The 57,671-nt window shown below is 47.4% G+C and carries 46 protein-coding genes and 3 tRNA genes (1 of these 49 running past the window's edge); 29 read left to right on the top strand and 20 right to left on the bottom strand.

The window, feature by feature from the left end:
- From CBX96_RS02720 to pspA, 5 genes are all read right to left on the bottom strand, one after another.
- Positions 1 to 242, bottom strand: partial view of a TIGR01620 family protein gene (locus tag CBX96_RS02720; RefSeq protein WP_109285624.1) — the start only. It extends 961 nt beyond the left edge of the window; 242 of the gene's 1,203 nt are visible here — the first part of the coding sequence; its start codon is at positions 240 to 242; its stop codon lies beyond the left edge, outside the window.
- A complete protein-coding gene (locus CBX96_RS02715; RefSeq protein WP_109285623.1) occupies positions 239 to 1,699 on the bottom strand; it encodes a YcjX family protein in 1,461 nt (486 codons plus the stop codon). Before CBX96_RS02715 ends, CBX96_RS02720 begins: the two co-directional genes overlap by 4 nt.
- 94 nt (positions 1,700 to 1,793) lie before the next feature.
- Positions 1,794 to 2,180 carry an envelope stress response membrane protein PspC gene (pspC, locus tag CBX96_RS02710; protein ID WP_011623234.1) on the bottom strand — a complete coding sequence of 129 codons (387 nt, stop codon included), beginning with the start codon at positions 2,178 to 2,180 and terminating at the stop codon, positions 1,794 to 1,796.
- Positions 2,167 to 2,406 carry an envelope stress response membrane protein PspB gene (pspB, locus tag CBX96_RS02705; protein ID WP_011071929.1) on the bottom strand — a complete coding sequence of 80 codons (240 nt, stop codon included), beginning with the start codon at positions 2,404 to 2,406 and terminating at the stop codon, positions 2,167 to 2,169. Before pspB ends, pspC begins: the two co-directional genes overlap by 14 nt.
- A gap of 18 nt (positions 2,407 to 2,424) precedes the next feature.
- Positions 2,425 to 3,108, bottom strand: coding sequence for a phage shock protein PspA (gene pspA, locus CBX96_RS02700; protein WP_109285622.1), 684 nt, complete (start codon positions 3,106 to 3,108; stop codon positions 2,425 to 2,427).
- 177 nt (positions 3,109 to 3,285) lie between these two features.
- Between pspA and pspF the strand changes: the two genes are divergently transcribed.
- From pspF to CBX96_RS02660, 8 genes are all read left to right on the top strand, one after another.
- Entirely contained in the window at positions 3,286 to 4,374 is a 1,089-nt protein-coding gene (gene pspF / locus CBX96_RS02695; RefSeq protein ID WP_109285621.1) for a phage shock protein operon transcriptional activator, read from the top strand.
- Positions 4,375 to 4,443: 69 nt separating this feature from the next.
- Positions 4,444 to 6,069, top strand: coding sequence for an ABC transporter substrate-binding protein SapA (gene sapA / locus CBX96_RS02690; RefSeq protein WP_089067501.1), 1,626 nt, complete (start codon positions 4,444 to 4,446; stop codon positions 6,067 to 6,069).
- On the top strand, positions 6,069 to 7,100 hold the full coding sequence (locus CBX96_RS02685; RefSeq protein ID WP_109285620.1) for an ABC transporter permease subunit: 1,032 nt from the start codon (positions 6,069 to 6,071) through the stop codon (positions 7,098 to 7,100). Before sapA ends, CBX96_RS02685 begins: the two co-directional genes overlap by 1 nt.
- On the top strand, positions 7,087 to 7,977 hold the full coding sequence (locus CBX96_RS02680; protein WP_011623240.1) for an ABC transporter permease subunit: 891 nt from the start codon (positions 7,087 to 7,089) through the stop codon (positions 7,975 to 7,977). The genes CBX96_RS02685 and CBX96_RS02680 overlap by 14 nt, the downstream gene beginning before the upstream one ends.
- Before the next feature lie 3 nt (positions 7,978 to 7,980).
- Positions 7,981 to 8,988, top strand: a complete 1,008-nt coding sequence (locus CBX96_RS02675) for an oligopeptide/dipeptide ABC transporter ATP-binding protein (RefSeq protein WP_011623241.1) — start codon at positions 7,981 to 7,983, stop codon at positions 8,986 to 8,988.
- Positions 8,969 to 9,754 (top strand): ATP-binding cassette domain-containing protein, encoded by a 786-nt coding sequence (locus CBX96_RS02670; RefSeq protein ID WP_011623242.1) that lies wholly within the window; start codon positions 8,969 to 8,971, stop codon positions 9,752 to 9,754. Before CBX96_RS02675 ends, CBX96_RS02670 begins: the two co-directional genes overlap by 20 nt.
- A 105-nt stretch (positions 9,755 to 9,859) precedes the next feature.
- The gene (fabV, locus tag CBX96_RS02665; RefSeq protein WP_109285619.1) at positions 9,860 to 11,062 is read left to right on the top strand and encodes an enoyl-ACP reductase FabV; all 1,203 of its coding nucleotides are present in this window, start codon (positions 9,860 to 9,862) and stop codon (positions 11,060 to 11,062) included.
- Between the two features lie 115 nt (positions 11,063 to 11,177).
- Positions 11,178 to 11,390, top strand: a complete 213-nt coding sequence (locus CBX96_RS02660) for a molybdopterin-binding protein (protein ID WP_011071920.1) — start codon at positions 11,178 to 11,180, stop codon at positions 11,388 to 11,390.
- 148 nt (positions 11,391 to 11,538) lie between these two features.
- Here the strand turns inward: CBX96_RS02660 and ppiD are convergent, their stop codons facing one another.
- The 8 genes from ppiD to CBX96_RS02620 all read right to left on the bottom strand — a co-directional run bounded on the left by ppiD (position 11,539) and on the right by CBX96_RS02620 (position 20,459).
- Entirely contained in the window at positions 11,539 to 13,404 is a 1,866-nt protein-coding gene (gene ppiD, locus CBX96_RS02655; protein WP_109285618.1) for a peptidylprolyl isomerase, read from the bottom strand.
- 226 nt (positions 13,405 to 13,630) lie between these two features.
- Positions 13,631 to 13,903: a nucleoid-associated protein HU-beta gene (gene hupB / locus CBX96_RS02650; RefSeq protein WP_011717547.1), complete on the bottom strand. Its 273-nt coding sequence runs from the start codon at positions 13,901 to 13,903 to the stop codon at positions 13,631 to 13,633.
- 259 nt (positions 13,904 to 14,162) lie between these two features.
- The gene (gene lon / locus CBX96_RS02645; protein ID WP_023267523.1) at positions 14,163 to 16,520 is read right to left on the bottom strand and encodes an endopeptidase La; all 2,358 of its coding nucleotides are present in this window, start codon (positions 16,518 to 16,520) and stop codon (positions 14,163 to 14,165) included.
- Positions 16,521 to 16,652: 132 nt separating this feature from the next.
- Complete coding sequence (clpX, locus tag CBX96_RS02640; protein WP_011717549.1) at positions 16,653 to 17,933, bottom strand: ATP-dependent protease ATP-binding subunit ClpX; 1,281 nt, start codon at positions 17,931 to 17,933, stop codon at positions 16,653 to 16,655.
- Positions 17,934 to 18,032: 99 nt separating this feature from the next.
- Positions 18,033 to 18,641 (bottom strand): ATP-dependent Clp endopeptidase proteolytic subunit ClpP, encoded by a 609-nt coding sequence (gene clpP, locus CBX96_RS02635; protein WP_011717550.1) that lies wholly within the window; start codon positions 18,639 to 18,641, stop codon positions 18,033 to 18,035.
- A gap of 89 nt (positions 18,642 to 18,730) precedes the next feature.
- A complete protein-coding gene (gene tig / locus CBX96_RS02630) occupies positions 18,731 to 20,035 on the bottom strand; it encodes a trigger factor (protein ID WP_109285617.1) in 1,305 nt (434 codons plus the stop codon).
- A gap of 262 nt (positions 20,036 to 20,297) precedes the next feature.
- Positions 20,298 to 20,373: transfer RNA gene (locus CBX96_RS02625), tRNA-His, on the bottom strand.
- 9 nt (positions 20,374 to 20,382) lie between these two features.
- Positions 20,383 to 20,459 (bottom strand) — tRNA-Arg (locus tag CBX96_RS02620).
- Between CBX96_RS02620 and CBX96_RS21630 the strand changes: the two genes are divergently transcribed.
- Positions 20,432 to 20,560: a hypothetical protein gene (locus CBX96_RS21630; RefSeq protein ID WP_258293959.1), complete on the top strand. Its 129-nt coding sequence runs from the start codon at positions 20,432 to 20,434 to the stop codon at positions 20,558 to 20,560. The genes CBX96_RS02620 and CBX96_RS21630 overlap by 28 nt on opposite strands.
- Before the next feature lie 8 nt (positions 20,561 to 20,568).
- On the opposite strand, the gene CBX96_RS02615 is transcribed toward CBX96_RS21630, so the two are convergent.
- Positions 20,569 to 20,645 (bottom strand) — tRNA-Pro (locus CBX96_RS02615).
- Positions 20,646 to 20,998: 353 nt separating this feature from the next.
- Between CBX96_RS02615 and folD the strand changes: the two genes are divergently transcribed.
- Positions 20,999 to 21,853: a bifunctional methylenetetrahydrofolate dehydrogenase/methenyltetrahydrofolate cyclohydrolase FolD gene (gene folD, locus CBX96_RS02610; RefSeq protein ID WP_109285616.1), complete on the top strand. Its 855-nt coding sequence runs from the start codon at positions 20,999 to 21,001 to the stop codon at positions 21,851 to 21,853.
- A 223-nt stretch (positions 21,854 to 22,076) separates the two neighbouring features.
- Here folD and cysS read toward each other — a convergent pair whose 3' ends face one another.
- A complete protein-coding gene (gene cysS, locus CBX96_RS02605) occupies positions 22,077 to 23,456 on the bottom strand; it encodes a cysteine--tRNA ligase (RefSeq protein ID WP_109285615.1) in 1,380 nt (459 codons plus the stop codon).
- A 140-nt stretch (positions 23,457 to 23,596) separates the two neighbouring features.
- Between cysS and CBX96_RS02600 the strand changes: the two genes are divergently transcribed.
- Together CBX96_RS02600 and CBX96_RS02595 are read left to right on the top strand one after the other, a co-directional pair.
- Complete coding sequence (locus CBX96_RS02600; RefSeq protein WP_109285614.1) at positions 23,597 to 24,088, top strand: peptidylprolyl isomerase; 492 nt, start codon at positions 23,597 to 23,599, stop codon at positions 24,086 to 24,088.
- Positions 24,089 to 24,097: 9 nt separating this feature from the next.
- Positions 24,098 to 24,817 (top strand): UDP-2,3-diacylglucosamine diphosphatase, encoded by a 720-nt coding sequence (locus tag CBX96_RS02595; RefSeq protein WP_109285613.1) that lies wholly within the window; start codon positions 24,098 to 24,100, stop codon positions 24,815 to 24,817.
- 87 nt (positions 24,818 to 24,904) lie between these two features.
- Here CBX96_RS02595 and CBX96_RS02590 read toward each other — a convergent pair whose 3' ends face one another.
- Complete coding sequence (locus tag CBX96_RS02590) at positions 24,905 to 25,675, bottom strand: tRNA isopentenyl-2-thiomethyl-A-37 hydroxylase MiaE (protein ID WP_109285612.1); 771 nt, start codon at positions 25,673 to 25,675, stop codon at positions 24,905 to 24,907.
- A 279-nt stretch (positions 25,676 to 25,954) separates the two neighbouring features.
- Between CBX96_RS02590 and CBX96_RS02585 the strand changes: the two genes are divergently transcribed.
- A complete protein-coding gene (locus CBX96_RS02585) occupies positions 25,955 to 26,551 on the top strand; it encodes a Yip1 family protein (RefSeq protein ID WP_011623254.1) in 597 nt (198 codons plus the stop codon).
- Between the two features lie 193 nt (positions 26,552 to 26,744).
- Here the strand turns inward: CBX96_RS02585 and glnS are convergent, their stop codons facing one another.
- From glnS to CBX96_RS02570, 3 genes are all read right to left on the bottom strand, one after another.
- Positions 26,745 to 28,415: a glutamine--tRNA ligase gene (glnS, locus tag CBX96_RS02580; protein ID WP_109285611.1), complete on the bottom strand. Its 1,671-nt coding sequence runs from the start codon at positions 28,413 to 28,415 to the stop codon at positions 26,745 to 26,747.
- A gap of 183 nt (positions 28,416 to 28,598) precedes the next feature.
- Positions 28,599 to 30,893: a Fe(2+) transporter permease subunit FeoB gene (gene feoB / locus CBX96_RS02575; RefSeq protein WP_109285610.1), complete on the bottom strand. Its 2,295-nt coding sequence runs from the start codon at positions 30,891 to 30,893 to the stop codon at positions 28,599 to 28,601.
- Positions 30,886 to 31,125 carry a FeoA family protein gene (locus tag CBX96_RS02570; RefSeq protein ID WP_011623257.1) on the bottom strand — a complete coding sequence of 80 codons (240 nt, stop codon included), beginning with the start codon at positions 31,123 to 31,125 and terminating at the stop codon, positions 30,886 to 30,888. The genes feoB and CBX96_RS02570 overlap by 8 nt, the downstream gene beginning before the upstream one ends.
- Before the next feature lie 426 nt (positions 31,126 to 31,551).
- Here CBX96_RS02570 and CBX96_RS02565 point away from each other — a divergent pair, with 426 nt between their 5' ends.
- The 9 genes from CBX96_RS02565 to CBX96_RS02525 all read left to right on the top strand — a co-directional run bounded on the left by CBX96_RS02565 (position 31,552) and on the right by CBX96_RS02525 (position 46,094).
- Positions 31,552 to 32,517 carry a DmsE family decaheme c-type cytochrome gene (locus CBX96_RS02565; protein WP_109285609.1) on the top strand — a complete coding sequence of 322 codons (966 nt, stop codon included), beginning with the start codon at positions 31,552 to 31,554 and terminating at the stop codon, positions 32,515 to 32,517.
- Between the two features lie 13 nt (positions 32,518 to 32,530).
- Positions 32,531 to 34,669: an MtrB/PioB family decaheme-associated outer membrane protein gene (locus CBX96_RS02560; protein WP_109285608.1), complete on the top strand. Its 2,139-nt coding sequence runs from the start codon at positions 32,531 to 32,533 to the stop codon at positions 34,667 to 34,669.
- Positions 34,670 to 34,704: 35 nt separating this feature from the next.
- The gene (locus tag CBX96_RS02555) at positions 34,705 to 36,624 is read left to right on the top strand and encodes an OmcA/MtrC family decaheme c-type cytochrome (protein ID WP_109285607.1); all 1,920 of its coding nucleotides are present in this window, start codon (positions 34,705 to 34,707) and stop codon (positions 36,622 to 36,624) included.
- A gap of 246 nt (positions 36,625 to 36,870) precedes the next feature.
- Entirely contained in the window at positions 36,871 to 39,066 is a 2,196-nt protein-coding gene (locus CBX96_RS02550) for an OmcA/MtrC family decaheme c-type cytochrome (RefSeq protein ID WP_109285606.1), read from the top strand.
- Positions 39,067 to 39,396: 330 nt separating this feature from the next.
- On the top strand, positions 39,397 to 41,358 hold the full coding sequence (locus tag CBX96_RS02545) for an OmcA/MtrC family decaheme c-type cytochrome (RefSeq protein ID WP_109285605.1): 1,962 nt from the start codon (positions 39,397 to 39,399) through the stop codon (positions 41,356 to 41,358).
- A gap of 69 nt (positions 41,359 to 41,427) precedes the next feature.
- A complete protein-coding gene (gene mtrA, locus CBX96_RS02540) occupies positions 41,428 to 42,429 on the top strand; it encodes a decaheme c-type cytochrome MtrA (protein ID WP_109285604.1) in 1,002 nt (333 codons plus the stop codon).
- 12 nt (positions 42,430 to 42,441) lie between these two features.
- Entirely contained in the window at positions 42,442 to 44,529 is a 2,088-nt protein-coding gene (locus CBX96_RS02535) for an MtrB/PioB family decaheme-associated outer membrane protein (protein ID WP_109285603.1), read from the top strand.
- 219 nt (positions 44,530 to 44,748) lie between these two features.
- On the top strand, positions 44,749 to 45,372 hold the full coding sequence (locus tag CBX96_RS02530) for a hypothetical protein (protein ID WP_109285602.1): 624 nt from the start codon (positions 44,749 to 44,751) through the stop codon (positions 45,370 to 45,372).
- Complete coding sequence (locus tag CBX96_RS02525) at positions 45,372 to 46,094, top strand: uracil-DNA glycosylase family protein (RefSeq protein ID WP_109285601.1); 723 nt, start codon at positions 45,372 to 45,374, stop codon at positions 46,092 to 46,094. The genes CBX96_RS02530 and CBX96_RS02525 overlap by 1 nt, the downstream gene beginning before the upstream one ends.
- A gap of 139 nt (positions 46,095 to 46,233) precedes the next feature.
- Here the strand turns inward: CBX96_RS02525 and CBX96_RS02520 are convergent, their stop codons facing one another.
- The gene (locus CBX96_RS02520) at positions 46,234 to 47,736 is read right to left on the bottom strand and encodes a M4 family metallopeptidase (protein WP_109285600.1); all 1,503 of its coding nucleotides are present in this window, start codon (positions 47,734 to 47,736) and stop codon (positions 46,234 to 46,236) included.
- A 231-nt stretch (positions 47,737 to 47,967) separates the two neighbouring features.
- On the opposite strand from CBX96_RS02520, the gene CBX96_RS02515 reads away from it, so the two are divergent.
- The 7 genes from CBX96_RS02515 (at position 47,968) to CBX96_RS02480 (ending at position 57,349) form a co-directional block, all read left to right on the top strand.
- Positions 47,968 to 49,200: a sugar diacid recognition domain-containing protein gene (locus tag CBX96_RS02515; protein WP_011626619.1), complete on the top strand. Its 1,233-nt coding sequence runs from the start codon at positions 47,968 to 47,970 to the stop codon at positions 49,198 to 49,200.
- A gap of 255 nt (positions 49,201 to 49,455) precedes the next feature.
- Entirely contained in the window at positions 49,456 to 50,454 is a 999-nt protein-coding gene (locus CBX96_RS02510; protein WP_109285599.1) for a catalase family peroxidase, read from the top strand.
- 266 nt (positions 50,455 to 50,720) lie between these two features.
- Positions 50,721 to 52,079 carry a GntP family permease gene (locus tag CBX96_RS02505; RefSeq protein ID WP_011623270.1) on the top strand — a complete coding sequence of 453 codons (1,359 nt, stop codon included), beginning with the start codon at positions 50,721 to 50,723 and terminating at the stop codon, positions 52,077 to 52,079.
- Positions 52,080 to 52,137: 58 nt separating this feature from the next.
- Complete coding sequence (locus tag CBX96_RS02500) at positions 52,138 to 53,283, top strand: glycerate kinase (protein ID WP_109285598.1); 1,146 nt, start codon at positions 52,138 to 52,140, stop codon at positions 53,281 to 53,283.
- A gap of 254 nt (positions 53,284 to 53,537) precedes the next feature.
- On the top strand, positions 53,538 to 55,187 hold the full coding sequence (gene panP, locus CBX96_RS02495) for a pyridoxal-dependent aspartate 1-decarboxylase PanP (protein ID WP_109285597.1): 1,650 nt from the start codon (positions 53,538 to 53,540) through the stop codon (positions 55,185 to 55,187).
- Positions 55,188 to 55,641: 454 nt separating this feature from the next.
- Positions 55,642 to 56,355 carry a hypothetical protein gene (locus tag CBX96_RS02485; RefSeq protein WP_109285595.1) on the top strand — a complete coding sequence of 238 codons (714 nt, stop codon included), beginning with the start codon at positions 55,642 to 55,644 and terminating at the stop codon, positions 56,353 to 56,355.
- A 46-nt stretch (positions 56,356 to 56,401) separates the two neighbouring features.
- Positions 56,402 to 57,349 (top strand): HEPN domain-containing protein, encoded by a 948-nt coding sequence (locus CBX96_RS02480; RefSeq protein ID WP_146194324.1) that lies wholly within the window; start codon positions 56,402 to 56,404, stop codon positions 57,347 to 57,349.
- The last annotated feature ends 322 nt before the right edge of the window (positions 57,350 to 57,671 follow it).

Genomic DNA, 57,671 nt, shown 5'->3' with positions numbered 1-57,671 from the left:
AGTGCTTTCGGATGGGCCGCTAAGGCATCATCGACAACTTCATCCACCGCTTTTAAGGGTGTCTGTGGTGCAAAAGCTTGGGCACTCTTAAGCTCATCAGAGGCAGACTGAAGTTTGACCTTGTCAGAATCAAATACTTGTTGTTTTTTGAGCGGTTGGCTTCCAAGTGTATTTTCAGACACTGGCTTATCGAGCCCGTTTGTCTCTGACTCACTTGAAGGTGGTAACGAATTTAAACTCATTCCAATTTATCCCCCACGAGATACTGCAGAAGGTGATCGAGACGGATATGGTCAAAATGCACCGAAGATGGGTCCACATTGCTGTTATTCGGCGGAGCAAATCCCATAAAATGAAACCCTTGATCGCGCCAAAAGTTGGGCTCGGGTAAGCGAGTGGGCACTTCACCGGGAAAAAGCGTCAGGGCTTGGCCGTTTAATCCAATCCCTTGCACGACTTCTACATCCCCTTCTTGGGTGGTCACCATGCCATGACGCGTCGCCTTAATGGCACTAATGGCCATAGTCTCGACTTTACAACCATCGAAACTGGCAAAGTGTTGGCTGTGTTTGAGCATATCGGTCAGCAGGGATAACACATGACTTTGTTGGTCCCGCGTCACATGGTCAACCTTACTGGCGGCAAATAATAATCTGTCTATCCGCGGCGCAAACAATCGGCGTAAGTAACTGGATTGGCCGTATTGGAAACTCTCCATAATGGCATTTAACGCGGCGCCCATATCCTCAAACTGGGTTTTGCCACGGTTTAAGGCGCTGAAGCAATCAACCAGCACTAACTGGCGATCAAACCCCGAAAAATGCTGTTTATAGAAAGGTTTAACAACCTTGGCTACGTATTCTTGGTAGCGTTTTTCTAGGACATGAAAGGCGCTGTGTTTATCGCTTTGTTTGAGCTCGTTCCATTGATTATCGGCCACCGATAACAGCGGAAAAAACGCCAGCAGCGGCGCGCCTTCCCATTCCCCTGGTAATAACATTCGTCCGGGTTGTGCCTGATAATACCCCTGCACATGTACTAAATCGTGCAAGAGTTGCTGATACTGATCGGCAATGCGTTTAAGCTGCAGCTCATCGGCCGCCTCGGTTAAATTGAGCGCACTTAACGAAGTTTGAAATTCTGCATACAAAGGCGAGCTTTTTAACACGGCGACACGTTGTTGCTGCGCGCTGCACCACTCAATATAGCTTTGGCGCAGCATAGGTAAATCTAATAGCCACTCGCCGGGATAATCGACAATATCCAAATACAGCGTAGCTGTATCGGCAAACTTGGCTAGCAGCCCCTTCTGCGGCTGATATTTGATGGCTAAGCGCAGCTCCGAAATCGTGCGGGTCGATGCTGGCCAAGTCGGAGGCGTCGAAGTAAGCGCTAACATTGCGCCCTGATAATCGAAGCTGGCAATTTCAAGATCCGGCTGCATCGCCCGCTTCACTCCGAGCAAACGTTGCTCACGGCTTACTTGCCACAGAGGTAAAGCATTCCCATGGCGGGAATGGGATACCTGAGAAGCCGCGCCACTATTGAGTAGTTGGTTGACTAATCCGGTAATAAATGCGGTTTTGCCCGCCCCCGATAACCCTGTTACCGCGAGACGTAAATGCCTGTCAGCCGTCCTATGGAGCAGGGATTGGCTCTTCTGAGTTAATTTATGGAACGAAACGTCAAGCATTCCCATAAGGATGTCCCTAAATGTTGAATGAGGTTAACTATACACTGGAATTGACGGGAGATTAAGCAACAAGGGCGGACATGGCCGCCCTTTAGAGGGATTACAAGCTATTGATTTGTCTTTTTAAATCAAAGTTATCAGATGTTACATGGCGTTCAAGGTTTTGCAGTCTCACCTCTAGGCTTCTAAATTGTCTGCTCACATCGCTCAGCGCTTGTTTAGCAGGCTCTCCCGATTGCCAAGGTTTCTTCTTCACCTCGATGTCATCCCTAACAGTGCTATTTTGGGGTTTGATGTCGAGTATCACCCATAACGCAACATAGATGATAAACACGACGCCCGAACCACCTAATAGGAAGATAGAAACCGCAAGTACCCGCACTAACCATGTTTCAATTGCAAAGTATTCGGCTATCCCCGCACACACACCTGCGACTTTACCTGACTGGGGAATCCGATACAAAGTACGGCCACTAGTTCCTCTCATGTTTGCCCCTCCATTCAGGCGATTCTGAATCCAGAATGGCCTCTAAGGTTTCGATGCGTGCAGCCATCTTATCGGCTTTGGCAATCAAATCATTGAGCTGTGAAAACTCTTCCTCAGTGAGTCCCTGGCTCACTTGTCGCTTACTGCGATAATGAAGAACTAACCATATTGGCGCCACCACTATCATAAAGATGATAATCGGTGCCATGAGTATGTCCATATCCATAACTCACCTCTGAAATTGTTATTCTTTTGACTTAGTTGTAGCTTTGCCTTTCACTTTAGCCTTCAATGCTTCCAGTTCGGCATTCACTGAATCTTCGGCTTCCAGCGCGGCAAACTCATCGGCTAAGGTCTTTTTATTACCCAGATCGTAAGATTCAACCTGCGCTTCTAGCCCTTCGACACGGCGCTCATATTGCTCGAACTTGAGCATAGCGTTGTCGATTTTGCTTGAGTCTAACTGCTTCTTCACTTCTAAACGTGATGAGGCGGTTTGAGTGCGCAAAATAATGGTCTTTTGGCGCGCTTTTGCGTCTAACAGTTTTTCCTGCAGCAAACCCACTTCGTCTTTTAAACGTGCGATATGCTCATCCAGCACCGCCAACTCTTGGTTTAAGGTATCCACTAAACCCGCGGCTTTTTGTTTTTCAACTAAAGCTGCCTTGGCTAAATCTTCGCGGTCCTTTGAAAGAGCCAGCTCCGCTTTGTCTTGCCAATCTTGAACTTGTTCTTCAACACGGCTGATACGACGGATTAATTCTTTCTTTTCAGCTAACACTTTTGCTGACGTTGAACGAACTTCTACCAGTGTATCTTCCATCTCTTGAATAATCAGACGAACCATTTTTTCAGGGTCTTCTGCTTTATCGAGTAATGCGCTGATATTGGAGTTAATGATATCGGCGAAACGAGAGAAAATTCCCATAATGCTATCCTCAAATTGATGTTGGTCTCGCTTAGGGTAATACACTAAGTGTGCCAACTTTTATTTTATGTTTAAATTCATAATGATAAACATATTTTTAACTTTTCCTTTATTTTATGGCTCAAGCCACTTATTATCATTTTCACCAAAATTTAGCGCGAAAGACTAAAAAATATCGTGGATAATAAATTTCAGCAAGACAACCTCATCGGCCAATCGAACGCCCTACTCGAAGTCTTAGAGCATGTCTCACAGATAGCGCCGCTCTCAAAACCTGTACTGATCATTGGCGAACGGGGAACGGGTAAGGAGCTGATTGCTGAACGCTTACATTATCTGTCTAAACGCTGGGATCAAAGTTTTATTAAGCTAAATTGTTCATCTTTGAGTGAAAACTTACTCGAGAGTGAGTTATTCGGCCATGAATCGGGCGCCTTTACTGGCGCCAAAGGCAAACACGAAGGCCGCTTTGAGCGCGCCGACGGTGGCACTCTCTTCCTCGATGAATTAGCCAATACCTCAGGGTTAATCCAAGAAAAACTGCTGCGGGTCATCGAATATGGTGAGTTTGAACGGGTCGGCGGCAGTAAAACCATTCAAGCGGATGTGCGCCTGATTTGCGCCGCAAACGAAGATTTACCCTCACTGGCCGACGCTGGCGAATTTAGGGCCGACTTGCTCGACCGTTTAGCATTTGATGTGATCACCTTACCGCCGCTGCGTTGTCGCCCCGAAGATATCATGACCTTAGCCGAATACTTTGCCGTGGGCATGGCGAGGCAACTTAAGCTGGAACTCTTCAGTGGCTTCAGTGCCAGCGCGGTCGATCAGCTGATGAGTCATGACTGGCCGGGAAATATCCGTGAACTTAAAAACGTGGTCGAGCGCAGTGTGTATCGCAGCAGCGGCGAAAACCGCCCTATTGAACAGATTATTCTTGACCCTTTTGCATCCCCCTATCGCCCAACCACGCGAGTGCGTACCCGTGAGCGCCAAATCACGGCACCTGAAGTGCCGCAAAGCGCGCCACTAGTCACGTCGGCCAAAACCGATACCGACACGGCCGTCATTGCAGAGTCCATCAGCAACCCATTTAGTTTTCCCTTGGACTTTAAAGAGCAAACCGAGCGTTATGAGATGGAGCTCATCCAACAAGCCTTATCGGCCAGTCAGTACAATCAAAAGAAGACGGCTGAAATCCTCGGTTTAAGCTATCACCAGCTGCGCGGCATTCTGAAAAAGTACAATTTGCTCGATAAAGCATAAGCAGATTGCCCACGGGCAAGATGCACTGCTAAAATAGCCGTTCATAGTCGATAAAATAATGATTTATAAATGAGTGTGCTAATAAGACGCCTGTGCCTATCAACTGCAGTTTTCTGCATGAGTGGGTTGTTGGTTGCATGTGGCCCCCAACGACTCCCTTCTGGTTTGGTCTATTGTTCCGAAGGGAATCCCGAGTCTTTTAATCCGCAGTTGGTGACCTCAGGCACCACTATCGACGCGACTTCACACCAAATTTATAGCCGCTTAGTGGACTATGACGCGCTCTCAGGCCAGCTCGTACCCGCGCTGGCCACCAGTTGGGCCGAGAGTGACGATGGCTTAAGTTACCGTTTTACCCTCAGGGAAAATGTTAAGTTTCAACATTCATCCCGTTTTACCCCGAGTCGCGATTTTAACGCCGACGATGTACTGTTTTCCTTCAATCGGATTATCGACAAACATCACCCTTACCATGGCGTATCACGTACCGGTTATCCCTTTTTCCAAAGTATTGGCTTTTCAGAACAAGTTAAAAGTGTCGAAAAAATCAATGACCACGAGGTTATCTTTCGGCTAGCGCGTAAAGATGCGTCGTTTTTATCAAATCTTGCCACCGACTTTGCCGTTATCCTCTCGAGCGAATATGCCGATCAGCAACTGGCACTAGGGCACCCAGAAAATCTCGATCATTTCGCCATCGGCACAGGGCCTTTTACCTTAGTGCATTACGCCAAAAACGAATATATTCGCTATCGACGCAATCCCGACTTTTGGGGCGAGCCCGCCAAAGTCGATATGCTGGTGTACGATATCACCCCAAAAAGCACAGTCAGACTGGCCAAACTTATCGCCGGTGATTGCAGCGTATCGGCCCTGCCCAAAGCGGGTGAACTGCCCGTTATCAAGCAACATGAACAGCTGAGCATTGAGTCTCAACCTGGTCTTAACGTGGCCTTTTGGGCCTTTAACACACAAAAACCTCCTTTAGATGATGTACGCGTGCGCCGCGCCCTCGCCTATGCAGTGGATAAGCAAAATATCTTACGGGCCGTGTATCAAAACACCGCCATAGAAGCCATAGGTGTGTTGCCGCCAGCGTCTTGGGCCTACGACAGCAATAAAAAACTGTTAGATTACAATCCGCAAAAAGCGCGTGATTTGTTAAAAGAAGCGGGAATAAAACATCTCAGCATCGATATTTGGGCCATGCCCGTCGCCCGCGCGTACAACCCTAACGCGTTGAAAACCGCCGAGTTAATTCAATCTGACTTGGCCAATATCGGTGTTAAAGTCAATATCATCAGTTACGACTGGAGCGTCTTTAGCCAAAGATTGAGCCGAGATGAATATGACTCAGTCCTCATCGGCTGGAACGCCGATAACAGTGACCCCGATAACTTCTTCACGCCATTGCTGAGTTGCTCGGCGATGCAATCAAACAACAACCGCTCTCGCTGGTGCAACAAAGAGTTTGATGCCATTCTAGACAGAGCGAGGGAAGTCTCGACTCAGGCCGAGCGCAAGGAAATTTACCAAGAGGCCGAGGCCTTCTTAGCCGAGCAAGTGCCAATGTTGAGTCTGGCCCACGCCAAGCGAGTCGCACTCACTCGCAGCAATATCCATGATATGCAGTTAACCCCTTTTGGCGGCATCTCATTTGCCCGAACCAGCCAAGCTGAGCAGGAGACGCACTGATGTTCAGATACCTGTTACGGCGCCTCAATCTGTTTCTTGCCACTTCGCTAGTGATGGTCGGCGTGCTGTTTTATGCAACTGGGTTGTTTCCAGTTGAACGCACCTTCGCCCTCACAGGGATCCATGCACCGTCAGAGAGCCAAGTGGTGCAAATTGAGCAGGACTATAAGTTAGATAGTAATAAAGCCATGCAGTTTATTGCTTATTTACAGCAAAGGCTGAGCGGCAATTTGGGCGTATCCGTCACCTCGCACCAGAGCGTGGCCGAAGAATTAAGCTCTGTGCTACCCGCCTCCTTCGAACTCGCCGTCATGGCGGCCGTGATAGCCATTGGTTTAGGTGTGCCGCTTGGCGTGTTGGCCTCCCAGAGTCAGCATAAACTCACCCAAAATACCATTATGGCGATTACCCTGACGGGCTATTCTGTTCCTGTATTCTGGTTAGGTTTGTATTTGTCACTCTGGTTTGGTGTCGACTTAGGCTGGCTGCCCATTTCAGGGCAACTCAATCTTTTATATGAGATAAAACCCGTTACAGGATTTATGTTGGTCGACATTTTGCTGTCTGATTCTGAATATCGCATATCTGCCTTTAAAGATGCCTTATTGCATATCGTTCTGCCCGCCACCACACTCGCAGTGCTACCTTTTACCGTGGTCGTACGCAGCACTCGCTCGGCAATGATGAATGTGATGAACCAAACCTTTATCCGCGCCGCCGAAGCCAGAGGCATGCACACCAATACCATTATTTTGCGCCACGCCTTACCCAACGCGCTGATCCCAGTCTTAAAGCACTTGGGATTAATGCTCGGAGCATTTGCGAGCTATGCAATTGTTGTTGAAATGATTTTCTCTTGGCCGGGTGTGGGTTCTTGGTTGGTGTCGGGTATTTATCAGCGGGATTATACGGTTATCCAGGGCGGGATTTTAGCCGTAGCCTTGTTGATCATCTTTTTAAGTATTTTGATTGAAGTGCTGCATACCGTCTTCAATCCCTTGAGCAGAAAAGATCTTTATGCCTCCAATTAAAATTTATCAGGAAGATCAAATTGCCTCTCCCATGATGCGGGTCTGGCAGAATTTTTCGGCAAACCCCTTTGCCTTAGCGGGTCTGTGGACCATCGCTTTTCTGCTGCTACTCACTCTGTTTGGACCTATGATTGCCCCCTTCTCCCCCGAGGCGCAGGATCCACGGGCATTACTCTTGCCACCCTCTTGGGACCCTTCGGGCACAGTGGCGCACTTTTTGGGCACTGACGATCTGGGTCGTGACATTTTTAGCCGCTTGCTGCATGGGGCACACTTAACCTTCGGCATGGCGCTGATGATTGTCGGCACCGCATTGTTTATGGGGTTCATCATAGGCTCGCTCTCCGGCATGATGCGCGGCTTAAAGTCCAGTATTTTGGGGCACTTGCTCGATGCATTGCTGTCTATCCCTTCACTATTAATGGCAATTTTAGTGGTTGCCGTGATGGGGCCAGGGCTTGAAAACGTCTTCTGGGCCGTGGGCATTGCCTTAACACCGCAGTTTGTACGCTCCATTCATCAATCGGTACATGAAGAGTTACAGAAAGAATATGTGACTGCCGCCCGTTTAGACGGTGCCAATTCGCTGCAGATTTTTTGGTATGTGATCATGCCAAACGTCTGGGAAGTGGTGATTATTCAAACCACGTTAGCCATTTCTGCCGCGATTTTAGATATTGCCGCACTTGGCTTTTTAAGCCTTGGCGCCCAAGCTCCTAGTCCTGAATGGGGCGCAATGGTCGCCCAGGGCATGGATAATTTGTTGACCGCACCTTGGACTGTGACCATTCCAGGGCTGGCGATTCTTTTTAGTGTGCTCGCCATTAACTTGGTGGGCGATGGCTTGAGATCGGCGCTTGCGCCCATCAGAAACTAACCTATGCCATTACTCGACGTTAGAAACCTGACCATTGAGCTCGACACGCCCCACGGCAGAGTCCGCGCCCTTGAGAAAGTGAGTTTGACCCTGAACGCGGGGGAAATCCACGGTCTCGTGGGTGAATCAGGCTCAGGCCGCAGTCTGCTCGCTAGAGCCATTCTTGGGATCCCAGGCCCCAATTGGACCATTACCGCCGACCGCATGATGTGGGATGGTAATAATCTGATGGCCATGACCTCGAAGGAGCGCCGTAATCTGATGGGTTCAGATATGGCAATGATCTTCCAAGACCCGTCTGGCAGCCTTGACCCTTCACAAACCGTGGGTAGTCAGCTGATGCAGGCCATGCCTAAGAATCCTAAGGCTTACTTTTGGCAAAAGCACAAACATGCCAAACAGACAGCGCAAAAATGGCTGCATAAGGTCGGGATTAAGAATCCGCAAAAGGTCATGTCTAGCTATGCTTGGGAGCTTTCGGAAGGTGAATGCCAAAAAGTGATGATCGCGATGGCAATTGCCAACCAACCGCGACTATTAATTGCCGACGAACCGACAAACTCGATGGAGCTGAGCACTCAGGCACAGATTTTCCGTCTACTGTCACAGCTTAACCAGCTACAAAACGTATCGATTTTAATCATCAGCCACGAGCTTGAGACCCTAGCACAATGGTGCGATCACCTATCCGTGCTCTATTGTGGCCAAGTAATGGAATCAGGCCCAACGGAAGAACTGATCAATCAGCCCTATCATCCTTACACTAAGGCACTCTTGGATAATATGCCGGATTACTCGGGGATAGAGGCGCACAAGGCCATTATGCCGACCCTGCCAGGCTCGGCCCCCGCCCTGCAGCATCTGCCCATTGGTTGTCGCTTAGGGCCACGATGCCCTGAGGCACAAAAGAAATGCGTTAATCAGCCAAGTTTGAGTCATTTACGCGACCGCTACTTTGCCTGCCATTTCCCTTACCACGGTGAAACGACGAATGACGACCCCACTGCTTAAAGTTAACGATCTCTTTAAGAGGTACGATACCGGCTATAAAGGCTTTACTCGCCAATATAACGATGCCTTAGCACCGGTTTCATTTGAATTAAACCGCGGCGAAACCTTAGCTATCGTGGGTGAAGCGGGTTCAGGCAAGAGTACCCTCGCGCGTATTTTGGTGGGCGCAGAACCCCGCAGTGGCGGTGAAATTTACTTTGAGGGAGAGGCCCTGGACAGCCGTAATATTAAGCAGCGCTGTCGCCTTATTCGGATGATTTTCCAAGATCCCAATACCTCACTCAACCCAAGGCTCACTATTGGTCAATTACTGGATGAACCACTGCGCTTTAACACTGAGTTATCCGCCAAGGAGCGTAATGGCCAAGTGATTGATACCTTAAGGAAGGTCGGTTTATTACCCGAGCATGCGGATTTTTATCCCCATATGATTTCCGAGGGGCAAAAACAACGGGTTGCGGTGGCGCGGGCACTGATGCTCAATCCAAAAATCATCATCGCCGACGAGGCTTTAACCGCCTTGGATCTCTCGGTACGCTCACAGATCCTTAATCTGCTGCTTAAACTGCAGAAGGACTTAGGCTTGTCCTATATCTTCGTGTCCCATAACCTGAATATTATTCGCCATGTCAGCGATAAAATTATGGTGTTGCACAAAGGCGTGATGGTTGAGAAAGCCCCAACAGAACAGATATTTAATTCGCCTCAGCACGAATATACCCAAAGGCTGATTCAGGAGCAGAGCCTGTTTGTTCATAAGCGTTAAACTGCTCCAACCACTTAAATATTCAGGCGAATTGGCTAAAAATAGATGCCATTTAATCACCGAAGTATTTATCCTATTGGTCATTTTGATAGAAGAAGCTTAAACATGATTATCAAACCCAAAATTCGTGGATTCATTTGTACCACTACTCATCCCGTTGGTTGTGAAGCTAACGTTCAAGAACAAATTGCCTTAACCAAAGCCAAAGGCAAGATCGCCAACGGTCCGAAGAAAGTGCTTGTTGTTGGTTCATCCAGTGGTTATGGCCTGTCTTCACGCATTGCAGCCGCCTTTGGTAGCGATGCAGCAACCATTGGTGTGTTCTTCGAAAAGCCTGGTACTGAATCTAAACCCGGTACCGCGGGCTGGTATAACTCTGCCGCTTTCGACAAGTTTGCCAAAGCTGAAGGTTTGTACTCTAAGAGCATCAACTGTGATGCCTTCAGCCATGAAGCTAAGCAAAAAGTTATCGAGCTTATCAAACAAGACTTAGGTCAAGTGGACATGGTGGTCTACTCATTAGCATCACCCGTGCGCAAACTGCCAGACTCTGGTGAGCTAGTGCGTTCTGCGCTAAAGCCAATCGGTGAAGTGTATACCGCGACCGCCGTTGATACGAACAAAGACTGCATTATCGAAGCCACCGTTGAGCCTGCCACTGAGCAAGAAATTGCCGATACTGTCACTGTGATGGGCGGTCAAGATTGGGAACTGTGGATTAACGCACTCGCCGAGGCTGGTGTATTGAGCGACAATTGCAAAACCGTTGCCTACAGCTATATCGGCACTGAGTTAACTTGGCCAATCTACTGGCACGGCGCACTGGGTAAAGCCAAGATGGACTTAGACCGTGCGGCTAAAGCCTTAAATGATAAGCTTGCAACCAAAGGTGGCAGCGCTAACGTTGCTGTGCTGAAGAGCGTTGTGACCCAAGCAAGCTCTGCCATTCCGGTGATGCCACTGTATATTGCGATGGTGTTTAAGAAGATGCGCCAAGAAGGCCTGCACGAAGGCTGTATGGAGCAAATCTATCGCATGTTCAGTGAACGTCTGTTCCGTGCCGATGGTGCAAAACCAGAGACTGACAGCGACAACCGTCTGCGTTTAGATGATTGGGAACTACGTGAAGATATCCAGCAGCACTGCCGTGATCTGTGGCCGCAAGTGACCACTGAAAACCTGTCAGAACTGACCGATTATCAAGAATATAAAGCCGAGTTTATCAAGCTATTTGGCTTTGGCATCGAAGGCATAGACTACGATGCCGATGTGAACCCATACGTTGAGTTCGATGTGATCGAGCTCTAATCAAGTAGTTGAATAATTTATGTAAAACGCCACCCTTGGGTGGCGTTTTTATTTGCTGCAAATCTAGCGCGATAGGCTAAACTAGCATGACTTCAACACTAACTAAGGATAAAGAATGAAGATCAGTGCACGTAATACCCTGAGTGGCAAAATTACCGCTATCGAAATTGGCTCAGTAAACAACGAAGTCACTATCGAACTGGCACCAGGCGTAGTATTAACCTCAGTCGTCACAAAAGCTTCCTGTGAGCGTTTAAACTTAAAAGTGGGTGATTCAGCTTATGCACTCATTAAAGCAAGCAGTGTGATGATTGGTGTGGATGATTAAGCTGTTGAGCATACCCTCACACCGCCGAGCAGATATGTAACCAGACAAACAAAAAGGCCAAGTGAACACTTGGCCTTTTCTATTAGATTCGCTAAACCTTTCTATTACTTCGTAAAATAAGGGATAAGCAAGTTATCCCTTATCGCAATTAACCTTCTACAGGGTAATGAACTTTCGCATTCGCTTTCAGTGACTCAATCAGACCGCGGTAATCCGCTTCGCTGTATTGTGCATTTAAGCGTTGTTTCAGCGCATTGACTAACTCATCGCTAACTGACTCTGCCGCGTTCACTTTATCCAGTGCAATCACAGCGTAGCCATTAGCTAAACCAACAGTGTCAACCACAGGTGCAGCACTCGGAGTTGGCATTTGGAAGGCTTTGCCCACAATGGCCGCGTCAACGTCTTGTGCGCCACGGCCCAGTTTAGTCTTAGCCGTGAGAGTCACATCCGTCGCACCCGCTTTAACTTGGGTCATCAGCTCTTGCGCTTTAGCACGTGCCGCTTCGTTCGCTTGATCTTGCTTCAAACGCTCAGCGATATCGGCCTTCACTTCGGCTAATGGCATAGTACCCGCATCGTGATGTTCCTTCATACGGATAACCACAACATGGTTTGGCTCAAGTTCAATGACTTCACTGTTTAGGCCTTGGCGTAAAACCGTGTCAGAGAATGCGGCTTTAACTACGTCAGGCTTGTTCAATGCCGCTGGCACATCATCACGTGAGAACATTGGCGTAGTCTTAATCTCAACGCCCACCACTTTAGCAGTTTCGGCTAAGGTATCAGGCACTTCGTAACTGGTATCAGCCAGTTTGCTCTGCAAGCTATAGAATTGATCGACCGCTTTTTTCTCTTGCAGCTGAGCCACAATCTTCGTTTTGACATCCGCAAATGGCACAGTTGTACCTGGCTGAACGTCTAACAGTTTGATGATGTGGAAACCAAAGTCCGTTTTCACGACCGCTGAATGCTGACCTTTTTGCAGTGCAAACAGTGCAGTATCAAAGCTTGGGTCCATGACACCGGGTTCAAACCAGTCTAATTTACCGCCCTGCTCTGCACTTAAGGTATCTTCTGAATTGGCTTTGGCTAACTCAGCAAAATCAGCACCGTTATCTAACTGCTTAGCTAAATCTTCAGCCTTAGCTTTCGCCGCCGCTTCATCACTACCTGGGCCAATCAGAATATGCGCCGCTAAACGTTTCTCGTTAGACACGTATTGCGTCTTATGTTCATCGTAGTAAGCCTGAGCTTCTTCATCGGTCACTTTGCTGTCTTTAGCAAAATCAGCCGCGTTTAACTCAACGTACTCTAAGCTCACCTTCTCAGGGCTCATAAACTGGCCTTGGTTAGTGTCGTAGTAGTTTTTAACTTGTTCGTCTGTCACAGAGGCATTAGCAAGGAATGGCGCAGAATCCACTACTAAGTAGCGAATGTCGCGAGTTTGACCTTGCAGCTCAGCTAATTGCTTAGCTTCACCTGGTAATACGAATTCAGTGCCCACTAACGCCGCAGTTAACTGACGACGAGTCATATCGACACGCATCATGCTTCTGAAGGTTTGTGGCTGATAGCCTAACTGACGCAAAATCGCCTGATAACGGTCGTTATCGAATTTGCCATCAGTTTGGAAAGCGGGTTCTGATTTAATCGCCGTGATAATTTGCTCGTCAGACACACGTAGCCCCATAGCGGCGGCAGCTTGGTCAATCAATTTATCGGCCACTAAACGTTCGAGTACGCTCTGCTTGATGCTTTCTAGGTATCTTTCGTCGGCAGATAACGCAGCAAACATTTCACCCAGTTGTTGCTCCATACGAGCGCGTTCGCTCTGATAGGCCTGCTCTAACTCGGCTTTAGTGATTTTGTCACCGTTGACTTCTGCGGCAGGGACGTCCGATTTTGAGCCTAAATAGCTACTTACGCCTGCAAATGCAAAAGATAAAATCACAAGTACGAGAATGCCTTTAGCAATCACGCCTTGCGAACCGTCGCGGATCTTTTCTAACATCAGATTTCTCGCTCGTTGCGATTAACAAAATAAAAAGGCGCATCAATTTGAGATGCGCCTTTCTGTAATTTATGGGGATTATTCAGACGCTACCACTGGTAAGTACTAAAACCCCGAGTAATGGTAGAAATTGTGCTTCAAAATCCATTACTTTCAATTCGTAAAAAGCACTGTTTAAACAGTGCTTATCATTACGAACGCCTTACAAAGGCTACGATATCAAAAATTAATTGACAGCGTCTTTCAGAGCTTTACCAGCTTTGAATGCTGGAATTTTTGCTGCTGCGATTTTGATTTCTTGACCCGTTTGTGGGTTGCGACCAGTACGCTCAGCACGTTCACGCACTTCAAAAGTACCAAAACCAACAAGAGAAATTTTATCGCCTTCTTTCAGACCTTCGGTCACAGCAGCGATAAAAGAATCCAGTGCACGGCCAGCAGCGGCTTTAGAAATGTCAGCACCAGAAGCGATTTTCTCGATTAGTTCAGATTTGTTCATGTCATCCCCTTGAATGTAATTTTTTTGCGCCGCAACCAAATCCGTCTCTAGAGCGGTCTGCGGAGGCTTTTATAACAAGCTTGAATTCAAAGTTCAAGCTGAGTTCGAAAACCAAAGAAATAAAACTGGATACAGCTCAAAGCCAGTTGCGCCAAGGGCTTGGAGCAACCGACTCTCCACAGACCTAGGCTACCACAGGTCTGCGCTTTGTTAAGCCCCTTTTTTCATTTTTTTTAGCGTGATAGCGCATTTTCTTGCGTTATGCCAAGTTTTTAACCACTTCGAAGCCTTCAACCGGTCTTTCCAGCGCCAGTTTTAACACTTCGTCGACCCAACGCACGGGACGAATTTCCAAATCGGCAATCACATTGGCAGGAATTTCTTCCAGATCACGCTCGTTTTCTTTTGGAATAAGTACCAATTTAATGCCACCACGGTGTGCCGCGAGCAGTTTTTCTTTTAAACCGCCGATAGGTAACACTTCTCCGCGTAAGGTAATTTCACCCGTCATCGCCACATCGGCGCGCACAGGATTACCCGTTAAGCTAGACACTAATGCGGTACACATTGCCGCGCCCGCAGATGGACCATCTTTTGGTGTAGCCCCTTCTGGCACGTGAACATGGATATCACGCTTCTCATAAAAGTCGCCGTTGATACCTAATTGTTCCGCACGGGCACGCACGACCGTCATTGCCGCTTGAATCGACTCTTGCATCACATCGCCAAGTGAGCCTGTATAGGTCAACTTGCCTTTGCCGGGCACTGATGTCGCTTCAATGGTGAGCAGATCGCCACCCACTTCGGTCCACGCCAAACCGGTAACTTGACCAATTTGGTTGTTCGACTCCGCCTTACCATAGTCAAAACGTTGCACACCGAGGAAAGACTTGAGATTGTCCGCGGTCACTGTGACTGACTTGATGGATTTATCCAACAGGATCATCTTCACGACCTTGCGGCAGATCTTCGACAATTCACGCTCTAGTGCACGCACACCAGCTTCACGGGTGTAGTAGCGGATGATACCGACTATCGCACTGTCTTCAATATGAATTTCGTTCGCTTTAAGACCGTTACGCTCGATTTGCTTGGTCAGTAAATGCTGCTTAGCGATATTGAGCTTCTCATCTTCGGTATAACCCGACAGACGAATGACTTCCATACGGTCCAGAAGCGGGCCTGGAATATTCATCGAGTTCGAGGTCGCCACGAACATCACATCGGATAAGTCGTAGTCAACTTCGAGGTAATGGTCGTTAAAGGTCGCGTTTTGTTCAGGATCAAGCACCTCTAACAGTGCTGACGCTGGGTCGCCACGCATATCCGAGCTCATTTTGTCGATTTCATCGAGCAGGAATAAGGGGTTTTTCACGCCCACTTTCGCCATCTTTTGAATGACTTTACCCGGCATTGAGCCAATGTAAGTACGGCGATGACCACGGATTTCCGCTTCATCACGCACGCCGCCTAAGGCAACACGCACATACTTACGACCGGTTGCTTTCGCTATAGATTGACCTAACGAGGTTTTACCCACACCTGGTGGGCCGACTAAGCACAGGATAGGGCCTTTAAGTTGACGCACACGGCTCTGCACTGCCAAGTATTCCAGAATACGGTCTTTGACCTTTTCTAGACCGTAGTGATCGGTATCCAGCACTTCTTGGGCTTTGGCTAAATCGCGTTTGATTTTAGAGCGTTGGCTCCAAGGCACTGAGGTCATCCAATCAACATAGCTGCGAACCACGGTCGCTTCGGCAGACATAGGTGACATCATACGTAATTTATTGAGCTCGGCGACGGCTTTCTCTTTAGCATCGCTTGGCATGTTGGCTTCTTCAATCTTACGATTTAAGACTTCAAACTCGTCGTGGCCTTCGTCTAAGTCACCCAATTCTTTTTGGATGGCTTTCATCTGCTCGTTCAGATAATACTCACGCTGGCTCTTTTCCATCTGTTTTTTAACGCGGGTACGGATACGTTTCTCGACCTGTAGCAAGTCAATTTCCGACTCCATCATCGCCATTAAATATTCCAGACGCTCACCGACGTTAGTCATCTCCAGCACGGACTGTTTGTCCTCAAGCTTGAGTGGCATGTGGGCCGCCATGGTATCGGCAAGGCGCGCCGCTTCATCGATGCCCGAGAGCGAAGTTAAGACTTCAGGCGGGATCTTCTTGTTAAGCTTGATATAGCCTTCAAATTGGCCAATCGCGCTGCGAACCAAGACTTCCTCTTCTTTATCTTCTAAAGGCTCAGACTCTAGATACTCCGCCTTAGCAACAAAGAAATCCGTTTCTTGGGTATAACGGGTAATTCGGGCGCGGCGACCACCTTCGACCAGTACTTTTACCGTACCGTCAGGCAGTTTAAGCAGTTGCAGAATAGACGCCACAGTGCCGACTTCAAAGATATCGTCTTTGGTCGGCTCGTCTAACTCAGCGTCACGCTGAGCGACTAAAATAATTTGCTTATCCTGGGCCATTGCCGTTTCGAGACAACGAATCGATTTTTCTCGGCCAACGAACAACGGAATTACCATATGGGGATAGACCACCACATCTCTCAGTGGCAGCACGGGGAGTTCGATATGCGCTTCACGCTCTAAGGTCATAGTTCGATTCCGTTTAGATGAAAGGGATTAGTTATGGAGTATATTGGGGCGCTTTACTGGGTTTCAATGGTCAAAATAAAAAAAGGAGCCCGATGGACTCCTTGATTTTCAGATCATTAGCAATCAGTACAATTATTGCTCACCAGAGGCGGCTTGCGCTTCGTTGCGCTCGTAAATCAGGATAGGTGCAGACTCACCATTCACCACAGATTCATCGACAACCGCCTTCACTACGCCCTCAATTGAAGGAATATCGTACATAGTATCGAGTAAAATACCTTCAACAATTGAACGTAGACCACGGGCACCGGTTTTGCGTGACATGGCTTTATGTGCAATCGCTTTGAGCGCATCTTCACGGAACTCTAGCTCAACCCCTTCCATCTCAAACAGCGCGTTGTATTGTTTTGTCAACGCGTTTTTAGGCTCAGATAGGATTTGCACTAGGGCTTCTTCGTCCAGCTCGGTAAGCGTCGCGACAACGGGCAGACGGCCAATAAACTCAGGGATCAAGCCATATTTGACTAAATCTTCCGGCTCCACCTGAGATAAGGTTTGTGAAATCGTTGCCTTATCTTTTTCGCCCTTCACTTGCGCACCGAAACCAATACCGGAACCTACATGAGCACGCTGTTCAATCACTTTTTCAAGGCCAGCAAATGCACCACCACAGATAAACAGGATCTTAGAGGTATCCACCTGTAAGAACTCTTGCTGTGGATGCTTGCGACCACCTTGAGGCGGAACCGCGGCAACCGTACCTTCGATAAGTTTCAGCAGCGCTTGCTGCACGCCTTCACCCGATACGTCACGGGTAATCGATGGGTTATCCGATTTACGGCTGATCTTGTCGATTTCATCGATATAGACGATACCGCGCTGTGCCTTTTCAACATCGTAATCGCACTTTTGCAGCAGCTTTTGAATGATGTTTTCAACGTCTTCACCCACATAACCCGCTTCGGTTAAGGTGGTGGCGTCAGCCATAGTAAATGGGACATTCAATGAGCGCGCCAGCGTTTCAGCCAGCAGCGTCTTACCACTGCCCGTTGGACCAATCAGCAGAATGTTACTCTTGCCTAATTCCACGCCATCTTTAGGAGAAGAATTTCTCAGGCGCTTATAGTGATTGTATACAGCGACAGACAGCACTTTCTTGGCTCTGTCCTGACCAATCACATAATCGTCTAAATGCGCACGCAACTCATGTGGCGTTGGCAATTTATCATTATCACGCTTAGGGGAGATTTCTTTAATCTCTTCACGAATGATATCGTTGCATAATTCAACACATTCGTCGCATACGTATACTGATGGGCCTGCAATCAGTTTTCTGACTTCATGCTGGCTCTTACCGCAAAAAGAGCAGTACAGCAATTTACCGCTGTCACCATTATTTTTGTTGTCGCCCATTAATTACCTCATTTGCAGTCTGCTCTACTGCTTGTCTTAAACTTGCTAACCCTTTACTGGGCTTTGCTTAATAGAGCATAGCCCAGTCAAAAGTAAAAATCAGCCGCGTTTAGTCATCACTGCGTCAACTAAACCATATTCAACAGCTTGAGTCGCACTCATGAAGTTGTCGCGATCAGTATCACGTTCAATCACTTCGAGTGGCTGGCCAGTGTGCTCTGACAACATCAGGTTCAGTTTATGCTTGATGCCTAAGATCTCTTGGGCATGAATAGCGATATCAGAAGCCTGACCTTGGAATCCACCCAGTGGTTGGTGGATCATCACGCGTGAGTTAGGTAAGCAGAAACGCTTGCCCTTTTCGCCACCGGCTAATAAAAACGCGCCCATGCTGGCCGCTTGACCAATACACACAGTGCTGACGTTCGGCTTAATAAACTGCATGGTATCGTAAATCGCCATACCCGCAGTGACTGAGCCACCAGGTGAATTGATATATAAGAAGATATCTTTATCAGGGCTTTCTGACTCGAGGAATAGCAACTGCGCCACAATCAGATTCGCCATATGCTCTTCAACTTGACCCACTAAAAAGATAATCCGCTCTTTTAACAGACGAGAATAAATATCGAATGAGCGTTCACCCTTAGCCGTCTGTTCGATCACCATAGGCACTAAAGCACTTTGTATGTCTGACGCATTATGCATTATTCGTTTCCCTAAATAAAAATGGCTCGCATGAGGAGCCTCATACGAGCCATTATAAATGGCGAACTGCCAATCAAGTCAAGCTTAGCTTATGCGCGACCTGTAGCCTTGTTCATAAATTCTTCAAAAGCGACTTCTTTTTCGGTCACTTTGGCAGATTTCAGCAGTGCTTCAACAGCTTGCTCTTCAAGCGCAACGTTGCGCATGTTTTGCATCAGCTCTTTGTTGCTGTTGTAGTACGCAACAACTTCACTTGGATCTTCGTAAGCAGAAGCCATAGAAGCGATTAACGCTTGTACACGCTCATCTTCTGCTTTCAGCTCGTTAGTCTTGATAACTTCGCCTAATAACAGACCGATTTTCACGCGACGAGCCGCTTGCTCAGTGAATAATTCAGCTGGCAGTTCTGGCATGTTAGCCGTTTGACCGCCGAAACGTTGCATCGCTTGTTGACGCAGTACGTTAACTTCGCCATCGATCAGTGCTTTTGGCAGTTCGATGTCGTTGTTGGCTAATAAACCAGTGATCACTTGCTCTTTCACGTTTGCTTTTAACGCTTGCTCAAGTTCACGGTTCATGTTTTTACGGATTTCAGTTTTCAGCGCTTCTAAGCCACCTTCGCTGATACCGAATAATGCAGCAAACTCATCGTTTACTTCTGGTAAGTTAGCCGCTAACACTTCAGTTAAAGTGATAGCAAACTTAGCCGCTTTACCTTTTAAGTTTTCAGCGTGATATTCTTCAGGGAAAGTCACGTCGATAACGAATTCTTCACCAGCTTTGTGACCTAAGATACCCGCTTCGAAACCTGGGATCATACGGCCGCTGCCTAATTGCAGTTCGAAATCGTCAGCTTTACCGCCTTCGAATTCAACACCGTCAACTGAACCAACAAAGTTCATTTTCACTTTGTCGCCGTCAGCCGCTTCACGCTCAACAGCGGCGAAAGTCGCGTGTTGCTTACGTAAGGTTTCGATCATGCTGTCTACGTCAGCATCGGTTACAGACGCTTTTGGTTTTTCTACTTCGATTGCATCTAAACCTTTCAGCTCAACTTCTGGGTAGATTTCAAAAGTCGCTACGAATTCGAATTTTTCACCGTCAGTCGCACCCGGTACGAAAGTTGGTGCGCCAGCTGGATTTAATTTCTCAGCGATGATCGCTTCGATAAAGTTACGTTGCATCACTTCACCAGTGATGTCTTGACGAATTGCGGCGCCATAACGTTTGTTGATTACAGTAACAGGCACTTTGCCAGGACGGAAACCTGGGATACGAGCACGCTTAGCTTCACGTTGTAAACTGTCTTTAACCAGTTTTTCAATTTGCTCAGCAGGAACAGAAATGGTCAGGCGACGCTCTAGGCCTTGGGTTGCTTCAACAGAAACTTGCATTGTTTTACCTCGAAATTTGTCTAACGTCCTTTGTAATAGTCGAATCTTCAACTATTCAGGTATTCGTTTCTTGATCATTAAATTTGACTACAATGCCCACCACTACTGGCTTTCGGCACAGGTCGCTGTTAGTTGATATCTATCAAGACGCGACATTATAGCCACCGTTTTGTGCTGAGTCGAGCCTCTACGGCCGAATCTAGGGTATAAAAAAAGCGACCAGTGGTCGCTTTTTTTATTTTGTACTCAAAGTACTTAAAAATGGGGTGACTGATGGGGCTCGAACCCACGACAACCGGAATCACAATCCGGGACTCTACCAACTGAGCTACAATCACCACTGAAACTGGCACGCCCGGCAGGATTCGAACCTGCGACCATCCGCTTAGAAGGCGGATGCTCTATCCAACTGAGCTACGGGCGCATGGTTTACAGACTCTGCTGTATCCTAACCTACGTGGGATAACTGACTTAGGTTATCCGCTATTACCCGCTCAAATTAACCGAATAATCATGAGCCAATAATATTAAAGTGGTCGGTGATAGAGGATTCGAACCTCTGACCCTCTGGTCCCAAACCAGATGCGCTACCGGACTGCGCTAATCACCGAAGGTCTTACATATTCTGGTATTCATTCAGAGGTTCCCTCTGGTCCACTCCCATCAAAATCATGATGCGCTATTGGACTACATTAATTACCAAGAATCTTTGTTTTCAGAGCAAATGAGCACATCTGCTTGAGAACGGAGCGCATCTTAGCCCCTCACTTTGCACCCGTCAACGATTTTTTTAAGCATTCAAACTAGATGCTGAATTATCAGGCGAATACGCCTGTTTTTATCCATTTCGCCGCGGCTTTGACCATGACACACCCGCAACGCCCTGTTAAAATAGCCGCGATTGCCACTCTCTGTGTTAACGACAGTTTTCACCATCGCCCATATAAAGGATATCCTACACCCATGACAGCCCAAATAATCGACGGCAAGGCGATTGCTCAATCCATCCGTACACAACTTCGCGAAAAAGTAACCGCCCGTAAAGAGGCAGGACAACGCGTACCAGGTTTAGCCGTTATTCTCGTGGGAGCCGACCCTGCTTCTCAGGTTTATGTTGGTAGTAAACGTAAGGCCTGTGAAGAAGTGGGATTTATTTCTCGCTCCTACGATCTCGATACCAGTTATACCGAAGAAGCCTTATTAGCCCTTATCGACGAACTCAATGATGATCCGACGATCGACGGCATTTTAGTTCAGCTTCCACTGCCTGCGCATATCGAAGACTCTAAAGTGATCGAGCGTATTCGCCCCGATAAAGATGTCGACGGTTTCCACCCCTATAACGTTGGCCGTTTAGCCCAGCGCATTCCCGTATTACGTTCATGCACCCCCATGGGGATCATGACCTTAATCAAATCAACGGGTGTCGATACCTATGGATTAGATGCCGTTGTTGTTGGCGCATCGAACATTGTCGGTCGACCAATGACACTGGAGCTATTGCTTGCGGGTTGCACCACAACCACATGCCATCGTTTTACAAAAAATCTCGAACAAAAAATCCGTCAGGCAGATTTAGTCGTGGTAGCCGTGGGTAAACCTGGCTTTATCCTAGGCGAATGGATTAAACCTGGCGCGATTGTTATCGATGTGGGTATTAACCGCTTAGAAAACGGCACCTTAGTGGGCGATGTGCAATATGATGTTGCTGCGCAAAACGCCAGCTTTATCACCCCAGTACCCGGTGGTGTCGGCCCTATGACGATTGCTAGCTTACTTGAAAATACCTTGTATGCGGCAGAGCAATATCACGACTAATGTGCTTCGCCATCGCGTAGATAATGGCTTAAGTTATGGCGTAAGTTATGGCGCAAATCGCAGCATTTAAACCTGCGATTTAGCCATCTAAGCTCAGTAGCCGGTAACGCAATAACATGAGCTTAATCAAACGCGTGAGACCATAAAAAAACCTGCCATCGGCAGGTTTTTTTATTATCGATGCAAATCTAACTTAAGCGGTCGGATTATTTCTTACGCCAACCTATTTCTTACGCCAAGTAGTACCGCTTGGACCATCTTCTAAAACCACGCCAAGCTCATTTAACCGATTACGCGCAACATCAGCAGCAGGCCAATCTTTCTCGGCGCGGGCACGATTACGCTCAACGATAAGCGCTTCAATCTCTGCCACTTCATCATCGCTCCCCTCACCCTTAAAGAAGGCATCGGGCGCTTGGTGCAATAATCCCAATACATCGGCCAGTTGCTTCATGGCAACGGCCATAGCTGACGCCTGCGCCATATCGGTGGTTTTCAAACGGTTGATCTCGCGTACCATATCAAACAGCACTGAGTAGGCTTCTGGCGTATTAAAGTCATCGTCCATGGCCGCTTTAAACTTAGCGACAAACTCTTCGGCAGGTGCTGGCGCTACAGTCAGGTCAACATCTTTAATCGCAGTGTATAAACGCTCTAAGGCGGCACGAGCCTGCTTGAGGTTTTCTTCAGAGTAGTTGATTTGGCTACGATAATGACCCGATAGCAGGAAGTAACGCACGGTTTCAGCGTCGTAATGGCCTAATACATCACGGATGGTGAAGAAGTTACCTAAAGACTTTGACATCTTCTCGCGGTCAACCATCACCATGCCAGTGTGCATCCAGTAATTCACGTATGGCGTATCATGGGCGCAGCAAGACTGAGCAATTTCGTTCTCATGGTGCGGGAATTGTAAATCTGAACCGCCACCGTGAATATCAAAATGCAGACCTAAGTGCTTGCTGTTCATTGCCGAACATTCGATATGCCAGCCAGGACGACCCGGCCCCCATGGCGATTCCCATGTTGGCTCGCCCGGTTTAGACATTTTCCACAGCACGAAATCCATTGGATTTTGCTTGTTATCGTCAACCTCAACCCGTGCACCCGCCTGTAATTGCTCCAGGTTCTGACCTGATAGGCGGCCGTACTCAGGGAAAGAAGCCACACTGAACAGCACATCGCCATCGGCTGCCACATAGGCATGCCCGCGAGCCAGTAAACGCTCAACCATATCGATGATTTCGGCAATGTGCAGAGTGGCACGTGGCTCGAAATCGGGACGGATCATATTCAGCGCATCGAAATCTTTGTGCATTTCCCCAATCAAGCGATCGGTTAATGTATTGCAATCTTCTTGATTTTCGTTGGCGCGTTTGATGATTTTGTCATCAATGTCGGTGATGTTACGTTGAAAATTCACCTCATAACCCGCGTAACGTAGGTAGCGAACGATCATATCGAAGGAAACAAAAGTACGCCCATGGCCAATATGACACAGATCGTATACGGTCACCCCGCATACATACATCCCAACTTTCCCGGGAGTAATTGGCTTAAATTCCTGTTTTTGACGGGTAATACTGTTGTAAATCTTCAACATCGGCATTCTCTTCAATGATAGATTCGAGTGTAAAATCAAGGGGTCAGTCTACCACGCTGACAAGGGTTTTGAATACTGCACTTTGCGTGCAATCCGAGATAAGTTAGAATCGCGCCACTATTTACTGAGAGTATGAAAACATGATCACATTACACACTAATTTTGGCGACATTAAACTGCAACTGAACGCCGAAAAAGCACCACTGACCGTGGCAAACTTTATGAAATATGTTGACGAAGGTTTCTTCGACGGCACCATATTCCACCGTGTAATTGACGGCTTTATGATCCAAGGCGGTGGCTTTACCGCTGAAATGAGCCAAAAACGTTGCCATGAGCCAGTGAAAAACGAAGCCAACAACGGTTTATCAAACCGTACTGGTACTATCGCGATGGCGCGTACTTCAGATCCACACTCAGCGACGGCTCAGTTTTTCATCAACGTCAACGATAACACCTTCCTCGATTTCAAATCTGAAAGCATGCAAGGTTGGGGTTATTGCGTATTTGGTGAAGTGGTTGAAGGCATGGACATCGTTGAAAAAATCAAAGCTGTCAGCACTGGTAACCGTGGCATGCACCAAGATGTGCCATTAGAAGCGGTTGTGATTGAAAAAGTCAGTGCGACCTAATTCCCTAGGATGCGGACCTTATTTATTGGCGATCTGCACTTAAGTGCCGATCGCCTCGATATCACTCAGGCCTTTAATCGTTTCCTCGATACAGAACTTGGCGATGCCGATGCCCTCTACATTCTGGGGGATTTATTTGAGGTATGGGTCGGCGACGATTTAGCCGCACCCTTTGCCCTCGAATTAGCGCGCAAGCTCAAGCAAGTCTCTCAAAGATTGCCCATCTATTTTATTCACGGTAATCGTGACTTTATGTTAGGCAAACAATTTGCTGATGCTGCAGGCATGCAAATGTTGCCCGAAGTCACTTGTTTAGATCTCTATGGTGTGAATACGGTTATCTTACATGGCGATAGCTTGTGCACCTTAGATAAAGCCTACCAACGCTTTCGCAAATTACGCAGTTTTGCCTTCGCCCGTTGGCTTTATAGCTGTTTGCCGAAGAAAAAACGTCAAGCGATTGCCAATAAGATCCGCAGCAATAGTCAGAGCAGCAATCAACAAAAAAGCTATGTCATCATGGATGTGGAGCCGTGTGCGGTAGATGCGTTATTTACCCAGACCCACTGCAAACAGATGATCCACGGTCATACCCACAGACCCGCCATCCACAACTTCACTAATGGCTGCAAACGTATTGTGGTCGGTGATTGGTACGAGCAAGGCAGTGTGTTGGTGGTCAGCACCGACGGCGTAGATTTAAAAAGCCTGCCCTTCGACGCCTGCTAAGAAACGATAGCAACTTCACCATTAACACATCACGAACCGCTTAGGCCTCATATCTGAATATGGTTGAGGCCGCTATTTGTATTGCCACTAGGCAACTAAGGGTTGACCACTGTGGAAATGAAACTCGTCATCGGGCGCCATAATTAATTCGGCCTCCCTCTCGCCAAAATAAGCGACTCTATCAGTTATATCTTCCGTTGAAACGAGCTGCGCCAGCTTAAGATAATCCTCAAAATGACGTGCCTCAGAGCGCAGCAAAGACACATAAAACTTACTTAACTCTGTATCCAAGTAAGGCGCTAACTTGGCAAAGCGTTCACAGGAGCGCGCCTCAATGTAGGCTCCCACTATCAACTTATCTCGCAGAATATCCTTCTCATGGGTGGTCACGTGGCTCATCATGCCCTTTGCGTAACGCCCCGCACGAATATTGCGATACGGAATGTGCCGTGCATGCATCAGCTCCAGCACTTGCTCAAAATGATGGAATTCTTCTTTTATCAAACGAATTAGTGGCGGAATAAGATCCTGAGCAAAGGCAAAATGCTGATTCGGCTGTAGATTAGCAACCAGCTCGTTCTTTTTAACGTCGCGAGCCAAAAACTGCTCGATATCGCGGTCCTTGTGATAAACAAATTCCTCATAGGGTTTTGCCCACGCCAATAGCGATTGCCCACTGTCTTTATCCAAGGCGTATCGCCTCAATAAGAACATCGCAGTCTGCGCCGCTTTTAGCTCACAATTACAATGGTCGATTAAGAGTTCATCTAACGAGGCAGAGGCTCTTGCCATATCAATCCAAGTTTGCGGCGTCTCACAACGAAGAAACGCATGAACAGGTGCCAATAATTGCTGCATGGGATCACTCAAAATCATTAAAAAAATATCGTCATATTTTACGCATAATTATCGACAAGCTATAGCTTTACACCGCAGTAAACTTGACGAGATGAACTTTTTGTTCAATAAATAATCTACACCTTAAGAACTGAGATCCTGATCACACCGCGTCTCAATTCGGAGTGTATGCAGTCGGGCGTTAAGGGATAGGAGAGCGTTTAACCCTGATTGTAGAGCTGTTGTCAGCTCGTCTGACGTTTGGCGAGCCATCATCAATGCTAAACAAGGATAATTATAATGATACTGAATCACTTAATGGGGTTATACACTCATCCAAAACAAGAGTGGCACGCGATTGAGAAGAATCACGAGGCACTCAAAAGTAGTTTAAGTCACGTTATTCTCATCGCACTCATTCCGGCTGTCTGTAGCTTTATCGCCACCGCATATATTGGTTGGAATCCGGGTGCGGGTGATCCGATTTATCTCACACCACAAAGCGCCATGTTTATGTCCGTTGGTATGTACTTCGGTCTGATTGCAGGTGTGTTTGCCCTCGCCTATTTAGCCTATTGGATGGCAAAAACCTTCGATGCCCAACCCACCTTCACGCAAGCCTTAGAGCTCGCATCCTACACCGCAACGCCTCTGTTTATGGTTGGTCTGGCGGCGCTCTACCCTGTGCTCTGGTTCATTATGATTGTCGGACTCGTTGGCTTAGCCTACTCGGTCTATTTGCTATACGCAGGTGTGCCCATCATTATGAATATCCCTGAAGAGAAAGGCTTTATTTACGCCAGCTCTATGGTCACAGCCGGTTTAGTGCTCTTGGTCGGTTTAATGGCCACCAGCGTTATTCTCTGGAGTATTGGCTTTGGCCCTATGTACCAATAAGGTATTAATCCGCACTCAGGCGCAAACGACTTGAAATACAGATAGTGACAAAGTGATCGTGGCAAATAGACGTGTTAAAAACGAAAAGTTGTAAAACAGAAAAGGCCCTTAGCTTGAAAACACTAAGGGCCTTTTTATGCTTTACTGCAGTTGACTGTTAATCGCGACAGAGATTATCGCGGCCAACAACTTGCTATTCAAACGAGTCACGCAGTGCAACCGTTAGGTTAAAGACTAAATGTTCGGCTGATGAGTCTTTATTGTCAGCACAGAAATAACCTTCACGCTCAAACTGATATGCTTTTTCCGCTGGCGCGTTAGCAAGGCTAGCTTCAACTAAACCATTCACCACTTCAAGTGAGTTAGGGTTAAGCACTTCATCCACTGTCTCTGCTGCTGCAGGATTTGGATCCGTGAACAAACGTTGGTATAAACGGAATTCAGCAGGTTTAGCCGTAGTCGCTTCAACCCAATGGATTACGCCTTTTACCTTGCGACCATCGGCAGGGTTTTTACCCAAGGTATCTGCATCGTAGCTACAGTAAACCGTGGTGATATTGCCGTCGCTGTCTTTGTCACAACGCTCAGCCTTAATCACATAAGCGTTACGCAGACGCACTTCTTTACCCATCACCAGACGTTTGTATTGCTTATTGGCTTCTTCTCTGAAGTCCGCCACATCGATATACAATTCACGGCCAAAGGCAAGTTCACGTGTGCCCATGCTTTCATCACTTGGGTGAGAAGCCGCTTGAATCGTCTCGAGTTGACCTTCTGGGTAGTTCTCAATCACGACTTTTAATGGGCGCAGTACGGCCATCGCACGTGGTGCATGTTCGTTGAGTTCTTCACGGATGCAGGCATCGAGCATCGCGGCTTCAATCATGTTTTCTTGCTTAGTGATACCAATACGTTGGCAAAACTCGCGGATAGATGCTGGGGTATAACCACGACGACGCAGGCCAGCAATCGTTGGCATACGTGGGTCATCCCATCCAGAAACTAACTTACGTGTCACTAAGTCATTTAATTTACGCTTAGACATCAGCGTATATTCAAGATTTAAGCGAGAAAACTCGTACTGACGAGTACGGTTCGGCGCTTGGAAATCATCTAAATTGTCGAGAACCCAATCGTAAAGACGACGGTTGTCTTGGAACTCAAGCGTACATAACGAATGAGTAATGTGCTCCAGCGCATCGGAAATACAGTGAGTAAAGTCGTACATTGGATAAATGCACCACTTGTCACCCGTTTGATGATGGTAAGCGAAACGAATACGGTAAATCACCGGATCACGCATACACATGAAAGGTGATGCCATGTCGATTTTGGCACGCAATGCACACTCACCTTCTTTGAATTCACCCTTACGCATTTTTTCAAATAATTGCAGATTTTCTTCAACGGAAGTGTCACGGTACGGGCTGTTTTTACCCGGCTCTTTTAAGGTGCCACGGTATTCACGGGTTTCATCGGCATTGAGGAAACACACATAGGCTAAGCCTTTGTTGATCAACTCAACAGCGTATTGGTGTAATTGGTCGAAATAGTTAGAGGAATAACGGACTTCACCATCCCACTGGAATCCCAACCAACGCACATCCGCCTGAATAGAATTCACATAATCGATGTCTTCTTTTTCAGGATTGGTATCATCAAAACGTAAATTACAAAGGCCTTGGTAATCGCGCGCGATGCCGAAGTTCAAACAGATAGACTTAGCATGACCTATATGCAAATAACCATTTGGCTCGGGAGGAAAACGCGTCTGCACACTGGTGTGCTTACCGCTTTTCAGATCCTCATCAATGATATTACGGATAAAGTTACTCGGACGTACTTCAGTGTCCACATGACTCATGGAATTCCTCTTTGCGAACAATGGCAATTTTAACAAAACCCGAATGATCCTACAGATCTCGGCCAGTTACAATGCCCAGTATAAAAAACTATGGTTTATGGCATGGATAGTAAAACAATAAAAGCAGCCATGAAAGCTGCTTTTATCTTTGTCATTACTAAGCTGACATTTATTACTCAGCGGTTACTCGGTAATGATCCTAACGCCAGGAATGATTTGTTGGGTTCTGCGCCCTTTACGTTTAAGCCACAGATAGAACACCACAAGAGCAACGAGGAAGAAACCAATCCACAGACTCGATTGCACCGGATGCGCGCTAAAGGTCGCCGCTTGGTAAGCAATGGTTGCACTGCCGTAGGCCAGTGAGAATGTCCAAGTGGCAGCAAAGGTTGCCCAGCGAGTACCAAACTCATGTACCAAGGCCCCCATAGCAGCAACACATGGCGTATAGAGTAAGATAAACAGCAGATAAGAGAACGCAGCCACCTTAGTGGTAAAGCCTGACTGTAACGCACTAAAGGTTGACGTTGCTACACCTTGCGCCTCTGCGGCAACGTCGGTGCTGGACACATCACCCACAGATAACTTAAGCGGATCTTCCAAATCTAAACCGAACAAGTTTGCAGGGATAGTCGCTAGTGCTTCATTGAAACTATCGGCTAAGGGGGTTAATTCACCATCCTCAGGAGCCGCATTGGTATATAAGCTATTGAGAGTTCCAACCACGGCTTCTTTAGCGAAAATACCCGTGATAATACCCACAGTCGCAGGCCAGTTATCTTGCTCAATCCCCATAGGAGCAAAGATAGGTGTCACCTTTTGACTCGCCACACTTAAGAGTGACGCTTGGCTATCTTCATGGCCAAAAGTACCGTCGATCCCTATCGCATTGATAAAGTTAAGGAGGGTTACCACAAGCACGATGGTTTTACCCGCACCTAAGATAAAGCTCTTAGTTCGCTTACCAGTGCGGACCATCACAGCCTTCAATTTTGGCATTTCATAGCTTGGCAGCTCCATCACCACTGCACTGCTTGTGCCTGGTAATAAGGTACTACGCAGTAATAACCCTGTACCAATCGCCGCAAAAATCCCAATCACGTACAGTAAAAACACCAGGTTTTGACCAGAGTCAGGGAAGAACGCCGCCGCAAATAACGCATACACAGGTAAACGTGCACCGCAGGACATAAAAGGCGCCATCATACCTGTCACGATACGCTCACGCTCACTGCCTAAAGTACGTGTTGCCATAATCGCTGGCACCGAACAACCAAAGCCAACAATCATAGGTACGAAGGCTTTACCCGGTAGACCAATACGGCGCATTAAGCCATCCACCACGAAGGCCGCACGGGCCATATAGCCTGAGCTTTCAAGGATAGATAAACCAAGAAATAGCGCTGCGATAACCGGAATAAAAGTAGAAACGGTTTGAATACCTTGACCGACACCACCCGCGAGAATCGTCACCAACCATGCTGGCGCGCCCATATTGCCAAGGAATGCACCAAAATGATCGACCAGTAATGCCCCGACAAACACATCGAAGAAATCGATAAACGCACTACCGATGTTAATGCTGAACATAAACATCAGATACATGACAAATAAGAACACCGGAATGCCAAGCACGGGATGCAATACTAATTTATCGAGTTTATCGCTCAGCGTAAGGAAACCATCTGTCTTAACGGAACCTTGGAACACACGTTCAACAAAGTTAAAACGCGTCGTAGCGACCATCACTTCGATGTCATGCCCTTGCTGTGCAATTAGCTCGGTGCAAGTGCTGACTTCATCCTGTAGCTCGGCATTTTTGCAGCTGCCACAACCAGAACCGTTACCCAGCATCGCTAAAGCGCGGCCACGGCTTAAGTTGGGGTCTTTACTGCAAAGGAGTTGCACGCCAGCTTCAATTTGCTCGTCGTAATCGAGTAGCAGAGGCGCTTCGGATACGCGGCCTTGGAGTAAGTCCAAAACCTGCGCTTGCACTTTAGCCACATCGGCGGGATCGCGAGAACACACGCCAATGACAGGACAACCTAACTCTTGGCTCATTTTCTTTAAATCGACACGGATCCCACGCTTAATGGCCGCATCGATTTTATTCAATACCACCACCATAGGGATCGACAGCTCACGTAGTTGTGCCGTCAAATAGAGGTGGCGCTCGATATTGGTCGCATCGACTAAGTTGATGATGCCATCGACACGTTGTTCGGCGAGGTATTGCTGAGCAATCTGCTCATCGAGGGAACAATCACAACTATTACCCGCGGGGAGTAAATCGTAAATGCCAGGTAAGTCGGTTAAGTAAACGTCGGCGCCATTAAGGGTAAAATGACCGGTTTTTTTCTCAACGGTCACACCGGACCAGTTGCCCACTTGCTGATTCGCGCCGGTTAGCGCGTTAAAGAGTGTTGATTTTCCCGCGTTTGGGTTACCAACAGTGACGCAATGAAACTGCTTAGTCATTCGCCTTTTCCACCTCTATGATGTCTGCCAGGTCTCTGCGCATACAAAGCTTACTGCCACGAATATCCAACTCTAAACCAGAGCCCATAGGCGCTCTGCGGATCAACGAAAATCGTGTATTTGGGGTGATGCCCATGGATAATAATTTACGCTTCACTGTCTGCGGCAGATCTAAACGCCCGATTTCAGAAATAATGCCACGGTCACCGGGACTGAGTTCGCTTAACTTCATTACCTATTTCACCTTGTAACAGCTTCAGCTTGAAAAACTGCGCCCATTGTAACTGAGCGATGGCTCTAATAACTTTACCTAGATCAAGCTTTATGACTGGTAACGATAATAGTTTTCAATTGTGTTGAGTATTATGTGACAAAAATCTCAATGAATAAACGCCTGACCAAAAATAAAAATCCCCATAAAGGCACATCACTCTTCGCAAGTTAGAGTAAAAGTCAATGAGCTGTAAACGAGTGCCCCACAAACCAAAGTGAGAACAAGATCACACTTTGTTATTTATCACTAACAAAATCATCCTTCTTTACTGTCAATGACCACAAAAATGTTACGCGATTGTCGCAAATTTGTTCTAGTATTAATCAGCTAAATTAGTGATGTCGAAAGCTTGAAAAATAACAAATAAAACGCACTCGGGAATAGATGAACATGGATATTGGGTTAAAGTTCAAAAGCATAACTCAGGTTATGCTTGTTGTGATGTTATCGATACTCAGCCTTTCAACGTTAGCGACACCTTGGGATGACAAGCCACCCGAGGAGGTCGTCGCGACTTTGGACAAAAAATTTGCCGAAGGTAAGTACTCGGCCAAAGGGGCTGACACTTGCCTGATGTGCCATAAAAAAAGTGCTACTGTAATGGCCATTTTTGATGGTGTACATGGTAATCCTAATGTCAAAGATTCCCCCATGGCCGACCTACAGTGTGAGGCTTGCCACGGCCCACTCGGTAATCATAACAAGGGTGGCAAAGAGCCGATGATCACCTTCGGCCAGAATTCCCCCGTTCCCGCACAAAAACAAAACAGTGTCTGCATGAGTTGCCATAACGACGATCAACGCATCGCGTGGAAAGGCAATCACCATGACAATGCTGATATCCCCTGCAGTAGCTGCCACCAAGTACACGTAGCAAAAGACCCTATCAGCGACAAAGCCAACGAAGTGGCGATTTGTACCCAATGCCATACCCAGCAAAAAGCGGATATGCACAAACGCTCATCCCATCCATTGCAATGGCAACAAATGGTCTGTAGCGATTGCCACAATCCCCATGGCAGTTTAAATGATGCCAGTCTGAAGCAAATGAGCATCAACGAAAACTGTTACAGCTGCCATGCCGAAAAACGCGGTCCTAAATTGTGGGAACATGCGCCAGTCACCGACAATTGCGCGAACTGCCATAACCCACACGGCAGCGTCAACGAATCCATGCTTATCAGCAAACCGCCACAGTTATGTCAACAGTGCCACGCCTCCGATGGCCACAGCAGTAATGCTTACTTTGGTAATCAAACCAATGCCTTCACTTCGGGTAATTCCTGTATGAATTGCCATGGACAAGTGCATGGTTCAAACCATCCATCCGGCAAGTTGCTCCAGAGATAACAAGGGAATGATCATGCAAATAATGAACATATCGACTCCTAAAGCTTGTTTCTCACTCACATTACTGGCTTGGGCGATTAGTGGCGTACTCAACACAGCCCATGCAGAAGGATATGAAATCCAAAAAGCGAATCGCAGTGGCGTAAAAAGTGAGGCATGGAGCTGCAAGCAATGCCAGCCCAAAACAGGGCGCCAAGGCAACGTCAGCGCCACCCTCGCCTACAATGACGGTGAAGACAGCCGTTTTGGTAATCGCACTGGCACGGACAAAGATGGCATGGTCGGTGCCGTGGGCGCCGATATGCAATATCAGGCAGAGAGTGGTTACCAAACCCGGCTAGAGGCCGATAAATTGGGATTTGACACGGGTTCAGCCAAGCTCACCACAGGCCAACCCGGACACTATCAAATCCAATTGGGTTATAAAGGTCTCGCCAATTATCAATACAATCAGCTAAAGAGCCCTTATCTCACCGATAACGATAAGATGCTCTTGCCTGATAATTGGGTAGAGGGAGCAACGACCCAATCGATGCCGCTACTGCAATCGAGTTTAATCGAACAGGACTTAAGCATTACGCGGGATAGATTCAACCTCGGCGGTTACTATGCAGGCCATATCTCATCGAGCAGCCGCTACAAAGCCTCGGTAAACTACCAACATGAAAACCGCAGTGGTGCGAAAAAGACCAGCGCAAATATTCTCACTAACAGTGTGATGTTGGCGCAGCCAATCGATGACAGCACAGATGAAATCGATGCCAGAGTCTATTTTGGCGGCGCAGGCTGGCAAGCGGGCATAAACAGCCAGATAAGCCAATACAAGAATGACCATCAGGCACTGCTATGGCAATCGGCCTATACGCCCACATTTGGTGCGGCCTACTTTGGGCAAAATTCCGTCGACCCAGATAACAAGGCCTATCGGATCGCAGCCGAGGCCAGTGGTGGCCAAAATGGCCATAACATCCTTATGCACGCGGGTATCAGTAAAATGTCACAGGATGAGGCTTTTCTTCCCGCGACCATTAATGGCCCCTCTCCAGTACTGCCAACTGATAATCTGGATGCTCAAGTGGACATCCTAGATATGGTGCTTAAGTATTCAGGACGCATCACACAGGATTTGAGTGTTCAAGCCAGTTATAACTATCAAGATAGGGAAAACAAGACAGCTCAACTGGATTTCCCACAGGTCGTGACCGACAGCTTTCATCAAGGCGCAGAACAAAATCGCCTCTACGATAAACGCAGCAAACAATTCGACTTTAAAGGAAAATACCGCCTAACCCCGTCGTCCTATGCTGAGGCGGGATATAGTCGTGATGAAGTTATCTATTCTGAACTAGACAGGCAATCCGTTGACGAATCGGGACTGTTTGCCAAACTCAGCTACCGTTATTCGCCCGCTTGGTCTGCTTGGTTAAAAGGAGAGGCATTAGACCGCAATGGCAGTGAATACAATCCTGTGACCAGCACCCAAAGTCCAAGCAACCCTTGGCTACGTAAATCCTATCTCGCGGACAGGAAACGTCAAAAAATCACCCTACACACAGATTATCAAAGTGATATTGGCTTATCTGTAGGCGCGAGTTTACACAGCATCGACGATGACTACGACCACACATTGGTCGGGCTCACCCAAGTCTCTTACCTTGGCTATGACGTCTCCACACAATATTTGATTAGCGACAATTTAAGTGTAAACGCCTATCTCAACCAAGACTGGCGCGATTCCGATCAGGCCGGAAGCAATCGTTTCTCAACCCCAGATTGGTACAGCACATCTGAAGAGAAATCGACCCTGATTGGCGCGGGTATCGCCTATCAAAACCTGTTGGATAATCGTTTAGATCTTGGCTTGGATTACAGCTACTCCGATGGCCAAAGCGACACCGAAGTCACCTACGGTATCAACAGTCCCTACGGTGACTATTACAGTCGCAAGCACAATATTAACGCCTACGCCAAATATAAGCTGGCCGACAGTATGTCGTTACGCTTCGATTGGTTGTTCGAGAAATATCAAGATGCAAACTGGCAAAACCAAAACACCACTTGGGACACAGTCCCCAATGTGCTCAGTTTTGGCGATATCAGCCACGACTACAATGCTCATTACTTAGGTTTGACCTTAAGCTACCAAATGTAACTTAGGCACTGACAGCGTATTCCAAGGATAGAAATATGAACAAGTTTGCAAGATTTAGCACACAATTCAGTCTGTTGCTGGCCTTAACCACCCTACTTACCGCCTGTGGTGGCAGTGACGGTAACGATGGCTCACCCGGTGAGCCAGGTAAACCACCGGCGATGACGATCACTAGCCTAAACATCATGGTCGATAAAGTCGCCGTGACCGACGGCATCGCCCAAGTCGATTATCAGGTGAGCAACCAAGATGATGAAGCCGTGGTCGGTATTCCCTCGGCCACCTTCATTGCAGCGCAATTACTGCCTCAGGGCGCGACAGGTGCGGGTAATAGCAGTGAGTGGCAACATTTCACCTCTGAAACGTGCGCCGCTTCTTGCCCTGGCACGTTTGTCGACCATAAAAACGGCCATTACAGCTATCGTTTTAGTGCCACATTTAACGGCATGAATGGTGTGAGCTTCCTTAACGATGCAACCCAACGAGTCGTCATCAAATTGGGCGGAGATGCACTAGCCGATGGCACGGCGCTCCCCATTACCAATCAACACTACGATTGGCAAACCTCGGGCAATGCCCTAGCTTACACCCGTAACTTAATCACTATTGAAACCTGTAATAGCTGTCACAGTAATTTGGCTTTCCATGGTGGACGCTACAATCAAGTTGAAACCTGTGTAACTTGTCATAACAGTAAAAAAGTCAGTGATCCTGCAGATATTTTCCCGCAAATGATCCACAGCAAACACTTAGCGGGTTTCCCTCAATCCATCAGTAATTGCCAGACTTGCCACGTTGCTAATCCTGATTTAGCCGAAGCTCAAAACTGGCATAGAGTCCCCACCATGGAAGCCTGTGGTGCCTGCCATACCCAAATTAACTTCCCTGCGGGCCAAGGCCATCCTGCGCAAGCAGATAACAGCAATTGCGTTGCCTGCCATAATGCCGATTGGACCGCCAGCGTACACGGTAATGAAGACCAAACAGCCGCGTTAGCCCAGTTTAGTCCGAGCATCAGCAGCGCAACCATGGATGCCAATGGCACAGTGACAGTTGCCGTGATGCTAAGCAATCCATCCACTGGTACTGTGTACAGTGATAGCGCAGATAAGCTCAAATTTATCAGCGACCTAAGGGTCTATGCTAACTGGGGAACCAGTTTCGATTACAGTACCCGCTCCGCGCGCTCAATTCGTCTACCCGAGTCCACACCGGTCTCTGGCAGCAACGGCACTTACACTTATACCATTTCGGGTCTCACCGTTCCGGCGGGAACTGAAGCGGACCACGGCGGCTTAGCGATTCAAGGTCGAGTTTGCGCCAAAGATAAAGTACTAGTAGATTGCAGCACTGAACTTGCCGAAGTACTGGTTATCAAGGCAAGCCATAGTTACTTTGATATGTCAGCCTTAAGTGCCACCGGCAGACGCGAAGTCATTAGCAATGCCAACTGTGCTAGCTGCCACGGCGATCAACAACTGAATATTCATGGCGCACGCAACGATTTAGCGGGCCAATGCCAACTTTGCCACAACCCGAATATGCAGGCCGATGCGACAGCGGCAAATCCCTCCATTACCTCCTTTGACTTTAAGCAGTTAATCCATGGGATCCATACCAGCCAATTTGCCGGTTTTGAAGACCTCAACTACCCAGGCAAAATCGGTAATTGTGCTCAATGCCATATCAAAGATGCTGCAGGAGTTTCAACGGTTGCCCTCCCCTTAAACGCGGCGGTTCAACCACTTGCGCTGAACAACGGTACCTTTACCAGCCCAATAGCTGCGGTGTGCAGTAACTGTCACTCAAGTGATGCCACACACAACCATATGATGCAGCAAGGTGCAGTATTTGCGGGAACAAAAGCCGATGCCACCGCAGGCACAGAAACCTGTGCTTTCTGCCACGGACAAGGCGCTGTCGCCGACGTTTTAAAAGTGCACCCTATTAAATAACCCTATGATGCAGGCCGAAAAGGCCTGCAACTGCAAATATAAAAGGAACTCATACTATGCAGTCATCTACCCCTAAAGAAATAGTCAGATCTCAATCACATTACCCGCTTAAAGTGACTGATAAATACCAATGACTTAGTTAGCCTTACAGGTGGGATCTAATTCCACACATTAAATGCGGTTAATGAGATTTATTCTTATTTGCTAAGCGCTTAATGATGATTAAAACTATTGCAGGGAAATATCATGATGAAACGGTTCAATTTCAATACCGCAACAAAAGCGATGTTGGGTGCCGGTTTACTTTCACTTCTTCTCACTGGTTGTGGTGGCAGTGATGGTAAAGATGGTGAAGACGGTAAACCAGGCGTTGTTGGTGTTAATATCGACTCAACCTCAACGTTAAAAGCGAAATTCACAAATGCCACTGTTGATGCTGGCAAAGTCACCGTTGATTTTACATTGGAAAATGCCAATGGTGTGGCCGTACTCGGCTTAACGAAAGATCACGATTTACAATTCGGAATTGCACAGCTCACCCATGTGACTGAAGCAACGGATGATCCAGCCAAACCCGCCGACCGCGGTTACCAATGGCAAGCCTACATTAATGCCAAAACTGAACCCGGTGCTATTCCATCGGGCGTCGATAACCTTAATCCATCTACTCAATATAAAGCTGACGTTGAAGCTGCAAGTAAATGCGACACATGCTTAGTTGACCACGGTGACGGTAGCTATAGCTACACCTATCAGGCCAACATTGCCAATGTAACTGAGCCACTCACAATCACTTACAGTGCCGACGCGACTCAACGCGCCACAATGGAGCTTGATTTACCACAGGTTGTGGCCAATGCCCATTTCGATTGGCAACCGTCTACAGGTAAGACGGAAGGCATTCAAACTCGCAATGTGGTTTCTATTCAAGCCTGTTACACCTGTCACCAACCAGAAAGCTTAGAGCTGCATGGTGGTCGTCGTATTGATCTTGAAAACTGTGCCTCTTGCCATACTGCAACTTCTGGCGACTCAGAATCAGGCAATAGCATAGAATTTAGTTATATGATCCATGCTATCCACAAAGGAGCTGAGCGTCATACCTTCGATGAGACAGGCGCTGAAGTTCCAGCACCTTACAAGATTATTGGTTACCGTGGTGCATTACACGACTACGGCAAAGTAACTTTCCCATTAAAACCTGCGGCGGATTGCGCAGCCTGTCACGTTGAAGGAGCGGGTGCACCAGCGAATGCCGATCTATTTAAAGCCGATTTAAGCAATCAAGCTTGTATTGGTTGCCATACCGAAAAACCATCTTCACACCACAGCAGCACAGATTGTATGTCTTGCCACAATGCGACCGAGCCTTACGGCGGTACTGGCAGTGCGGCTAAACGCCATGGTGATGTACTGAAAGCCTATTCTGATACTCAAGCAATGGGTATCAAGTTCAGCAATGTGGGTGTGAATGACACAGGTAAGATTACCTTTGATGTTCAAGTGGTTGATAAAGATGGCAACGCTATCGATAAAACATTTGTAAACCAAAGTTCACGTGTAGTTGTGGCATGGGATTCTGATAAAGATTACCCAAGCTATGCAGATGCCTCCTACAGCAACCGTCGTATCGCGCTGAGCGAAGGCACCTACAACGAAGCGACCAAAACCTATTCCATAACTGGCACTAAGTTCAATCTGCCAGCGGACGCTAACGGTAAAACCTTTGAACTCTGGTCAGCATTAGAAGTGTGTTTCAATAATGGTGGTTACGGTGTTGCCGAGGTAGTTCTAACTAATTGTGCAGACGATACCGTACGTAAAGTGCCAGTGAAAGAAGCCCCTTACCACTTTGTCTGGAAAGACAATGGTGTAGATAGCGCAGCGTCTCCAACTAGCCGTCGTCCTATTGTTGACACTTCAAATTGTCAAGGCTGTCACAATCAGCAAGTTCTGCATTACGATAACGGCGTGAACTGCCAAACTTGTCATACCCCAGACAAAGCACTTAAAGAGACGGTTCGAAATTCAGGTAAGTTTGATCAAGCAACCAGCTTTGCTTGGAAAGCCCATGAAGCAGAAGGTCACTATCTGAAATATGCTGGCGTTCAATCAGGCACAGTTCTTAAGAGCGATTGTGCAACTTGCCACGTCGAAAAAAGCGGTGTCGTTACAGGCATTGAACTTGGCCGAGCGCCCAAACGTACATGGATTTATCCAAACTCAGCAACCTATGATAAAGCAGGTGTTTGGGTATCTTCAGATGCGGGTGCATGTTTAAGCTGTCACCAGAAGTATCTGTCTGATGCGGCTAAGTCTCACATTGAAGCTAACGGCGGTATCTTAGATGGAGTCGATGCTGCGGATGTTCAAACCCGTGCGTCTGAAGGCTGTGCAACTTGCCATACTCCAGCGCAATTAATGAAAGTACATGGAAACTAAATAACTGGCCTCTAAGCGATTAAAGAGACTGAACAAAAGAGAGAGGTAACCCCTCTCTCTTTTTTACTTCCCACCTCACAATCCGCCGTTTTTTTGATCTAAATTTGTTTTTTCCCTGTGGTTTAACTACCTCTTTAGAAATAGAAAGATCCAAGTCACACATTAGCAAAGGCCTTGAAGATTTTAGGGGCATGTTAGGTTAGCCTTTCCTTGGGGAATTCTATTTCCAGCATTCACTTAAGTTGCCTTCGAGACCAAAGCACAGACAAAGAATCTGTCGGGCGAAGAAGACAAGCGCTTAAGTAATGCCAAACCTATGCAGGGAAAAAAATGATGAACGCACAAAAATCAAAAATCGCACTGCTGCTCGCAGCAAGTGCTGTCACTCTGGCCTTAACCGGCTGTGGTGGAAGTGATGGTAACGATGGTAAACCCGGTGAACCCGGTGGCGAGCCCGCTGGTTCCATCCACAAGTTAAACCTTGATATTACTAAAGTAAACTATGAAAATGGTTCACCTGTAGTCACTGTTTTCGCCACAAACGAAGACGACCTTCCAATTGTTGGCCTTGCTAATTTAGAAATAAAAAAAGCACTGCAATTAATCCCCCAAGGGGCGACTGGTCCTGGTAATAGTGCTAACTGGCAAGGGCTAGGCTCATCGAAAAACTATGTTGACAATAGAAACGGTAGTTATACCTTCAAATTCGACACATTCGATAGCAATAAGGTCTTTAATGCGCAATTAACGCAACGTTTTAACGTCGTGTCTGCAGCAGGAAAATTACCAGACGGAACTACGGTCCCCGTTGCCGAAATGGTTGAAGATTTCGACGGTCAAGGTAATGCTCCTCTATACACTAAAAATGTTGTCAGCCATGAAGTCTGTACAACTTGCCACGTGGAAGGCGAAAAGATTTATCATCAAGCGACTGAAGTCGAAACCTGTATTTCTTGCCATACGCAAGAATTTGCGGATGGTCGCGGTAAACCCCATGTCGTCTTTAGTCACTTAATTCATAATGTGCACAACGCCAACAAAGCGTGGGGCAAAAATAATAAAGTTCCAGAAGTTGCACAACATATAGTCCAAGATAATTGCCAAGTCTGTCACGTCGAATCTGACATGCTCACCGAGGCAAAAAACTGGTCACGTATTCCAACAATGGAAGTTTGCTCTAGCTGTCACGTAGACATCGACTTTGCCGCAGGCAAAGGCCACTCCCAGCAGTTAGATAACTCTAACTGTATCGCTTGTCACAACAGCAATTGGACCGCCGAGTTACACACAGGCAAAACCGCCGAGAAGAAAGCTGTCATGGCTCAGTTAGGTATGTCTGCAACACTCGCGGGGCAAGAAGACAATACTGCGGTATTAACCGTGTCTGTCTTTGACAAAGACGGTAATGCCATCGATGCTGCAAGCGTACAAGATAAGATCAAACGTTTAGAAACGATCACTAACGTCGGTCCTAACTTCCCGATCATGGGCTATAACCCAAGCCCAGTAACTGGCTACCAGAAAGTGGCTAAAGATCTGGTGAAAGATGGTGCACTGCAAGATGGTGTGACCTTAGTTGACGGTAAACTGGTATTCACCACCCCTGCATTGCCGTTTGGTGCTGGCGATACTGATACCGCCTTTACCTTTATCGGTCTGGAAATGTGTAACACTGGCACCACGCTGACGGCTTGTACTGCAGATAGCACAACCACCAGCATGAAAGCCGACTTAGTCTTCGGTACTAAATCAGGTAATGCACCTAGCATGCGCCATGTGAACTCAGTGAACTTCAGCACTTGTCAAAACTGTCACAGTGATACCTTCGAGCTACACAAAGGTCACCACTCAGGCTTTGTGATGACAGAACAAGTTTCACATGCCAAAGACGCCAACGGTAAGCCAATTGTCGGTGTGGATGCCTGTGTGGCCTGTCATACCCCTGATGGTACCTATGCAAGCGGTGCAAACAAAGGTGGTTTCGAAATGAAACTGCACGTAGTTCACGGTGAGCAAGGCGTTATCAAAGAATGTACTCAGTGCCACAACGACTTCAACTTAGACGCGTTCAAAGTGAAGGGTGCACTGGCCACATCTGCCGGTAAATACACCACCCCAATCACAGCAACTTGTACTTCATGCCACGCGCCAGAATCTATTGGCCACGGCTTAGAAAATATGGGTGCGATTGTGAACGGTGATTATGTTCAAGCCAACCAAGCGGCACAGTCAGAAACCTGTTTCTACTGCCATACCCCAACAGTTGCAGATCACACTCAAGTGAAAATGTAATTTGCCCAAGCAGGGGGAGTTCGCTCCCCCCTTTCTTGAATTTTGTTGGGACAAATTGGGAAGCCTATTATGAAGAACAGCCACAAAATGAAAAACCTACTGCCGGCATTGGTCATGTCGATGGCAATGTCTGCGGTTATGGCATTTGCCATCGCACCGAGCGCTCACGCCTCCAAGTGGGATGAAAAAATGACACCTGAGCAAGTTGAAGCGACCTTAGATAAGAAGTTTGCCGAAGGCAACTACTCACCCAAAGGTGCCGACTCTTGCTTGATGTGCCACAAGAAATCCGAAAAAGTGATGGACCTTTTCAAAGGTGTCCACGGTGCCATTGACTCCACTAAGAGCCCAATGGCTGGCCTACAATGTGAGGCTTGCCACGGACCTATGGGTCAACACAACAAGGGCGGCAACGAGCCGATGATCACTTTTGGTAAGCAATCGACCTTAAGTGCCGACAAGCAAAACAGCGTGTGTATGAGCTGTCACCAAGACGATAAGCGTATGTCTTGGAATGGCGGTCACCATGACAACGCCGATGTTGCTTGTGCCTCGTGCCACCAAGTACACGTCGCGAAAGACCCTGTGTTATCTAAAAACACTGAAATGGACGTCTGTACAAGCTGCCACACTAAGCAAAAAGCGGATATGAACAAACGCTCAAGTCACCCACTCAAATGGGCACAAATGACCTGTAGCGACTGTCACAATCCCCATGGGAGCATGACAGATTCTGATCTGAATAAGCCAAGCATTAACGAAACTTGTTATTCCTGTCACGCCGAGAAGCGCGGCCCAAAACTCTGGGAGCATGCACCCGTCACTGAGAGTTGTGTTACTTGCCACAATCCTCACGGTAGTGTGAATGATGCCATGCTGAAAACCCGTGCACCGCAGTTATGTCAGCAATGTCACGCCAGCGATGGCCATGCCAGCAATGCCTACTTAGGTAACACTGGTTTAGGTTCAAATGTCGGTGACAATGCCTTTACGGGTGGAAGAAGCTGCTTAAATTGCCATAGTCAGGTCCATGGTTCTAACCATCCATCTGGCAAGCTATTACAGCGCTAAGGAGACGAGAAGATGAAATTCAAACTCAATTTGATCACTCTAGCGTTATTAGCCAACACCGGCTTAGCCGTAGCTGCCGATGGTTATGGCCTCGCCAATGCCAATACCGACAAAGTGAAATTCGCCGCATGGAGCTGTAAAGGCTGCGTGGTTGAAACGGGCGTATCTGGCACTGTCGGTGTCGGCGTAGGTTACAATGGCGAAGAGGACATTCGCTCTGCCAATGCCTTTGGTTCTAAAAACGAAGTTGCGGGCAAGTTCGATGCAGACCTTGCCTACCGTGATGAAAAAGGTTACCGCGCAAGTGTTGAAGCCTATCAACTGGGAATGGACGGCGGACGTTTAGATGTGAATGCGGGCAAACAAGGCCAGTACAATATCAATCTGAACTACCGTCAAATTGCCACCTACGATAGCAATAGTGCCCTCTCGCCCTATTCTGGTATCGGCGGCAATAACCTGACCTTGTCCGATAACTGGGTCACCGCAGGTTCGAGCAGCCAAATGCCACTGTTGATGGACAGCCTCAACAGCCTCGAGTTATCACTGAAACGTGAACGCGCTGGCCTTGGGTTCGAATATCAGGGTGAATCGCTGTGGAGCACCTATGTGAACTACATGCGTGAAGAAAAAACCGGCTTAAAACAAACCTCTGGTAGCTTCTTCAACCAATCTATGATGTTGGCAGAACCCGTAGATTACACCACTGACACCATAGAAGCGGGCGTGAAACTCAAAGGCGATCGTTGGTTCACCGCGCTCAGTTACAATGGTTCAATTTTCAAGAATGAATACAACCAGCTGAACTTTGACAGTGCCTTCAACCCCACCTTTGGTGCGCAAACGACTGGTGCCATTGCACTCGATCCCGATAACCAGTCACACACTGTGTCGCTGATGGGTCAGTATAACGACGGCAGTAACTCACTGTCTGGCCGTATTTTAACCGGACAAATGAGCCAAGATCAGTCACTGGTAACCTCTGGCTACGGTTATCAACTGCCAACGGATGCGGTAGACGCCAAAGTCGATCTGCTGGGCATGAACCTCAAAGTCGTGAGCAAGGTCAGCAACTCCCTTCGCTTAACGGGTAGTTACGATTATTACGACCGTGACAACAATACCCCAATCGAAGAGTGGACTCAGATCAGCATCAACAATGTCAGCGGTAAGGTGGCCTATAACACCCCTTACGATAACCGCACACAGCGCTTCAAAGTGGCGGCGGATTATCGTATTACCCACGGCATTAAGCTCGATGGTGGTTATGACTTCAAGCGTGACGAACGTGAGTATCAAGACCGTGAAAGCACGGATGAGAACACTGTTTGGGCCCGTTTGCGCGTCAATAGCTTCGACATGTGGGACATGTGGGTAAAAGGCAGTTACGGCAACCGTGACGGCTCACAATACCAAGCGTCTGAATGGACGTCTTCTGAAACCAACAGTCTGTTACGTAAGTACAATCTGGCTGATCGTGACAGAACCCAAATCGAAGCTCGCATCACTCACACGCCACTCGAAAGCCTGAGCATAGACTTCGGTGCCCGTTATGCGCTGGATGATTATACCGATACTGTGATTGGCTTAACTGAGTCAAAAGACACCAGTTACGATGCCAATATCAGCTATATGATCACCGCTGACTTACTGGCAACGGCCTTCTACAACCACCAAACCATAGAGTCAGAACAAGCGGGTAGCAGCAATTACAGCACCCCAACCTGGACTGGCTTTATTGAAGACAAAGTGGATGTGGTTGGCGCAGGCATCAGCTACAACAATCTGCTGGAGAACAAGTTACGCCTAGGTCTGGATTACACTTACTCAGACTCCGACAGTAACACTCAAGTCAGACAAGGTATCACCGGCGACTATGGCGACTATTTTGCCAAAGTCCATAACATTAACTTATACGCTCAATATCAAGCGACCGAGAAACTCGCGCTACGCTTCGATTACAAAATTGAGAACTATAAGGACAATGACGCCGCTAACGATATCGCCGTTGATGGCATTTGGAACGTCGTAGGCTTTGGCAGCAACAGCCATGACTACACCGCACAAATGCTGATGCTGAGCATGAGTTACAAGCTCTAATCTGCGTTTATTGATAGTCAAAAGCCCGCACTGCGGGCTTTTTTATTGCCAACTAACACTCACGGCGCTTTAGATACAGGTCCTGTCTATTCCTGCGACCAAAATCTTGAATAAGATCAGACTCTGAGGCAAAACTTACACCGAAGATGAGGTATTCCTTGAGTTTACTGGCACTTTAGCGGATGTTAATTCAGTGAGTTAACTATCATTGGATCTTAGATGTCGTCCTTCACTTGTTGCTTGTGGCGTTTGTGGCGTTTATCGCCTCTACCCGCCTCGATAGGCTTAAGTTTGTTCGCCGCCCCAGCCATGGCATTCGATTCCAGCGGTGGCACGGCGAGTTTATTTATCATCGTCGGACTGGGTGGATTTACCCTTATCAACGCATTAATGCAGGGGCTGTTCTTTTTTGCGGGTCAGTATCGTAATCCCCTCTTTGCCAAACGCCACGTGCTGACTGCACTGATAGTGCCACTGCTCGCCTTTGCCTTAACCCTTTATGATCACCGTGCTTGGAGTGACTTTGCACTCAATCTCGGCATGATCATTGTCGGCGTTGGGCTGGTTTTATTACCGCTGCAGTTACGCCAACTTAATCAGCCCAGCAACCAACACGCGAACTGGCTGCAGAGTCTTGGTGCTCTATTCGTGTTAGGCATCAGTTATCTGCTGCCACCCTGCGCCCTGTTTGCGATTATCTTGGGCCATATTGCATTAGCCTCCCATGCCAAAGCCCCCACTAAAGCATTGGGTGCCAAGTTATTGAGTTATTTTGTATTAGTCGCCTCCTATGGACTCTTTGGGTATTGGCTCTACCATCTATTGAGCAAACTTGGGGCTTGATGATGACAGACACTTCACGCCCAGCTATCGAGCCAAACGGCTCAGCCGAGCTAAGTGTATTGCTCAAACAAATCCGTGCTTGCCAACTGTGTCAGGCCGAATTACCCCTACCAGCGAAGCCCATCTTGCAAGCCAGTAGCCAAGCACGGATCTTAATCGCCGGCCAAGCCCCCGGCGTAAAAACCTACCATAAGGGCATCCCCTTCGACGATGCCAGTGGCGAGCGGCTACGCGCTTGGCTTAATGTCACTCGGGAACAATTTTATGACCCCGCACTGTTTGCCATAGTACCGATGGGATTTTGTTTTCCAGGAACCATTGAACGCAATGGAAAAAAGCAGGGTGATAAACCGCCACGCCCCGAGTGCGCCGCAACTTGGCATGCGAAGTTATTGGCCTTGATGCCACAGATAGAATTAGTGCTGGTCCTTGGCCAATATGCCATTGATTACCATCTACCGCGCACACCTGCCATAGATACGACAGACGAAGCGTTAAGCTCTCAAGCGATAGTGGTATCCACTCCTCAAACGAAAAAGAAGATCACAGTGACCCAAGCCATTGAACAATGGTCGTTATACTGGCCTAGGCTGATGGTCATGCCCCACCCTAGCCCGCGCAACAATCTTTGGCTAAAACAGCATCCCGAGTTTGAGCACGAACAGATCCCCACACTTCGAGCGCGTATCGCAGGCCTGCTGGCAAGTTCTGATCTTAAATAAACCCCGATCAAATCCCAATAAAAAGCCCCATTAAGGGGCTTATAGACTGGAACTCGGAAACTAGATCTTAGAAACTGGAGCTTAGAAAGGTTTTGGCGAGCGACTTAATCGCCCTCTAAACGCTACACGGCTCACCAACTCACTGACAACTCACGCCCACCACGGCAAATGCCGCAGCCACATCCGCCACTGGATAAGCAGAACCATTGGCAATCGCAGCCTGCTGTACACCACAGGCCGCCTGCTTAAAGGTCGAGGTTGGTGTCCAATACATCTGGTTCGCTAACACAAACACATCGAACGCCTTGCGGGTATCCCAACCATTCTTAGTCGCCAGCGTGTAAAAGGCTTTGTTAAACACCCCAGAGGAATAATGCACATCCATGGAGCTAGTGTAGTTGGCGGCATTGTCGATTGAACGGCCATCCTTAGGTGGATTATCTATATAACGCAGTGCGCCACTGCCTTTAACTATGTCGTAGCCCACTTTCCAGTCGTTACTGCCACGCATGTAGAACTCGGCCGCCTCACCGGCAATATCCGAAAACGCTTCATTGATACCGCCGGACTGGCCGCTGTAATTTAAGCCCGAGTTCTGCTCGGTAAAGCCGTGGCTCACTTCATGGGCGGAAACGTCCAAACTCACGAGGGGATAGAAGTAACTCGCACCATCACCGAAGGACATAGCCGAGCCGTCCCAGAAGGCATTTTCATAGTTACGGCCATAATGCACCCGCATCTCTAACTGAAACGTTAACGGTGCGGTGTTGTACCAATCCTTATACATATTAAAAATAACGCCACCGAAATAGTGGGCATCATTTAAAGGCGAATAAGCGCCATTGACCGTCTGATAAGTGTTCTCCGGACAAGTAAAAGTGAACACCGAGCCACGGCGAGTCGAGTTCGCCATGTTCACGGTTTTCACATTGGCGTTGATCATAGTGCATACACCATTATCCTCACTCACCTTAAGAATACCGTAATCACTGCCGTAGTAGTAACCACCGATTTTGGCATTGCCACCAGGACCCGTTGCATCCAAGGGAGTACTGCTGCCGCCTGAGCCGCCTCCACCACCACCGGGTTTACCCACGTTATTCTTGGCGGTCATGATCTCATTCCAATGCTCAAGCACCTCGCCAGTTTGCGCATCGACAAAACCTGTCGGCCGAGATAACGCATCGGTTTGGTCGCTTAAGTAAGACACCCGATACACTAACCTAGGATTATCCTCGGTCATCAAGATCACCAGTTGCACATCCTTTTTACCGGTTGCCGCCGAACCTGGATATAACCGATTCAACGCCGCAATCGCCTGCCCTTGAGAAATCCCTGCCTCTACCGAAAAATCATCCACAATTTGTGCCACATCCCCCATGGCGCTTTGTTCTGTATCATCCGTGCTCACAACCAGATGATGGCCATACACCAGCACACCATCGAAATACTGCAACGCTTTCGTTTTGCTTTGACCTTTATTGAGCGTTACCGTTTTGACCTCTTTAAAGCTGTGTTTTTGGCTCAACCCTGCCGCTGCCGAGAGGGATTGCCCGTGATTAACGTTGAACTCAGCGGCCTGCGCCTGAAGGCTTGCCGCAACGCACATACTGAGTACAGAAGGTAAGAGATAGACTTTCATCGTGATATCCTTCGCCCTGTCCACAAAGGGACAAATGACACTTAAGGGAACAAAATACCGCCATAACCTTTCCCCAACTCAATTGTTAAAAATAGGTTAACGAGAGTTGGGTTCAATTCTCAGTATAGAAGATAAAAAAACACCTGCCCTTTTCTGTCGTTTGCCTTTACCCTTATGGCGTCGCCGTTTAGGCAAACCTTTGTATCAATCCTTTGAAAATTAAGGTGAGTTATGTACGTTTTGGATCAACACATCGCTAAACAAATTGTGAGTCGCACCATGAAAATCATTGGGCACAATATCAATGTGATGAATGGTCAAGGCGTGATCTTAGGTTCCGGCGATCCCAAACGTATTGGCTCGACCCACGAGGGCGCGCTGCTTGCCATCGCCCAAAACCGCAATGTGGAACTGAGTGAAGAAGTGGCCTCAGGCTTACATGGCGTCAAACCCGGCATCAATTTGCCCTTGCATTATCAAGGGCAAATTATTGGGGTGATTGGTATTACTGGCGATCCGGCCGAGTTAACCCACTACGGTGAGCTGTTAAAAATGACCGCCGAGATGATTGTCGAACAAGCCAACCAGCAGGATCAGCTGCAGTGGGAAAATCGTCAGCGTGAAGAATTTATTTTGCAGTTGATTAAGGCGCAAACCGATGACGATGAACAATTGCATCGCTGGGCCAAGCAACTCGATATCGATATCAGTCTGCCGCGAGTGGCCGCTATTATTGAAGTCAGTGAAAAGCAATCCACGCCAACCCAGCAAAAATCCGCTGCGTTTTCTTCAGTAGTCCAGAGCGAGCAAAGTACAGACGAGCGTAATCCCAGAGTCAGCGAAATCCTCAAGCAAGTGCTGCATTTACTGCAAAATCCCGATCGCGGCAACTTGATAGCCATGACCTCGATGTCGCAATTGGTGATCTTAAAACCAGCCTTTCTGGATGGTAAACAATGGGATCCCGAGCTTGAAAACCAGCGTATCGATAAACTGCTGCAGCGCTTACCGGCGCAAATGGATTTAAATTTTAAAATCGCCCTTGGGCATTTTTTCCCTGAAAAAGGCGGCATTGCCCGCTCCTACCAAACCGCGCAGGAAACCTTGAACTTAGGCAAGCAGCTTAACCCCGAGGGCACTAAATACCTGTTTGAAGACTACTCCTTGCAAGTGCTGTTATCTGGGCTCAAGCATGATTGGCGTGGTCAGGCGCTGGCCAGTCCCTACCAACAGTTAGCCAAGGCCGATAAAAATGGTCAGTTACGCAAAACCCTAGCCGCCTATATCACTCACTTTGGTGATGCGCAACAATGCGCTAATGCGCTGTTTATTCACCGAAATACCCTAAGATATCGGTTAGATAAAATTCAGCAGCTCACCAAGAGTGACATCCATTCCCTCCACGGATTGTTAAGCCTATACCTTGGTCAGCTGATTGACTCCTCAAATTATCGACTGAATTAATCGCCTGCGCTCTGGTAAGCGCCATGGTGTGCAGAAAAGGATAACCAGCAATAAAATCAATGGATTAATTGATAGCTGCTGACTCTAACTAGGATGCGCCGCCGTTTTAAACTCAAACCAACTCAATATTAACGCCTTAGGCATTCAGCACTATGGCAATCTTTGCCCATACTTTGATGAAAGATTTTTTCGCCTTGCCCTTTCCTATAGAGGCATAACACACCCATACAGTTAAATTGTTAAGGAAGGAAATCCATGCAGCCATATCATGCCAAACTCAGCTCATTCGCCACAGCGTGCCTAATGGTCAGCTCAGTGTTTGTCGCCCCACTTGCCAGCGCGGCGGAGCGTACCATTCCAGAATTAGTAGATGCAGTGAACGGCACGCCAGATGCAGCGAGTCGCGAGGCGGGTAAAAAAGTTAAACTGCGTAATCATACAAAAGGGTTTTGTACCTCGGGCTACTTTGCCCCTAATCCCCAATTGCACGATTCACTCAACATTCCTTTTTTTAATCAAAATCCCATTAAAGTGACCGCCCGTTTCTCCCTCGGCGGCACTAATCCTAAGCTGTCCGATAAAACCCCGGGGCGCTTTATGTCATTAAAAATCGATGGAGAGCGGGAAAACCTCAACTTTGTTACCACCAATGTGCCGATGTTTTTTGCCAGTAACCTAGAGGACTTTTATCTGTTCCAAACCAAGAGCAAGCAAGGCGCCGAAGGTAAGCAATGGCTTATCGATAATAAGCCCGATGCCAAGGCCTTTTTCGACTATCTAAAACAATTGCCGCCGAGCCCGAGTTTTGCCAATAGCCAGTACTTTGGGGTGAACAGTTTCCTGTTTACCGACAAGCAAAATAACAGCATTGCGGGTAAATGGATTTTTGAACCCGTCGCGGGCACGCAAGCCCTCAGCCAGCAAGCGTTGGCACAGCTCGATGATGACTTTCTCAAGCCTGAATTACTCAAGCGAATTCAGTCTCAACCTGCCAAGTGGGATCTGTATATTCAGTTAGCGGAACAAGGCGATGAGATTAATAACCCCACAGTGCTTTGGCCCGAAAACCGTCCGCGCATTCTCGTCGGCCAAGTGGTGATTGATGGCAAGCGCGACAGCGATCCTCAAGTGCAACAATGTGATAGAAGCATCTTTAATCCTCTGCTCCTGCCCAAAGGCATAGCAGCGTCGGACGACCCCATCCTCAATGCCCGCACCGCGGCATATGTCGAGTCTTTTATCCGTCGTCAATAAGCGCGGCTCGCTGCTCGCGTTTGCTCAACAATATTTTTAGCATTACATTCGAATTCACGGCCCTTATTTTGTGCGCATGCACAAAATAAGGGCCAGTTCCGCCCGTAATTCCGTCGATTTACCCAAAGCTATTCAATTGACAGTGTTCAATAATAGGCTGACCTTAAAGCAGCCTTTATTTGGACTTGGGATCAAATAAAGACCGCGCCCTACAAAAACAGCCAAAACCACTTAAGAACTTCAGCCAAGACTGAACGGGAAAACATATGAACTTAGTGCTCATCCTCATCGGCGTGATTGCATTTATTGTTATCGCGACCTCAAAATTTAAGCTCCATCCGTTTTTAACCTTAATTCTGGCCGCCTTTATCGCCGCCTTCGCCTACGGTTTACCGAGTGGCGATATTGCCAAAACCATCACCACAGGCTTTGGTAATATCCTCGGCTATATCGGTCTGGTGATCGTCTTAGGTACCATTATCGGTATCATCCTCGAAAAAAGCGGCGCCGCCATTACCATGGCGGACGTGGTGATCAAAGTCTTAGGTAAACGCTTCCCAACACTCACTATGTCCATCATCGGTTATTTAGTGTCGATTCCGGTGTTTTGTGACTCTGGCTTTGTCATTTTAAACTCGCTTAAACAATCCATGGCCAACCGCATGAAGGTTTCGAGCGTGTCCATGAGCGTGGCGTTAGCCACAGGCCTGTATGCCACTCACACCTTTGTACCGCCCACACCTGGCCCTATCGCCGCGGCAGGTAACTTAGGGCTAGAATCCAACTTAGGCCTAGTGATTGGTGTCGGCTTATTTGTTGCAGCCGTTGCCGCACTTGCGGGGATGTTATGGGCGAACCGTTTTGCCAGTGTTGAACCCGATGGTGAAGGTGCGGAAGAACTCAAAGCTCAAGCTGCTGATTTTGAAGCCTTAAAACAAAGCTATGGCACACTCCCTAGCCCATTAAAGGCCTTTGCACCGATTTTTGTGCCTATCCTATTAATTTGCTTAGGCTCTATCGCCAACTTCCCATCTGCACCACTGGGCAAAGAAGGCCTATTCAGCCTGTTAGTCTTCCTTGGCCAACCCGTTAACGCCCTGCTTATCGGTCTGTTCCTGTCACTGCTGTTACTGAAAAGCGATAACAAGATTGCCGAATTTAGCGAGCGCATCAGCCAAGGTTTAGTTGCCGCAGCACCGATTATTTTGATCACCGGTGCCGGTGGTGCCTTCGGTGCCGTCTTAAAAGCCACACCTATCGGCGACTACCTAGGTAGCTCACTGTCGGCGCTCGGGGTTGGGATTTTCATGCCCTTTATCGTCGCCGCCGCACTGAAATCGGCGCAAGGTTCATCTACCGTCGCCCTAGTGGCAACCTCGGCCTTAGTCGCACCTATGCTCGGCGATATTGGTCTTGGCAGTGATATGGGCCGCGTGTTAACCGTAATGGCGATTGGTGCCGGCGCCATGACAGTCTCCCACGCCAACGACAGCTTCTTCTGGGTAGTGACTCAATTTAGCCGCATGAGCGTTAAACAAGCCTATAAAGCACAAACCATGGCGACCCTTATCCAAGGCGTTACCGCAATGCTGACCGTGTATGTACTAAGCTTAGTGCTGCTCTAAGCCGCACTTTTCTCATCCTTGGGCGCATCCGTGCGCCCAAAAAGCTGTAGGATTTTGAATGAAGATAGTTATCGCCCCCGATTCCTTTAAAGAGAGCTTAAGCGCACTCGATGTGGCTAATGCGATCGAACAAGGCTTAACACAAGTGATCCCAGACTGTGAGATTGTCAAAATCCCCGTCGCCGATGGCGGCGAAGGCACTGTGCAATCTATGGTCGATGCCACTGGCGGCAGCATTGTCAATTTAGAGGTCATGGGGCCACTCGGCCATAAAGTCAAAGCCCATTACGGCATTTTAGGCCAGCAAGCTAAAGGCACGATTGCGGTGATTGAAATGGCCTCCGCCTCGGGTTTACACCATGTACCAAGGGATCAGCGTAACCCGCTGCTCACCACCAGTTATGGTACGGGCGAGCTGATTTGTGATGCGCTCAATCGCGGGATAAAACACATTATTTTAGGCTTGGGCGGCAGTGCAACCAACGATGGCGGCGCAGGTATGGCCCAAGCGCTGGATATTTTACTGCTGGATAAACAAGGTAAAACCTTAAGTGCAGGTGGCGGCGCACTTGCTCAGCTTACCAGTATCGATATGAGCAACGCCCATCCGCTACTGAAAGAATGCACCTTTGAAGTGGCCTGCGATGTTGATAATCCGCTGTGTGGCGAGCGTGGCGCTTCAGCCATATTTGGCCCGCAAAAAGGCGCAACACCCGAGATGGTGAGCACCTTAGATGCAGCCCTGAGTCACTATGCCGATGTAATTGCCCAAAGTGGCGTCACCGATCACCGCAACCAAGCTGGCGCGGGCGCGGCTGGCGGAATGGGACTTGGCGTGATGGCTTTTTTAGGCGCCGAGCTTAAACCCGGTGTCGAAATTGTGATGCAAACGGTGGGACTGGCAGACAAAATTCGCGGCGCGGATCTTGTCATCACCGGCGAAGGCCGAATCGATGGCCAGACAATCTTTGGCAAAACCCCGATGGGCGTATTAAAGCAAGCGCAGCTGCAAAATATTCCGACTATAGGAATTGCGGGATGCCTTGGCGACAATGCCAATGCCGTGCTCGAGCAAGGTATGGCGGCGATTTTCCCCATCATTCCACACTTAAGTCCTCTGGATGATGTGCTGGCGAACGCCAAAACGAATCTGACCAATACCGCCCGTAATATTGGTGCCGTCTTGATGCTGGGCAAACGTTAACTTTACCTTAGCGTACTGATAGCGTTTAGAACGCCTAACAACACACACCCAAGGCGCTATTCATAGCGCCTTTGTTTATTCTATGACCCAAGCACAGACTTAGGCGGTGTTTTAGTGCTTGATGCCTAAAAGGCCTTGCAGTAAAGTGAGCTCCCTTTTTGGTAATCCGTAAACGGGTTTAAGCGCCATGTATTTGGTTATACTCTTAATCACCTTTGCGGTTTCACTATAAGAATTAATAGACGGCAAGCCCCATGACCCAAAAACTCCCTCGCCAAGCCACCGCGTCTGAAGAAAGTCTAATGCGAATTTTCACTGTGCCCGAAGATGCGGAATCCACCTTAAGCATTATCGAGCAGAAGCTTTCTGAGGACTTAGCGGGTTTTTTGGGTGACAGCATTGCCGCGCTAGAAAAGCCGCTCTCCGAAATCGAGACCGATTTTCAAGCCTTTGAAATTCCAAGCCAGCCGCGTTTTGTCTCCGACTACACCGACGAAATCATGCAGAATCTGGTGGCACATTCGGTACATACGGCGGCGCCCAGTTTTATCGGCCATATGACCTCGGCACTGCCCTATTTCGTGTTGCCACTGTCGAAAATGATGGTGGGGCTGAATCAAAACTTGGTCAAAATCGAAACCTCCAAAGCCTTTACGCCGCTTGAGCGCCAAGTGCTCGGCATGATGCACCATTTGATTTACGCTCAAAACGATGATTTTTATCGTAATTGGATGCACAGCGCCAACCATTCCCTTGGCGCATTTTGCTCCGGCGGCACTGTGGCTAACATCACAGCCCTGTGGATTGCCCGTAACCAATTACTCAAGGCCGATGGCGACTTTAAAGGCGTGACCCGCGAAGGCTTAATCAAAGCGCTGCGTCACTATGGCTTCGATGATTTAGCGATTCTGGTCTCCGAGCGCGGCCACTACTCCTTAGGTAAGGCCGTCGATCTGCTCGGTATCGGTCGCGACAATATCATCAGCATCCCAACCGATAGCAATAACAAAGTTGACGTTGCCAAAATGCGCGAAGTCGCCGCCGAACTGGCAAATAAACGCATTAAAGTCATGGCGATTGTTGGGGTGGCAGGCACCACCGAGACGGGCAATATCGACCCACTGCGCGAACTTGCCGCCTTAGCAACTGAGCTAAACTGCCACTTCCATGTGGATGCGGCTTGGGGCGGCGCAAGCTTATTATCCAATAAATACCGTCACTTACTCGATGGTATTGAACTCGCAGATTCAGTCACCATCGATGCCCATAAGCAAATGTATGTCCCTATGGGCGCGGGCATGGTGTTATTTAAAAATCCTGAGTTTGCCCATGCGATTGCCCACCACGCCGAATATATTCTGCGCCGAGGCTCCAAAGATTTAGGCAGCCAAACGCTAGAAGGCTCACGCCCCGGCATGGCGATGTTAGTACATGCCTGTTTGCAAATTATCGGCCGCGATGGTTACGAAATCCTGATCAATAACAGCCTTGAAAAAGCGCGTTATTTTGCCGAGCAAATCGACGCACACCCTGACTTTGAGCTGGTCACAGCGCCAGAGCTGTGCCTGCTCACCTATCGTTATGTTCCTGCGAGTGTGCAGGCGGCCATGCAAGTGGCGATTGAACAAGGCGATAAGACCAAACTCGCTCGCTTTAATGAGCTGCTCGATGGCCTGACCCAATTTATTCAAAAACACCAACGCGAACAGGGTAAATCCTTTGTCTCGCGCACCCGAATTCAACCCGCCCGCTACTTTAGACAACCCACAGTGGTATTTCGCGTTGTATTAGCCAACCCTTTGACTAGCCATGAGATTCTTAATCAAGTGCTTATCGAGCAAGGTGAAATTGCCGCATTGGATAAAGAGTTCTTACCTGCGCTATTAGCTATGGTCAATGAATAGCGAGTGATTTAGCACAAGCTTTAAATCTCATTTAAATACAGAGTGTTAACCAAAAACAGCCACAAATATTTTGCGGCTGTTTTTGTTTGTAGAACTAGAATGGCGGAATGTTAGGTTGAAAATATAAGGCTTTATCCAAGCACTTCTGATCTCGTTGCGGATACGCCGAATTCCATTGCTTCCGTGACACGCCGTGAAGCCATCCATGGCGGCTCTGCGATGATATCCATATCATCGAAGGTCACGTCCACAATCGAATTCGGCTTAGCAAATCTCGGTGTAATCTTCTGGAAAATACCGTGAAAACAGCGATGAAAAGCCAACCTCAGCCCATAGGGATTATGTTTTCAAAAGTAATTATGTCGGCGTAGGTACCCTCACTCTTTTGTACTAGCCTTTCCGTTATTACTTGATTAAAGTGTAATTTTTTAATGAAACTGAAGGGAATACAAAAGTGTCGCAAAGGGAATTAAGTTTCTTTGAAAAATATAAGCATACGGTAAATTTTAGTCTTGATGGTGAAGAATACACTGGCGTTCTATCTATAAATGCAAGCCAAATTCTAAATCTTGTAATTCACACCGATAAGCACGACTTGCTGTTCGCAGAAGAATACAGAGTAATTAATTTACCTATCATTTGTTATGAGATTGGTTCGCGAAAAACATTTACTCTACATCAATCTGAGCTTCAAAGAGGTGGGCAGATAACTTGTAGATATATCACTACAGGCTCTTCGCTCTCGAATCACATTGATCAGTTTGAAGTACACCTTACAGGTATCTCAACTTGGTTTGAAAGATTACGAATCACTGAAATAACAGACACGGAATTAAAGCGAAACACTGCCATAGAAAAATTTTTAGTTGACTTTACCTATCAAAAAAATAATTACTCGATAGAAAACCACCGTTATGTATCATCACCAACAACCACACCAACTGAGCATCTAATCCAAATTGAAGACTGCTTTATCATCAAAAAGAAAAATGAAAATTTTACTTTACGTGAAGTAGAAAAGCTTGCATTAGAGATACGAAATCTCTTTTCCCTTCTTCTTGGATATTCGTTATCAATCGAAAACTTATACATTTTCTCATCCAGTAAGAGGCATGATTATAAATCCCTCATTTTTTTCAAGCATAATCTTCGAAAAAATACCATTTAAGAATCATCACGATACACTTTGTCACTATAATAATGTGTCTGGTTGGATGCTTTGGGAAACGATCATAACCAACTACTTCAAAGTTAAATCGTTCCGAACAATATGGAACCGCCTAGTAGTTTCTTTTTCAAACTCACGTACAGATATTTGGCAATATCGAATTTTATCTGTCGTTGTAACGCTAGAAATGTACTGCGAACAGGAGTCTAGGGGAAAAGGGCATAAACTAAATAAGGCGAAGTTTAACGAGCTAAGGTCACAGTTAAATGATACGTTGCAAACTTTTATTGAATCGAATGAATTCTCCGAGGATGAAAAGTTAATCATAGATGGTATCGAGACTGTTATTGCCAACCTTAAAAATACTTCCCATCCCACGCTACAGCACAAATATGATTTCTTAATGAGCAAGACGAGTGAAGATGTTAAAGAAGCTATTTCATTTAGCAATTCTGATTTTGATGTGTTGAAGAAGCTCAGGAACTCTGTTGCACATGGACTAAAATATGAGACGGTAGTAGACGGTGAAATCACAAAAGAAGTTCAACTAAAGGATCGTCTTTTAGTGCTTTTAATGTATTTTGTGTTTCGTGAACTTGGTTTTAATGACACTCAGATTGCTCGAAATATGAGCGGGACATTTAACCCATTTATACATAACGCCGACCTCAATAAAAGAGCGAGGGATAAGCTAGCAGGTACTGCTAGCTTCATAACATTACACGAAGAAATTGATCTTAATCGATTTAGTTTTGTTGATTGTCTTGTTATTGATCATGATGCTAAATCTGACCAGTTCACATTCAATGAACACCTATCCTATGAAATAAAGCATAACAAGCGTAATAGCGGTATAGCCGATGTTAGAGATTTTATTAGGAGCAAACTTCTCCAAAATATCGATTTAGAAATTGAATATGTAAATACTTTATATCTTTCCAGTGGTGCAGATGAAAAATGCTACTATGGTGCAATAGTGTTAACTTATAAATGAAGTTTCAAAGAACTTCTTCGAGTACATTTAACATAGTATTTGAATTTAACGAGACACCCATTGTTAAATTTCTAAAAGTGATAGTAAGCATTACTCGGTTTGCTTTGCATGACTAGCAAACAACACAAAAGATGAAGGAGTTCACCTTCCCCTCGGAGTTGCCGCAGGGCATTTGCGGTCGTTGCGTGAGCGAGGCATGGATAATGGAATGGACCCATCCACTTTAAATCGGCCTCGCAATGGGCCACGATGTAGTCGCTAAAACTCATCAGAAAGAGGACGGGTCCACCTATGAAGATTACTACAATCGGTTTAGATATCG

Source organism: Shewanella sp. BC20 (assembly GCF_003129585.1).
Taxonomy (GTDB): domain Bacteria; phylum Pseudomonadota; class Gammaproteobacteria; order Enterobacterales; family Shewanellaceae; genus Shewanella; species Shewanella seohaensis.
Note: the sequence above shows the minus strand (reverse complement) of the source record. Positions and strands in the feature narration are given on the sequence as shown.

Coding starts and splice junctions, on each gene's coding strand:
- CBX96_RS02715 (WP_109285623.1), bottom strand. CDS start 1,699: ATGGGAATGCTTGACGTTTCGTTCCATAAATTAACTCAGAAGAGCCAA.
- pspC (WP_011623234.1), bottom strand. CDS start 2,180: ATGAGAGGAACTAGTGGCCGTACTTTGTATCGGATTCCCCAGTCAGGT.
- pspB (WP_011071929.1), bottom strand. CDS start 2,406: ATGGATATGGACATACTCATGGCACCGATTATCATCTTTATGATAGTG.
- pspA (WP_109285622.1), bottom strand. CDS start 3,108: ATGGGAATTTTCTCTCGTTTCGCCGATATCATTAACTCCAATATCAGC.
- sapA (WP_089067501.1), top strand. CDS start 4,444: ATGAGTGTGCTAATAAGACGCCTGTGCCTATCAACTGCAGTTTTCTGC.
- CBX96_RS02685 (WP_109285620.1), top strand. CDS start 6,069: ATGTTCAGATACCTGTTACGGCGCCTCAATCTGTTTCTTGCCACTTCG.
- CBX96_RS02680 (WP_011623240.1), top strand. CDS start 7,087: ATGCCTCCAATTAAAATTTATCAGGAAGATCAAATTGCCTCTCCCATG.
- CBX96_RS02675 (WP_011623241.1), top strand. CDS start 7,981: ATGCCATTACTCGACGTTAGAAACCTGACCATTGAGCTCGACACGCCC.
- CBX96_RS02670 (WP_011623242.1), top strand. CDS start 8,969: ATGACGACCCCACTGCTTAAAGTTAACGATCTCTTTAAGAGGTACGAT.
- fabV (WP_109285619.1), top strand. CDS start 9,860: ATGATTATCAAACCCAAAATTCGTGGATTCATTTGTACCACTACTCAT.
- CBX96_RS02660 (WP_011071920.1), top strand. CDS start 11,178: ATGAAGATCAGTGCACGTAATACCCTGAGTGGCAAAATTACCGCTATC.
- ppiD (WP_109285618.1), bottom strand. CDS start 13,404: ATGTTAGAAAAGATCCGCGACGGTTCGCAAGGCGTGATTGCTAAAGGC.
- hupB (WP_011717547.1), bottom strand. CDS start 13,903: ATGAACAAATCTGAACTAATCGAGAAAATCGCTTCTGGTGCTGACATT.
- lon (WP_023267523.1), bottom strand. CDS start 16,520: ATGACCTTAGAGCGTGAAGCGCATATCGAACTCCCCGTGCTGCCACTG.
- clpX (WP_011717549.1), bottom strand. CDS start 17,933: ATGGGCGACAACAAAAATAATGGTGACAGCGGTAAATTGCTGTACTGC.
- clpP (WP_011717550.1), bottom strand. CDS start 18,641: ATGCATAATGCGTCAGACATACAAAGTGCTTTAGTGCCTATGGTGATC.
- tig (WP_109285617.1), bottom strand. CDS start 20,035: ATGCAAGTTTCTGTTGAAGCAACCCAAGGCCTAGAGCGTCGCCTGACC.
- CBX96_RS21630 (WP_258293959.1), top strand. CDS start 20,432: ATGCTCTATCCAACTGAGCTACGGGCGCATGGTTTACAGACTCTGCTG.
- folD (WP_109285616.1), top strand. CDS start 20,999: ATGACAGCCCAAATAATCGACGGCAAGGCGATTGCTCAATCCATCCGT.
- cysS (WP_109285615.1), bottom strand. CDS start 23,456: ATGTTGAAGATTTACAACAGTATTACCCGTCAAAAACAGGAATTTAAG.
- CBX96_RS02600 (WP_109285614.1), top strand. CDS start 23,597: ATGATCACATTACACACTAATTTTGGCGACATTAAACTGCAACTGAAC.
- CBX96_RS02595 (WP_109285613.1), top strand. CDS start 24,098: ATGCGGACCTTATTTATTGGCGATCTGCACTTAAGTGCCGATCGCCTC.
- CBX96_RS02590 (WP_109285612.1), bottom strand. CDS start 25,675: ATGCAGCAATTATTGGCACCTGTTCATGCGTTTCTTCGTTGTGAGACG.
- CBX96_RS02585 (WP_011623254.1), top strand. CDS start 25,955: ATGATACTGAATCACTTAATGGGGTTATACACTCATCCAAAACAAGAG.
- glnS (WP_109285611.1), bottom strand. CDS start 28,415: ATGAGTCATGTGGACACTGAAGTACGTCCGAGTAACTTTATCCGTAAT.
- feoB (WP_109285610.1), bottom strand. CDS start 30,893: ATGACTAAGCAGTTTCATTGCGTCACTGTTGGTAACCCAAACGCGGGA.
- CBX96_RS02570 (WP_011623257.1), bottom strand. CDS start 31,125: ATGAAGTTAAGCGAACTCAGTCCCGGTGACCGTGGCATTATTTCTGAA.
- CBX96_RS02565 (WP_109285609.1), top strand. CDS start 31,552: ATGAACATGGATATTGGGTTAAAGTTCAAAAGCATAACTCAGGTTATG.
- CBX96_RS02560 (WP_109285608.1), top strand. CDS start 32,531: ATGCAAATAATGAACATATCGACTCCTAAAGCTTGTTTCTCACTCACA.
- CBX96_RS02555 (WP_109285607.1), top strand. CDS start 34,705: ATGAACAAGTTTGCAAGATTTAGCACACAATTCAGTCTGTTGCTGGCC.
- CBX96_RS02550 (WP_109285606.1), top strand. CDS start 36,871: ATGATGAAACGGTTCAATTTCAATACCGCAACAAAAGCGATGTTGGGT.
- CBX96_RS02545 (WP_109285605.1), top strand. CDS start 39,397: ATGATGAACGCACAAAAATCAAAAATCGCACTGCTGCTCGCAGCAAGT.
- mtrA (WP_109285604.1), top strand. CDS start 41,428: ATGAAGAACAGCCACAAAATGAAAAACCTACTGCCGGCATTGGTCATG.
- CBX96_RS02535 (WP_109285603.1), top strand. CDS start 42,442: ATGAAATTCAAACTCAATTTGATCACTCTAGCGTTATTAGCCAACACC.
- CBX96_RS02530 (WP_109285602.1), top strand. CDS start 44,749: ATGTCGTCCTTCACTTGTTGCTTGTGGCGTTTGTGGCGTTTATCGCCT.
- CBX96_RS02525 (WP_109285601.1), top strand. CDS start 45,372: ATGATGACAGACACTTCACGCCCAGCTATCGAGCCAAACGGCTCAGCC.
- CBX96_RS02520 (WP_109285600.1), bottom strand. CDS start 47,736: ATGAAAGTCTATCTCTTACCTTCTGTACTCAGTATGTGCGTTGCGGCA.
- CBX96_RS02515 (WP_011626619.1), top strand. CDS start 47,968: ATGTACGTTTTGGATCAACACATCGCTAAACAAATTGTGAGTCGCACC.
- CBX96_RS02510 (WP_109285599.1), top strand. CDS start 49,456: ATGCAGCCATATCATGCCAAACTCAGCTCATTCGCCACAGCGTGCCTA.
- CBX96_RS02505 (WP_011623270.1), top strand. CDS start 50,721: ATGAACTTAGTGCTCATCCTCATCGGCGTGATTGCATTTATTGTTATC.
- CBX96_RS02500 (WP_109285598.1), top strand. CDS start 52,138: ATGAAGATAGTTATCGCCCCCGATTCCTTTAAAGAGAGCTTAAGCGCA.
- panP (WP_109285597.1), top strand. CDS start 53,538: ATGACCCAAAAACTCCCTCGCCAAGCCACCGCGTCTGAAGAAAGTCTA.
- CBX96_RS02480 (WP_146194324.1), top strand. CDS start 56,402: ATGCTTTGGGAAACGATCATAACCAACTACTTCAAAGTTAAATCGTTC.